This is a genomic window from Clostridium sp. JN-9, from assembly GCF_004103695.1.
Classification (GTDB): Bacteria; Bacillota; Clostridia; order Clostridiales; family Clostridiaceae; genus JN-9.
Genome location: NZ_CP035280.1, coordinates 1,557,124 through 1,614,794 on the forward strand (window position 1 = coordinate 1,557,124; position 57,671 = coordinate 1,614,794).

Sequence of the window (57,671 nt, forward strand, 5' to 3'; positions counted from 1 at the left end):
AAAGGCTAATTTACATGGTGCAGATATTTTTTTAAATTTAAGTGATTACCAGGATGGCATAAACCTGGAACCATATGATATTGTTGTAAATTGTACACCAATAGGAGGGCCCAATTATATACATGATAAGTTATTTAATATTACAAAAGTAAATCCAGATGCATTAGTATATGATATAAATTATGGCAATAAAGAATCACAATTACTCAGCCAGGCCAGACAAAAGGGCGCTCAAGTGATGAATGGTAGTTTAATGCTGAAGAATCAAGCTGTTAAGGCTATGAATATTTGGATTGACTACTTAAGCGAAAGGGGAAAATAAAGTGATAATTTTAAAGCAGCTATTAGAAACAACTATGAAAGAAAAGGCTTCTGATTTGCATCTAACTGTTGGAATACCACCAGTTATAAGGGTTAATGGAACACTAACAGAAATTTCAAAGGAGAAGTTAACACCTTCAGATACAGAAAGGTATGCAAAAGAAATTTTTGGACAACAATATGAAGCCTTTGAAGAAATTGGGGAAGCAGATACTTCATTTTCTGTACCAGGACTTGGAAGATTCAGAGCCAATGTATTCAAGCAGAGAGGGAGCATTGCTATTGCCTTAAGAGTTGTTGGACTAAAAGTTCCAAATTTAAATGATCTAAACTTTCCTCCAGTTATTAAAGACTTAACTTTAAAACAAAGGGGATTAGTGCTTGTAACAGGACCCACTGGAAGTGGAAAAAGCACAACTCTTGCAGCAATGGTTAATGAAATCAATTCGACCAGGGCAGCACATATCATTACTCTTGAGGACCCAATTGAATATTTACATAAACATAATAAATCTATAATCAATCAAAGAGAAATAGGGAAGGATACTAAAAGTTATGGAAGTGCCTTAAGAGCTGTACTAAGAGAAGATCCGGATGTAATCCTTGTTGGTGAAATGAGGGATCTTGAAACAATTTCAGTTGCATTAACTGCAGCTGAAACAGGCCACTTAGTATTATCAACATTGCATACTATTGGGGCAGCTAAAACTATTGACAGAATAATAGATGTTTTCCCACCATATCAGCAGCAGCAGATTAAAATTCAGCTGGCTGCAGTTCTACAGGGAATTATTTCACAGCAGCTTCTTCCAAGGGAAGATGAAAAGGGAAGGATTGCTGTTTTAGAAATTATGATAATAACTACTGCCATTCAAAATATGATTCGGGAAGGAAAAACACATCAGATAGAATCTTCAATTCAAACTGGAGTTAAGTATGGCATGAAGACAATGGATATGGCACTAGCCGATTATCATAAAAAGGGAATTATTTCATATGATACTGCTATATCATATGCTATGGATAGAGAAATGCTTAGTAAGTTAATATCTTTATAAATAAAAAAGGACCTATGGTCCTTTTTTAACATTAAAATAGTAAATAATCGAACATTTTTACTGAAATTTGATTGTTTACAGCATTGGAAACTTTTTCCTGTTTCTTTTTATTATTTATTTTAGAATTATTATTACATTTCTTACTGCAATTAACCTGCTTCATAATAAGACCTCCTATTATTAAATAAAAAAACAATAAGATAAGAGGACTTACCAAAAAGATTCGTCTTTTTTATGAAGTCTGCTTAAATCCAGATAATAGATTAGATAGTAGCGCCGCATAAGGCTCTACCCCCTTTTCTATACTATAACAGTAATTTATTTTAACTGATTTTATAATAGCATAGTTTTATATTTCATACAAATGCATAAAATTCAATAAAATAGATATAAATACAATAGGATAGTATAAGACAGATTTAAATTTTATTTGTGCATTATAACTCATTAATACTAATAATTTCATAAGTTTGCTGCAAATATTTTACTTGTTTACTGGATGAATAAACAAAATTTAAAATTATATAGTAATTGAAATAGTTTTGTGCTAAAATAACTTTGAACTAGGGGGGATCTATATTGAATATAGTAAATTTAGCTATAAAATACAGTTCGCATTTATTAACAAATATTGTTTATATTATTACCATGTATTATTTGTTTATCTCATTTTTTGGAATTTGGAAGGGCAGAAAGACAAAAAATATTAGACCCCAAAAGAGTTTTGCTTTGATAGTTGCAGCTCATAATGAAGAAGTTGTAATTGCTGATATAGTTGATAGTTTGAAAATGTTAGATTATCCAAAAGAACTTTATGATATTTTTGTTGTAGCAGATAATTGTACTGATAAAACTGCATATATAGCAAGACAAAAGGGCGCTCTGGTTTATGAAAGGACTAATAAGGATAAAAGGGGAAAGGGTTATGCACTTGAATGGATGTTTTCAAAACTTTTTAAATTAAAAAAGAAATATGATGCAGTGGCTATTTTTGATGCAGACAATTTAGCACATAAAAACTTTCTTTTAGAAATGAATAAAAAGTTATGCGAAGGATATAAAGTAGTTCAAGGTTATCTGGATAGTAAGAATCCAAAAGATACATGGATTACAGGCAGTTATTCTATTGCATTTTGGACATGTAATAGAATGTTTCAGCTTTCAAGAAGCAATATGGGTCTTTCCAGCCAGCTGGGTGGAACTGGATTTTGTATTGATACAGAAATGCTGAAAAAGTTAGGCTGGGGTGCAACATGTTTAACTGAGGATTTGGAATTTACCTGCAAACTTGTATTAAATGGTTATAAAGTTGGATGGGCTCATGATGCCATAATATATGATGAAAAGCCTCTCACAATGTCTCAGTCCTGGTGGCAGAGAAAAAGATGGATGCAGGGATTCGCAGATGTCTCCAGCAGATATTTTTTCAAACTTATAAAGAAATCCATAGTAAGTTTCAGTTTTATTCCATTAGATTGTGCATTATATAGCATTCAGCCTATAGTTACTATACTTTTAGGAATATCATCAGTAATAAGTCTGGGTCAGTATTATATTAAAACAACACATATTATTGCCAATATAAACGCAGGTATTCCACTTATAAGTGCAAGTATGGCCACTTTAGCATTAGTGCTGGTTACAATTTTTCAGCTGGTTTATACACCATTTATTTTAGTTTTAGAAAAAAAATTAAATTTCAAGGTGTTTTTGTACTATATTATTTATCCTATTTATGCAATAACCTGGTTTCCAATATCTATACAGGGGTTGTTAGATAAAAATAAAAAAGAGTGGAATCACACAATACATACAAGAAGCGTAAATGTTAGTGATTTTGAAAAGGTAAATTGAGAGGAGGATTTTAATCTTCCTCTTTTAAATATATGTAATTATTCATTTAAACTTTAGTTTCTTTTCAGTTTATATTTTATTATTAATTAAATTTCAATTAAAATATTAAAATTTTAGAGGAAAAATTAGATTTATGTTGAATATATAATTTGATGGTTCTCTTACAAGGGGGGAGAAAGGCATAATGAATGAATATATAATCGGAATTGATGTTGGATCATCAAAAATCTGTGCAGCAGCAGGTAAATTTGATAAAAATGGAGATATTCAGATAGTTGGAGTTACTTCAATTAAATGTAATGGTATAAAAAAAGGAATAGTAGTAGATATTGATAGTACTTCTGAGTCAATTAAAAACTGTATTTTTCAGCTGGAAGGAATAATTGACTATAAAATAGATGAGGTATTTATTTCACTGCCTGTGTGTATTAGTGAAATAATAGACAATAAAGGCGTTGTTGCAGTTTCATCAGAAGATAGGGAGATTAAGAAAAGTGATGTAGAAAGAGTTTTGAAGGCTGCTAAAATTATCACAGTTAATTCTGATAAGGAAATAATTGGCTTGATTCCTGAACAATATATTGTCGACGGATTTGATAGAATTAAGGATCCTATTGGAATGAGCGGATTAAGGCTTGAAGTTGATGCCAAGGTAATTTTATCTCAAACTACAGTTATAAATAACTTATTTAAAAGTATAAATAAGGCAGATATAAAGGTAAGGGGTATCGTTTATGAACCTTTAGCATTATCTGAGGTACTTATTGAAAAGGAAGAAAAAGAAATAGGTACTGCCATTATTGATGCAGGTGCTGAAACCATTGATATTTCAATATTTAAAAATGGAGTAATTAAATTTGCAGATGCCATACCTTATGGAGGGAATATTATTACTAATGATATTTCCGTATGTTTAAAACTTCCCTTTTCTGAGGCGGAAAAAATAAAACTAAAGTATGGTGACATAAAAAACGATAATAATGTTAGTAAAAGTAAAATAAGTGTAAAAGCAAGTTATAATAATGCTATAGAAATTGATCAAAATTTATTAATTGAAATAATTAATGCCAGAGTAGAAGAACTTTTATCCATTATTAACAATAAAATTATCCAAAGCGGATATAAGAATGAAATATCAGGGGTTACTATTACAGGAGGAGCCATTTCATTTATGACCAATATTGATATATTGGCTGAAAAAATTTTAGACAAACCTGTAAGAATAGGAGTTCCACATTTTGTTGGATCTTCAAATCCTATGTATTCATGTGGCATTGGGATTGTAAAAGAAGCTTCCGAAAGCTTTAAAAATAGCTACTTAACTAACAAATCAAATGAAAAGAAAAGTAAAGATGTATTGAATGATGAAGACATGGGTGAAGAAGAAGGTAAAAGTGGATTTTTAGCAAAAATTAAGGAATTTTTTACTGAGTTTTTTTAAATTTGTAAGGAGGTATTATTGTGCTAGATTTTGATGTAGATGTCCAACAATTTGCTCAAATTAAAGTAATTGGTTGTGGCGGCGGAGGAAATAACGCTGTAAATAGAATGATTAAAGAAGGACTTAAAAATGTTGAATTTATTGCTATAAACACAGATAAGCAGGCATTAATGCTTTCGCAGGCTTCTCAAAAGATCCAAATTGGAGATAAATTAACAAAGGGATTAGGAGCAGGTGCAAATCCTGAAATTGGGAAAAAGGCTGCGGAAGAAAGCAAAGATGAGATTTCACAGGCAATAAAAGGTGCTGATATGGTGTTTATAACTGCAGGAATGGGAGGAGGAACTGGCACTGGTGCTGCTCCAATAGTTGCCGAAATTGCTAAATCAATGGGCATATTAACAGTTGGGGTAGTTACAAAACCATTCCCTTTTGAAGGCAGAAAAAGAATGCTTCATGCAGAAATGGGAATTAAAAATCTGAAGGAAACTGTGGATACATTGGTCACAATTCCCAATGAAAGGCTTTTAAGCATTGTTGATAAAAAGACAACTTTAATGGATTCTTTTAAACTGGCAGATGATGTTTTAAGACAGGGTGTTCAAGGCATCTCTGATCTTATTACCATTCCTGGTTTAGTAAATCTTGATTTTGCAGATGTAAGAACTATTATGACAGATAGAGGACTTGCACATATGGGTGTAGGTAAGGGAAATGGAGATAACAGAGCTCAGGAGGCTGCAAAGCAGGCTATATCAAGTCCTCTTTTGGAAACTTCAATTGTTGGTGCCACTGGAGTATTATTAAATATTACTGGTGGTGCAGACCTTGGACTTCTTGAAATTAACGAAGCTGCAGAAGTTGTCCAACAGGCTGCTGATCCAGAAGCCAATATAATATTTGGAGCTGTAATAGACGAAAGTTTAAAAGATGAAATCAGAATTACTGTCATAGCAACAGGATTTGAAGATGAAAAAACAGAGCATGTTACAAATAATATTAATTTAAATGAAAAAGATATTGTAAATAGAAAAGAAGAGGCTGCAATGACTTCAGAAAAGGCAAACTTTGATGAACCTGATTTAGAAATACCTGCATTTTTGAGAAGACAAAGAAAATAAAGAAATAATTAACCCCAGTGATTTTTAAGTAAATTAAAGATCACTGGTTTTTTTTGTTACAAGTTAAACTAAAATTAAGCATAATGACATATTTTAAAATATAATAATATATAAAACCATTATAAATTGACAAAATTTTGAAACAAATAGGTTTATAATAAAGTGAGTAACATATGATTTGGGGGGGATCATTTGATTATATATTTAGATGTAATACTATTTGAAAATTTTATTGTTGATTTTTTTTTATTATATATCACGCTTCAGACAATAAAATTAAGGCCTGTAATAAAATATTTAATTATATCGTCCACACTAGGAAGCTTATATGTGCTTACCTTGCTAATACCAGGTTTAAAGGTACTTTCCGGATTTGCTGGAAAATTAGCAGCTGGTTTTATTATGACTTTTATTGCAGTAAGAAAAAAAGATTTTTTTTTTCTTTTAAAGGCATATTGCATTTTTATAATATATACAATGCTTCTTGCTGGAATCTGCACATTTAATTCTTCAAGTGAATTTGCAAATATAACCGTTGGAGTAATATATAACTTTTCCTATAAAAAATTGATGATTTCAATTATGATTATGTATTTAATAATTCACAGGACAGTTACTTTTATTAAAGACAGAAAAGCAATGACAAACTTTATATATACTATAGATATACAGTTTAATCAAAATTTAAAATCTGTAAAGGCATTTTTAGATACGGGAAATGAACTCCGTGAACCAGTTACCAATATACCGGTAATTATAGCTGAACAAAACGTGCTAAATGGCATAGATACTGATAACTTTTCAAAATATTATATACCTTATAAGCTGGTTGACGGAAATGAGGGAAATTTATTTGGAGTAAAGCCAAGTTCTATAATAGTTCATATGAATGGCATTAATAACAGAGTAGATGGAATAATTGCTGTTACAAGTTCAAAGCTGAGCAAAAGTGGTGATTATAATGCTCTGTTACCAAGAAATATAATTTAAGTGGGGGTATATAAAATGCTAAGTTTAAAGGAGTTATTAAATAGAATAGTCATTAAGTTAAAAATATTTTCTGAAAGAATTTACTACATAGGGGGCAATGATGCACTTCCGCCGCCATTAACAAAAAAAGAGGAGGATGATTTAGTTACAAGGTTGGTTTTAGGTGATTCAAATGTTAGATCTACTTTAATTGAAAGAAATTTAAGATTAGTAGTGTATATTGCAAGAAAATTCGAAAATACCGGGGTAAATGTTGAAGATTTAATTTCTGTAGGAACTATAGGACTTATAAAAGCTGTGAATACATTCGATCCTGAGAAGAAGATCAAATTAGCCACCTATGCTTCAAGGTGCATAGAAAATGAGATATTAATGTATTTAAGAAGAAATAGCAAAGTAAAAGCAGAAATTTCTTTTTATGAACCATTAAATATAGATTGGGATGGAAATGAACTGTTGCTGTCAGATATACTAGGAACGGACAATGATGAGGTATACAACTTAATTGAGGATGAAGTTGACAGAGAATTACTATTTATGGCAATGAAAAAATTAAGTGACAGAGAAAAGGAAATCGTAAAACTTAGATTTGGACTAAATGGAGGAGGAGAAAAAACTCAAAAGGAAGTTGCAGATATGCTTGGAATCTCTCAGTCATATATCTCCAGACTGGAAAAAAGAATTATTAAAAGATTAAAAAAAGAAATTAATAAGATGTTATAGTTTGTCTTTAGTATAAAATCTGCTCCCTTAGTAAATAATTAAAATGCGAATATACTAAAGGGGCTGATGAGTATATGATAATAAATAAAGTTGAAATTTGTGGAGTTAATACTGCAAAATTACCTGTATTAAAGGAAGCTGAAATGAAAAGTCTGCTGTTAAGTATCAGAAAAGGTGATAACTCAGCAAGAGAAAAATTTATTAGAGGGAATTTAAGATTGGTCTTAAGTGTTATTCAAAGGTTTAATAATAGGGGAGAAAATGTTGATGATCTTTTTCAGGTAGGCTGCATAGGATTAATAAAGTCTATTGATAACTTTGATTTAAATCAAAATGTTAAGTTTTCTACTTATGCAGTGCCCATGATTATAGGAGAAATCAGGAGATATCTTAGGGATAATAATTCAATTAGGGTAAGCAGATCTTTAAGAGATATTGCATATAGAGCATTACAAGTCAGGGACAAATTAATAGGAGAAAATAATAAGGAGCCAACAGTTTCTCAGATTGCCAGGGAGCTAAAAGTTCCCAGGGAAGAGGTTGTGTTTGCATTGGATGCAATCCAGGATCCAGTATCACTTTTTGAACCAATTTATCATGATGGCGGTGATGCTATTTATGTTATGGATCAAATAAGTGACAGCAAAAACATTGATGACAGCTGGCTTGAAAATATATCTATCAAAGAAGCAATGAAGAAATTAAATTCAAGGGAAAAACTAATATTAAACTTAAGGTTTTTCGAGGGCAGAACTCAAATGGAGGTAGCAGATGAAATAGGTATCTCACAAGCACAAGTGTCACGATTGGAAAAAACAGCATTAAAACATATGAGAAAATATGTTTAAATAGATTTAAAGTAAATTATATGGATAAATGTGTACATAAGATTAAAACTTTATTTTAGGTTTTAATCTTATTTTTGTAATACAAAATTTATATGTATCATATATATGTTTATAAGATTGTTTTATACGGAGGTAATATTTATGGAGGAACTTTCCTTGTTTTCCTTATCAAATCTAAAATCTATGGAAGTTATAGATATAAATACTGGAGCTAAAATTGGATATATAAGAGATATAAAAATTGACTGTGATACTTATAGTGTTGTTTCTGTGATTATCCCTACTCAAAAGATATCCTGGTTTACCAAAAATAATGATATAGAGGTTCCATGGAATAACATACATAAAATAGGTGTAGATGTAATTTTGGTGAAAGATATTGAATTTTCTTCTAGGAATGAAGAGTAAAAATATGATATACTATAGAATAGCAAAATAGAAAGGAAGGCGTGAATGAATTGAAATGTCCTTATTGTGGTTATTTAGAAAGTAAGGTCATTGATTCCAGAGCTACTGAAGATGATATGGCCATCAGGAGAAGAAGAGAATGTTTAAGCTGCAATAGAAGGTATACAACCTACGAAAAGGTGGAAGATATACCAATGTTAGTAATTAAAAAAGATATGAGCAGAGAATTTTTTGATAGAACTAAAATAATAAATGGTCTTATAAAGGCCTGCCAAAAGAGACCAGTTTCAAGGAAACAAATTGAAGGAATTGCTGATGAAGTTGAAAAAAAAATCAACAACGAAATGTTAACTGAAGTAAAATCTGAACATATTGGTGAATTAATTATGGAAAGCTTAAAAAATGTTGATGAGGTTTCCTATGTAAGATTTGCATCGGTATACAGACAGTTCAAGGATATTAATACTTTTATGGAAGAAATAAAAAATTTAATGGCTAATAAAAAATGACATGTGGATTCATGTCATTTTTTTATAAAATCAGTTTAAATTATTAAATTTCTTAAGAAATGAAATTAAAACAGTGTTAGAATTAAATTATAAATTATAATGGGAGATTAAAATGGCAATTTCAAAGTTTAATAATATAATGAAAATAATGAATTTCACTCTTATAGAAAGAACAAAACCAGCAAAAGAAATTTTTCCTTTGTGTATATAAAATAACTTTTCATTTAGGAGGAACAATAATGGGTGAAGAAAAAATACTAATTGTAGATGACGAAGAACATATAAGGGAATTGATAAAATTTAATCTTGAAAATTCAGGATATAAATGTATTACAGCAGATAATGGAATTGATGCATTGAAAATTGTAAAAGAAGAACAGCCTGATTTGGTTTTTCTGGATCTAATGCTGCCAGGTATGGATGGATATGATGTCTGCAAGGAGATAAGGAGAGATACTCTTGTTTCATCAACTCCAATAATAATGATTACAGCCAAAAGCGAAGAATTAGATAAAATACTGGGATTGGAACTAGGTGCAGACGATTACGTTACAAAGCCATTTTCCGTAAGAGAGCTGGTTGCAAGGGCAAAGGCAGTATTGAGGAGAACGGTAATCAAACCAGTTGAAAAAAGAGTTAATTTTGCAGATATAAGCATAGATTTTCAAAGACATGAGATCTTTAAAAAGAACAAAAAAATAGAACTAACACTGAAGGAATTTGAGCTTTTAGAAATTTTAATTAAAAATAAAGGAAGAGTAATGACAAGAGATTTCCTTTTGGATAAAATATGGGGATATGAGTACATTGGAGAAACAAGGACTGTGGATGTTCATATTAGACATCTAAGGCAGAAAATAGAGGAAGATGATAAAAATCCAAGATATATAGAAACAATTAGAGGAATCGGATATAGATTCAATTATGATGAATAATGGTGATTTTATATGAAAAGAAAATTATTATTATCAATGCTGGCAACTTTACTATTTAGTTTAATTACCATTACAACTTTATTTATTATATTAGTAAATTATGAGCACATTGAAAGTACTAAAACTAATTTAAAAACAAATAATGATTTAATTATTAATATATTAAACAATGAAAATATAAAAGATGTAAGAGAGTTTTTTTTAAACAATTTTACAGATTCAGGCATAAGAGTTACTTACATTGATAAAAACGGCAAAGTATTAATTGATTCATTTATTGATAAGGATACAATGGACAATCACAATAACAGAGAAGAAGTTATAAAGGCAAGGAAGCAAGGAGTTGGCTATTCAGTAAGAGACAGCATTTCATCAAAAAGTGAGTATATTTACTGTGCCACTTTATACAATAACGGTTATATAGTTAGAAGTTCAATGCCGCTAAAGACAGTTACAGGTTTAGAGAGTTCTTATTTAAAATATTATGTAATAATTTTAATTTTTGCTATATTAGTTTCTTTAATTTTTTCTTCCAACTTATCATATGCAATTACCAAGCCAATTAAGGATTTAGAGTTCATAACATCAAGAATTGCAAAGGGTGAGATGGATAGAAGGGTAAACATTACAACCAGGGATGAAATAGGTCATCTTGCTAATACATTTAATAATATGGCGGATAAGCTTCAGGAAACCATAGATGACTCCATTGAAAAGCAAAATAGACTGGAAGCAATATTAAAGAGTATGGACAGCGGAGTTATTGCAGTAGATAAAAATTATAAAGTAATAATGATAAATCCATATGCCAAGAAGATATTTGGAATAAACAAGGATATAATAGGCGAAAATTTAATGGATAATATAAGAGATTTTGAGTTAGAGGATATTTTTAAAAATGATAATGATGAGTACACAGAAATAAAGATATATTGGCCAAAGGAAAGAGATCTTAGAATAAAAACTGCTGATATTATAAATGGCTATGAAAAGATAGGTACAGTGGCAGTTGTTCAAAATATCACTAAATTTAAAAAACTGGAAAATATGAGATCTCAGTTTGTTGCAAATGTGTCTCACGAATTAAAGACACCTTTAACTTCTATTAAGGGTTTTGCAGAAACATTAAAAGATGTTAATGACGATGAAACTAAAGAAAAATTTTTAAATATAATAAATGATGAGGCTGACAGGCTAACCAGACTTATTAGCGATATTCTTACACTGTCAGATATTGAGAACAGCAAAGAAAGAAAAACAGAGGAAATTAATGTTGAAAAAACAATTAATGAAGTATATTACCTGGTAAGTAAATCAGCTGAAAATAAAAATATAGACATTACACTAAATTGTGAAAATGTACCTGATATTATAGGTGATGGAGATAAGTTTAAGCAAATGATAATAAACCTTGTTGATAATGCAATTAAATACACTGAAGCAGGAGGGAAAGTAGAAGTAGGTACAAAAGTGGAAAACGAAACTTGTATAATCTGGGTAAAGGACAATGGAGTAGGAATACCAAAAGTACACTTATCAAGACTTTTCGAAAGGTTCTACAGAGTTGACAAGGCAAGATCAAGAGCACAGGGTGGAACGGGATTAGGTCTTGCAATTGTTAAGCATGTAGTAATGAGTTTTAATGGAACCATTGATGTTAAAAGCCAGGTTGGAGAAGGAAGTACATTTACTGTTTCAATACCATATAATGAATAATTTTAAAACTGTGTAAGCATAATATGTTTGCACAGTTTTTATTTATATACATGTAAATACCTGTATGGAATAAAAAATGCTTGTGTTAATTTTAATTAACATTTACATAATAGCGGTTTAACCTAAACATGGTAATATATAAAATGTAAACAAGAAGAAAATGATTAATTGAATGGAGGACTTAATTAATGAAAAATAAAAGATTAAGTACATTAATAGCTGCACTGGCTATAACAGTTTTAACAGGTACTCTTATGGGATGCGGAGCAGGTAAAGACAACACACAAAGCAGTAAAAATGGATTATCTGGTTCAATTACATTAGCTGGATCAACTGCACTTCAGCCACTGGCAGAACAGGCTAGCGAAGTATTTATTAATAAAAATCCTAAGGCTACAATTAATGTACAAGGCGGAGGAAGCGGTACTGGATTAAAGCTGGTTTCTGATGGAACTGCTGATATTGGAAATTCAGATGTAACTGCTGAATCAAAACTAGGTGCTGCAAAAGCAAAGGAATTAATTGATCACAAAGTGGCTGCAATTGGATTTGCAATTGTTGTAAGCAATGATGTTAAAGTTGATTCATTAACAAAGGACCAAATTCAAAAGATCTTTACAGGGGAATATACAAACTGGAAGCAGTTAAATGGGGATGATACTCCTATAAATATAATAAACAGGGCATCTTCATCTGGTACAAGAGCTACATTTAAAAGTACTCTTATGGGTGGAAAGGATGAAAAGGCTGGTTTAGGAATAATGCAGGATGCAAATGGAAGTGTTGAAAAATCCATAGCATCTACAAAAGGATCAATCAGCTATCTGGCACTATCATACCTGACTGAAGATGTGAAAAAAAATGTAAAGATGGTTAGAATAGATGGTGTTGAGGCTTCAAAGGAAAACATAATTTCAGGAAAATATCCTTTCTGGTCCTATGAACATATGTATACAAAAGGAGAAGCAAGCGGCTTGGCTAAGACATTTATAGATTATATGACTAGTGCAGATAATAAAGCTTTAGTTGAAAGATTAGGATACATTCCGGTAACTGATATTAACACAAAATAAGTTTTTACAGAAGCCGGCTGCTGTATGCAGACGGTTTTATCTTGTTTAATACAGTATTAAGGAGATAAATATGATTAAAAGTGATTTTGGAAAAAAGCTTAAAAATGAATATGCAGGCAGAACCTATGCCATTTTCTGCGGAATTCTCATTGTTACACTAACTTTAGCAATTATAGTTTTTCTGGGTTCAAAGGGTATTAAAACTTTTACAAAGGACCATTATTCAATTAGCAGTTTTTTATTCAGCTCTGTATGGGCACCTGACTCTGATAAACCACAGTTAGGTACAAAGATATTTATAGTTGGTTCAACACTTACTTCTATTGGAGCAGTTATTATTGCAGCTCCCATAAGCGTAGCCATTGCTATATTTATGAATTATATATCACCTAAACTTGGAAGTACTATACTTCAGCCTGCCATGGAATTATTTGTTGGAATACCATCAGTGGTATATGGCTGGCTTGGTGTAAGTATTTTACTGCCTCTTATAAAAAAAGGATTTGGAGGTATAGGCTTCAGTATAGGGGCTGGGATTATAGTATTAAGTATTATGATATTACCTACTATAGCCAGTATTTCAGCTGATGCAATTAAGATTATACCTAAGGATTATGTAGAAGCATCTTATGGACTTGGAGCTACCAGATGGCAGACCATAACAAAAGTTGTTGTGCCTGCTGCAAAAAGCGGAATATTAACAGGTGTTGTTTTGGGGCTGGCCAGGGCCTTTGGTGAAGCATTAGCAGTTCAAATGGTAATAGGAAATTCTATAAAAATGGCTAAATCGTTGCTCACGCCAACAGCTACATTAACCAGTATTTTAACTATGGATATGGGGAATACGGTAAATGGTACTGCATGGAATGATGCTTTATGGTCAATGGCATTGTTATTACTTATAATTTCATTTTTATTTATTCTGATAATCAGGATAATTGGGAAGAGAGGTGAAGTTAAATAGTGAATGCTAAAAGTGTAGATAAAATCTGGACTGTAATTTTATATATTGTTTCAATTTTAGTAGTATCATTATTGATATTACTAATAGGATATGTTTTAATAAAAGGGAGTTATTTCCTAAACCCGGCATTTTTATTTGGAGCTCCAAAGGTTGGAGAAGCTGGCGGGGGAATTGGGCCAATGCTGTATAATTCATTTCACATGTTAATTGTCTCCTTATTAATAACAATACCACTTGGAGTAGGAGCTGGAATATATCTTGCAGAGTATGCTAAAGAAGGGCTTTTCTTAAACGTAGTAAGGTTATGCATTGAAACTATGGCTTCACTGCCTTCAATAGTAGTTGGATTATTCGGTATGCTTGTATTTGTTAATTTGACAAAGTGGGGATTTACATTATTATCAGGAGCTTTAGCAATAACAGTATTAAATTTACCGGCTTTAACCAGAGTCAGCGAAAATGCTATTACTGCATCTTCACAAAAAGTAAAGGAAGCAAGTCTTGGATTAGGTGCTACCAGATGGCAGACTATGTGGAGAATAGTTTTACCATCTGCTATGCCTCAAATTTTAACAGGAGTAATCTTAGCATCTGGAAGAATTTTTGGTGAAGCTGCAGCACTGCTTTATACTTCTGGAATGAGCGCACCTGCCTTACACCTAAGTGGTATTTTAGATGGCGGTAAGGCATCTCCGTTAAGTGTTATGAGACCTGCCGAAACCCTTGCAGTATATATATGGAAGCTAAATGCAGAAGGTATGGTTCCAGATGCCGCTAAAATAGCAAATGGGGCATCAGCTGTATTAATTCTTATGGTTTTAATATTTAATTTACTTGCAAGAATTATAGGCAAAAAAATATTTGAATCTTATAGCGGCAAAAAATGAGGAGGATGGGCTTTAATGGGAATAATTGAAACAAAGGATTTAAACTTATATTATGGGCCAGTTCAGGCTCTAAAAAAAATAAACTTAAATATTGAAAAAAATGCAGTTACTGCTTTAATAGGTCCTTCAGGGTGCGGCAAATCAACTTTTCTAAGAACAATCAACAGAATGAATGACCTAATAGCTAATGTTAAAATAGATGGAAAAGTTTATTTCGAAGGAAAAGATGTATATTCTGAATATGATGTTATCGAATTAAGAAAAAGAATAGGTATGGTTTTTCAGAGGCCTAACCCTTTTCCAATGACAATTTATGATAATATTGCATATGGACCAAGAATTCATGGCATTAAAAATAAAGCTAAATTAGATGAAATTGTTGAGAAGAGTTTAAAGGGTGCAGCATTATGGGATGAAGTTAAAGACAGGCTTAAAAAGAATGCTCTGGGGCTTTCAGGCGGACAGCAGCAAAGATTATGCATTGCACGTACATTAGCTGTGGAACCTGAAGTGCTGCTTATGGATGAGCCAACGTCAGCATTGGATCCAATATCCACATTAAAAGTTGAAGAACTAATAGAAATATTAAAGAAAGAATATACTGTTATTATAGTAACTCATAATATGCAGCAGGCAGGAAGAATTTCAGACAGCACTGCTTTCTTCTTAAATGGAGAAGTAGTTGAATTTAACAAGACAGAAGACATATTTTATAAACCCAGGGATAAAAGAACAGAGGATTATATAACAGGAAGATTTGGTTAATTAATAGGAAGAGGTGAAACAAATTGACAAGAAAAGGGTTTGATTCTGAACTTCAATATCTTCATAATGACATATTGAGAATGGGCAGTATAGTTGAAAAACAAATTCATCAATCCATAGAATCCTTGGTGAATCAAGATGATAATTTGGCCAATACAGTAATAAAAAATGATGATTTAGTGGATAATCTGCAAAAAGAAATTGAAAGTAAATGTATAATTCTTATAGCCAGGGAGCAGCCCCTGGCAATAGATTTAAGAACAATTTTTACTTCAATCAAACTGGTGACAGATTTAGAGAGGATGGCTGATCATGCAGTTGATATTGCTAAGATAGCAAGAATATTAAAGAATGAGAAATTTATTAAAGAACTTATAGATATTCCTAAAATGGCTGATATAGTTCAAAATATGATAAAGGAATCATTAGATGCCTATGTGGAAGGCAATGTGGATAAGGCATATGATGTATGCGAAATGGATGACCAAATAGATGGAATTTATAGAAGAGTATTCAATGAATTGCTGCCTATGATGACAAAGGACAGCAGTATTGTGAATCAAGTAACACAATTTTTGTTTATTTGCAAATATCTTGAACGTGTTGCAGATCATGTTACAAATATTTGTGAATGGACAATTTACCTTGTTACTGGTGAACAAAAAGATCTAAATGAATAAAAGATTAAGGTACTGAAGTTAATAATTCGGTACCTTTATTTTATGCATATTTCCGCAATTATTTGGAATTATTGTCGTCAATTGTCTTATGTTAAAAATATTTAACATAACTAACATGATTATTGCTATGTGTATACGTTAAGAAATATGGTATAATGTTAAAGGTTTGTTAAGAAAATAATAAAAATATTATTTGGAGGTAATTATGTTTAATATTAAGCCAAAAGAAGATACATTTTTTAATATTTTTATATCTACGGGAAAGATTACATATAAAGCATCCACACAGTTAAGAAGTTTTATGGATGATTTGACAAATGCTGAGGAAAATTTAAAGAATATCAAGGAAACTGAGCATGAAGGTGATAGAAATCAGCATTTAATGAGACAGGAATTAAACAAGACCTTTTTAACACCATTTGATAGAGAGGACATATATTTAATGGCAAATGGTATGGATGATATAATAGACCTAATTGAATCAAGCAGCAGCAGATTTGTTATGCTTAATGTAAAAAGTATTACTGAGGAGGCAAAACAACTTGCAGATATGATAGTAAAGTGCTGCAGCGAATTAAGTATTATAATGAATGAACTAAGTAATATTAAAAAGTATACTGATATGGAAAAACATATAATAGAAATTAACAGACTGGAAGAAGAGGGAGATAAAATATCAAGATCTGCTATTAAAGAATTATTTAGAAGCGGAGAGGAAGTTCTTGAAGTAATTAAATGGAGAGAAATATATCAATATCTTGAAAATACACTGGACTCTTGTGAACATGTAGCAAATATTATAGAAGGAGTTATAATGAAAAATGCTTAGTTTGCCGATTATATTAACAATAGTAATAGTTGTATTAGCTGTATTCTTTGATTTGATAAATGGATTTCATGATTGTGCTAATGCCATAGCAACGTCAGTTTCTACAAGGGTTTTAACTTTAAGACAAGCTGTTATTATGTCAGCATTTTTTAATCTTGTTGGTGCATTTATAAGTGAAAAGGTTGCTGAAACAATTGGTAACGGGTTAGTTGATCCTAAAAGCGTTACCCAGTACGTTATAATAGCTGCACTAATAGCTGCCATTATATGGGATTTAATTACATGGCTTTATGGTATTCCAAGCAGTTCCTCACATGCACTTATAGGAGGACTTTTGGGCTCAGCAATAGTTTACAGTTTTTCATTTAAAGTTGTATACTGGCAGAACTTTTTTGACAAAGTAGTTCTCTGGCTTTTCTTGTCGCCTATAATTGGATTTATTGCAGGTTTTACTATTATGCATTTATTAAATTTTATATTAAGAAATCAAAAGCCGGCATTTGTCACAAGGTTTTTTTCAAAAGCACAAATTGTATCTGCTGCACTTATGGCATTTAATCATGGGAGTAATGATGCCCAAAAATCTATGGGAATCATTGCTATGGCTCTTTTAAGCGGAGGATTCATAAATACATTTTATGTGCCGCTGTGGGTTAAGATAAGCTGCGCTACAGCAATGGCTCTGGGAACTACTTTTGGTGGCAAAAGAATAATAAAAACAGTTGGACACAATATGGCAAAACTTGCCCCAGTCAATGGATTTGCGGCTGAAACAGGTGCTGCTGCTGTTATATTTACAGCTACCATGTTAAATTCACCTGTTAGTACAACACATATTATTTCCACTTCTATAATGGGTGTTGCTGCATCTAAAAGGCTTTCAGCAGTAAAATGGTCTCTTGCAAAAGATATAGTTTTAGCATGGGTGTTAACCATCCCAATTTGTTTTTTAATTGGGGCAGCTGTTATGTATTTATTTTTATTGATTTCATAATATATTTTTATAATGGACCTCAAATGGGGTCTTTTTTCTTTTTAGAATATTTATATAAAAATGTGATAATATAGAGGTATATTAAGCTGCATACCTGTTTTGGAAAAGTCATTGACTTAAAATATGTATTAATGTAATATAACTTAATGTATATACTTTGCAAAGTGTGCATATAATTTCATTTAGTATTTTTTTGCAAAGTATGCATAAGAAGATTTAGGAGTGAAAAAATGAAAAACGAAATTGTTGCAGTTCAAAAGGGCAGCATTGCTGATGAACTTGAAATAGAGGCGGGAGACAAACTACTTACTATAAATGGTCAGGAAGTAAAGGATATAATTGACTATAAATTTTTAATAGCTGATGAAAATATAAAAATGGAAGTTGAGAAACCAAATGGTGACATATGGGAACTGGAAATTGAAAAGGATTATGACGATAAACTTGGCATAGATTTTAAGGAATCCATAATGGATAAACCTAAGAGCTGTCATAATAAATGTGTGTTTTGCTTTATTGATCAATTACCTAAGGGCATGAGGGACACGCTATATTTTAAAGATGATGATTCAAGACTGGCATTTCTCCAAGGTAATTTTGTTACAATGACTAATATGAGTGATGAGGATATTGATAGAATAATTAAATATAGAATAAGCCCAATAAATGTATCGGTTCACACAACTAATGGTGAGCTAAGGGTTAAAATGACAAACAACAGATTTGCATCTAATATATATGAAAGGTTAAAAAAGCTGGCGAAAGCTGGTATTAAGCTTAATTGTCAGATAGTTTTATGTCCTGGAATAAATGATAATGAAGAGCTTATTAAAACAATAGAGGATTTATATAAACTGTATCCATATATAGAGAATTTAGCTGTAGTTCCAGTTGGAATAACTAAGTTCCGAGAAGGACTTTATCATCTGGATACATTTGATTCAGATAGTGCAAAGCATCAGCTTGATATTGTAGCTAAACTTCAAAAAAAATATATGGATGAAATAGGTACACCTTTTGTAAGATTATCAGACGAGTTTTATATTACTGCTAATGAAAAGATTCCAGATTCGTCATTTTATGAGGAATATAAACAATTGGAGGATGGGGTAGGAGTTATAAGGTTATTTAGAGATACCATAAGCAGCGACATAAATAAATTAAGAAATTCAGGACATGGGTCTTTCACATTAATAACTGGTGAATCAGCATATCTGGAAATAGAAAATGCTGCTTCAAAAATACATAATAAAAATAGGAATATTAATATTGATGTTAAGAAGATAGTAAATGATTTCTTTGGATCAACAATTACAGTTTCAGGCCTTATAACTGGAAAGGATATAATAAGTCAGTGTAAAAATAAATTATTAGGGAAATATGTAATTATACCCAATACTATGCTTCGAAAAGGATATGAACCTGGAGGGCAGGATGAGCAGATTTTTCTCGATGATATTACTGTTTCAATGTTAGAACAGCAGCTTAGCAGGAAAGTAGTTGTTTGTGATTATACTGGTGAAGATTTCATTGACACCATTAATGAGTTAATAGAGGAGGAATAACAATGGATAGACCAATAGTTGCTATTGTGGGAAGACCAAATGTAGGTAAATCCACTTTATTTAATAAGCTTGCGGGTAAAAGGATTTCTATAGTTGAAGATACTCCAGGTGTAACAAGGGATAGGATATACGCTCAGGCTGAATGGCTGAAATATAATTTTACTATAATAGATACTGGAGGTATAGAGACTGAAGGCACAGATGTGATAATATCTCAGATGAGAAGACAGGCACAGATAGCTATTGATACTGCAAAGGTAATTATATTTATAGTAGATGGAAAAGAAGGACTTACACCTGCCGATAGAGAAGTTGCGCAAATGCTTAGAAAAAGTAATAAACCAGTTGTGCTTGTAGTAAATAAAATTGATAATTTAAAAGATGAGAATAATGCCTATGAATTCTATAATTTAGGCATAGGTGATCCAATTACCATATCTGCTTCACAGGGTCTTGGACTTGGTGATATGCTTGATAGGGTTGTGCAGCACTTTGATGAAGATGAAAACTATAGTGAAGAGGATGAAAACATAAAAATAGCCTTTGTTGGCAAACCCAATGTGGGAAAATCTTCATTAATAAATAAACTTTTAGGGGAAGAAAGAGTTATTGTAAGTGATATTCCTGGAACAACAAGGGATTCAATAGACAGTTACATAGAAACAGATGATGGCAAATTTACTTTGATAGATACTGCCGGCTTAAGAAGAAAAAGCAAAGTAAAGGAGCAGATAGAAAGATATAGTGTAATTAGAACATATACAGCTATAGAAAGAGCTGATGTGTGCATACTTATGATTGATTCCAAAGATGGAATCAGCGAGCAGGATGAAAAAATTATAGGATATGCACATGAAATGAGTAAAGCTATAATGGTAGTAGTGAATAAATGGGATTTAATTGAAAAAGATACTAAAACAATGGATTTTTTCAAAAAAAACTTACAATATAATCTTTCATTTATGCCATATGCACCTTATTTGTTTATATCTGCCAAAAGCGGTCAGAGAGTGCAGAAGGTACTTCAGATTGCAAGGCAATGTTATGCTAACTATAGCAAAAGAATTAAAACTGGTGTGCTAAATGATGTAATAAGCAGAGCTGTAATGATGAAGGAACCTCCAGTAGTGGGGACAAAAAGACTTAAAATTTATTATGTAACACAAACAGGTACCAAACCTCCAACTTTTGTTTTCTTTGTAAATGATTCATCTACAATTCATTTTTCTTATGAAAGATATATAGAAAACCAGTTGAGAGAAAGCTTTGATTTCAGCGGAACTGGAATAAAAATGGAGTTTAGAGAAAGGAAGGAATAAAAATGTGCTGCAATGTTGCTATATTAGGAGCAGGAAGTTTTGGGACAGCTTTAGCTGTAATGCTTTCTAAAAATGGGCATAAAATAAATATTTGGGACAGAAATGAGAAAACAGTTGAAGATATAAATGTTAAAAGAGAAAACATTAAATATCTCCATAATGTTATTATTCCTAGTGGAGTAAATGCTTATAATAATAAAAAGGAAGCAATAAATGAATGTGATTATGTAATTTTGGCAGTTCCATCACATGTTATCAGGAGTATTTGTAAGGATATAAAAGAACTTGTAAATAAAGATCAAATAATAATAAGCATTGCAAAGGGCATAGAAGAACATACTGGGAAAAGACTGTCACAGGTAATTCAGGAAGAACTTCCAGAAAGTCCTGTGGTAATTTTATCAGGACCAAGTCATGCCGAAGAAGTTGCTCAGGATATTCCAACCACTGTGGTAGTTTCCTCATTAAACATGGAATATGCTGATAAAGTTCAAAATTTATTTATGAATAATAAATTCAGAGTGTATACCAATGATGACTTAATAGGTGTTGAAATTGGTGGAGCAGTTAAAAATATCATTGCTCTTGCTGCGGGAATTTCAGATGGAATTGGATGCGGTGATAATACTAAAGCTGCCTTAATGACCAGGGGAATGAGCGAGATAGTAAGAATTGGAGTCAAGCTTGGAGGAAAGCCTGAAACATTTTCAGGACTTACTGGAATGGGCGATTTAATTGTGACCTGCACCAGTATGCACAGCAGAAACAGAAGAGCAGGAATATTAATTGGCAAAGGCATGTCACTTAATGAAGCTGCTGATCAGATAGGCATGGTTGTTGAGGGAGCAAAAGCATGCAGGGCATTTTATGAATTAAAGGATAAAATCCATGTAGATATGCCAATCACTGATACTTTGTATAAAGTATTATTTGAAGGAAAAGACCCCAAGTATGGTGTTTATGAATTAATGACAAGAGATAAAAAACAAGAAAGTTATTAAAAGTACAGCAAAAGCTGTACTTTTTTTTACCATAAAGTAATATACTCTTACAAAAGATAATATATATATATTGTCAATAATAGATAAGTGGGAGGTATATCTTGGAAAGCTTTGATATATACAAGGACATTGCTGAAAGAACTCAAGGTGACATCTACGTAGGGGTGGTTGGGCCAGTAAGAACAGGTAAATCCACATTCATAAAAAGGTTTATGGAAATTATGGTTCTTCCGAAAATTGAGAATTCATATAAACAGCAAAGAGCAAAAGATGAACTGCCACAAAGTGGTAGCGGCAAGTCTATTCACACTACAGAACCTAAATTTGTACCCAATGAAGCAGTGGAAATTTCATTAGATGATAACACAAAACTTAAAGTAAGAATGGTTGATTGTGTTGGATACATTGTAAAAAGCGCTCTTGGTTACATGGAAGGCGAAAATTCAAAAATGGTTACCACTCCATGGTATGATTATGAAATACCTTTTGAGGAAGCAGCAGAACTTGGCACTAAAAAAGTAATTAATGAACATTCAACCATAGGGCTGGTTGTTACTACAGATGGATCCATAACGGATATTAAAAGGGAGGATTATGTAGAAGCAGAAGAAAGGGTAGTCAATGAATTAAAGTCAATAAACAAGCCTTTTATTATGATTTTAAATTCTAAACATGTAGATAATGAAGAAACAATACAACTTAAGAATGAACTTGAAGAAAAATATGATGTACCTGTTCAGGCTATGGATGTACTTAACATGAATGAACAGGATATCGAGGATACATTACAAAGGGTACTTAAAGAGTTCCCTGTAAAAGAAATTAATATAAATATGCCTGAATGGATAGAAAAATTAGATTCAAAACATTGGCTTAAAATCGAATTTGTAAATGTAGTTAAGAGTCTATGCAAAAACATATTAAAAATAAGAGATATAGGTAAATCTGTAGATGGACTTAGGAATAGTGAATTTCTAGATGAATCTAAAATAAATGAAATTAATATGGGACAAGGGACTGCTACAGTATCATTAAAGCCAAAGCATGGTATGTTTTATAGGATACTTGGAGAGGTATGCGGTCAGGAAATATCAGGTGAAAGTGATCTTCTGAATATTCTTAAGGATATGCACTCAGCAAAGTGTGAATACGACAAAATAGCTCAAGCTTTAAAGGATGTAAGAGAGACAGGATACGGATTAGTACCTCCGCAATTGTCGGAGATGAAGCTGGAAGAGCCTGAAATAATAAAGAGTGGAAATAAATGCATAGTGAAATTAAAGGCATCTGCTCCAAGCTTACATTTTATCAAAGCAGACATTCAAACTGAAATTTCTCCAATTATGGGAAATGAAAAAGAAAGCGAAGAAATGGTTAAAAATTTATTTGAACAATTTGAGAATGATCCATCGAAATTATGGCAGAGTAATATGTTTGGCAAAACTTTAGAAGACCTTGTAAAGGATGGATTACAAAATAAATTGTATAAAATGCCGGAAGATGTACAAATTAAGATTCAGAAAACATTACAAAAGATTATTAATGAGGGCAATGGAGGATTAATTTGCATAATTCTTTAGATTATAATATAATATATTATACATGTTAATCTGGGTGTAGCGCAGATGGTAGCGTGCATGAATGGGGTTCATGAGGTCGCAAGTTCAAGTCTTGTCACCCAGACCATCTCAAACCTTTAGGCTCAATGGCTTAGGGGTTTTTATTTTTTCATCTTGCCCCTTTTTCAAACTATTAATGTCACCTTTCAAGTCTGCATACATTTTTTCCAGCAATTCAAATATTTTTTCATTTTCCATATTTATCATCCCTTTCTTATTTCCATTCATAAATTTTAACTCCTTTAATCTTCATCTTCAAATAATGCATCTATGTACTTTTCTAATAATTCCATCTTTTGAGGAGTTATATTTTTACCTTCTAAGTGTACTGCCAAAGTATCAAGCTGATTAAACTTTTTTTCTATGGATACAACATGATGTCAAGCTAACCGTTATTTATTTAAAACACAATACTTTGATTTTAGGTGTAAAAAATTTTTTAAAAAAGGTAATTAAATAATATAAATTACATAAAATATTAAGACTGGAATTTTCATTATTCCAGGTCTTTTTTATTATTCACAATATTTTTAAGATTTATATTCATATATATACAAGGAGGTAGTAACAATGAAAAAATTGTTTTTATTAATTATAGTGCTGGCGCTGTTTTTAACTTCATGTACTGGTACAAACAAACCTGGTAATTCTTCATCTTCTAAAAATGGAGTTTCAAACTCTAATACAACTATAAGTAATAGTGATGATAAAAGTAATAACAACAATGCTGCTGAAAATAAAAAGGCAACCACTGAAAGTAAAAAAACAACTACTGTAATAAAAGTATTTTTAATTGCTATAGATGATAATGGTAAAAGCGGTAAGAAGCTTGACACAGGCGATAGCGTGGTGGCTGTAGAAAGGGTAATTTCCACACCAGAAACACCACTAAAAGGGGCACTAAGTGATTTGTTTTCTATAAAAGACAGAATTTATGGAAAGTCTGGTTTATATAATACTTTATACAAATCAAATCTTAAAGTTGAAAGTGCTAAAATAGTGAATGGAGCAGCAACTGTTAATTTATCAGGAACTTTTAGTCTTGGTGGAGTAATGGATATTCCAAGAGTGAAGGCTCAGCTAATTGAAACTGTTATGCAGTTTCAATCTGTGAAGAGTGCTAAGATTTATATTAATGGCAAGACATTAGATGATGCACTTTCATTAAAATAGCTAATTTACCAAATGAAATTATATAGATACAATAAGTTCTAATTTTATCCCCATTAAAATATTTTGTATTGGAGGGGATAAATATGGATATGACTCAGATTTTAATTTCATCACTTATAGTTGAAGCCTTGTGGGAAACATCAAAAATGTTCTGGCAGAACGGTAAGATAAATTATGATAGAATTGGAGCAGTAGCATTTGGGGAATTAGTAGCCTTAAGTGCAAATATAGATTTTTTAGCTGCTGTAGGGGTTAATATGAGAATCCCTATTGTTGGAAATATTTTAACAGGTTTATTAATATCAAGAGGTGCAAATTTTATGCATGATATTTTGGCATCAGTGGGTACTTTCAGCAGTAATATTAAACAGAAATAATTTCTATTTAAGCAATTGGAGTTTTATGATATATTATTTTGAAAATATAATATACAGAAGAAACACTTTTACTCGTGGAAGAAAATGTAAATGCAATTAAATAATATATTATAATTAGCTTAATAATATAAGATATATGCAATAAAAATAATAAAATATTGAACATATATCTTTTTTTAAAAAAATTAATGAAATGATATTTAAAGTACTGTAAAATATATATTAGAAGGTGAGAATAAATATAAATTAGGGGGAAATGAACATGAAAAAAGTAGCAGTTGTTTTTAATGGTGGAACAATTTCAATGAAGGTGGACCCAAGAATAAAAGCGGCGGTTCCATCATTAACAGGAGAAGATATCATGTCAATGGTAACAGGTATTGAAGAGTTTGCTACTGTTGAATCTTATACTTTTTCTAATGTGCCAAGTCCACATATGACCCCTCTTAATATGATGGAATTATCTAAATTTATAAGAAAACTTTTGGATAGAGATGATATTTCTGGAGTAGTGGTAACCCATGGAACTGATACATTAGAAGAAACAGCATATTTACTTGATTTAACAATAAATAATGAGAAACCTGTAATTGTCACCGGTTCAATGAGAAGCAGTTCTGAACTGGGATATGACGGGCCAGCAAATCTTGCAGCTTCAATTTGTACAGCAATTACCCAAGAAGCAAGGGGAAAGGGAGTTTTGGTATGCTTAAATGATGAACTAAACTGTGCAAGTGAAGTAACAAAAAGTAATTCAATGAGTTTAAATACTTTTAAGAGTCCATATTTTGGACCAGTAGGAATTGTGGATAATAATGAAGTGATATTTTATAGAGACACTTTAAAAAAACAGCACATAAAAACAGATGTTATTGAAACTAAGGTTGATCTGATAAAGTGTGTATCCGGACTGGATTCCAGAATAATTGATTATTACATAAGCCAGGGTGATAAAGGATTAGTAATAGAAGGGCTAGGGAGAGGCAACATTCCTCCAGATATGGTGGATGGAGTTAAAAGGGCCTTAGATAAGGAAATACCAATAGTCCTGGTTTCCAGATGCTATGAAAGCAGGGTACTTGATACTTATGGATATCATGGAGGAGGTAAGGAATTAAAGAACATGGGAGTGATTTTTGGAGATAATCTGCCGGGACAAAAGGCAAGGATAAAGCTCATGGTTGCCTTGGGAGCTTATGGAAATGATAATAAAAAAATAAGGGAGATATTTGAAAAGGACCACTATATTAAATAAGTATAAACTTACAGCCTTAAAGTATAAAACAAAGCACGCTTTAAGGCATTTTCTTATAAAAAATCAAGGCACATATATAATAAAATTTATGAAAGTAACAAATACTTTAATTTTTGAATAGAATGATATAAAAGCCTAATAGGAGAGAAATCTATGAAAATAAATAACAGAATGAATACTATTAAGGAATATCATTTTAAAAAAATTGAAGAAAATAAAAAAGTTCTTATTAATCAAGGAAAAGAAATTATTGATTTAAGCATTGGAGATCCTGATCTGCCAGTGGAAAAATCAATTGTACAGGCACTGGAAAATGCTTTATGTACTAAAAATTACAATAATTATCCTCCATATGACGGTATTATTCAGCTAAAGAATGAGATTATAAATTACTATAAACAGGTATTTAATGTGTCCCTGGTTCGGGAAGAAGTTCTTATTCTTATTGGGTCAAAAGAAGGAATAAGCAATATTATACCTGCTGTATGTGACTTTGGAGATACATTAATTATGCCAGAACCAGCATATCCTGTATATGAAACCTGTTCAAGACTATGGGGAACAGAACCATACACTATACCATTAAAGGAATCACATGGATATCTTCCAGATTTAAGTGCTATTCCAGATAATATAAGAAGGAAAGCTAAATTATTTTTCATTAATTATCCAAATAACCCCACAGGAGCAATAGCAAATGATTATTTTTATAAGTATATAGTTAATTATTGTATAGATAATGATATAGTGTTATGCAATGATGGTGCTTATAATGAAATAATAATGGAAAAAAGGCAGCCATTAAGTCTGCTGCAGTTTGACCCAGATAAAAAGTTTATTGAATTTGGATCATTTTCAAAAACTTATAATATGACTGGTTTCCGAATCGGTTATGTAGTAGGAAATAGAAACATTATAGATGCAATTTGTAAAGTAAAGAGCAATTTGGATTCTGGTCAATTTATTCCAATACAGTTAGCTGCAGTAGCTGCACTAAAACTTGACAGGAATTACGTTGATAGAGTAAGGAAAGTTTATGATAAGAGAAGAGAAATAGCAATTTCAATTTTAAATGAAAAAAATATTAAAGTTTTTAGTGGTGGCGGAACGTTTTATATATGGTGCAAAATCCCACACAATTATACTACAGATGAATTTTGCGAAGAATTACTGGATCAGAATGGTTTAATTGTTACGCCGGGATATTGTTTCGGAAATTCAGGTTATGGATATTTCAGGATATCTCTGACTAAAAGCTGTGGTGAAATTGAAAAAACACTTAAAAAATTAAAAAAGTATGAATAAAGTGTTAACAATTTTGTTTTTTGTATTCTAATTATGTTATAATTCATATAAAAATAAATTTATTAAATAAGTTTTTATGAATTAGTTGTTTTGGAAGGATGTATTATAATGATTAAGAGCATGACTGGTTATGGGAGAGGCAGCTTTGACAAGAATGGAAGAAGCTTCATAGTAGAAATAAAAAGCGTTAATCACAGATATCTGGACTTAAACATTAAAATGCCTAAGAATCTTTTTTCTCTTGAGGATAGAGTGAGAAAAACTATTTCAAATAAAGTCAGCAGGGGTAAAATTGACTTGTTTGTAACACAAAGCAGTTACGGAAGAGCTGATATGACTGCAGTTTTTAACGAAGCTCTTGGAGATAGTTATGTGAAATGTTTAAATGAAATCAAAAATAGATATAACATTAGTGATGGTGTTTCTCTTGGCTTGGTTTCAAAATTCCCGGAGGTTATAACATTAAATCAGGCTGAGGAAGATATGGATGAAATCTGGGATGCACTTAAGCCCGCTTTGGATGAATCATTGGATATGCTTATAACAATGAGGACAAATGAAGGTGAAAAACTGCAGGATAATATTATTAATAAATGTGATTTTATAAAAAGCTATGTTGACAAAATAGAGGAAAAATCACCTGTAATAATCAGTGAATATAAGGAAAAGCTAAATGAAAAAATAAGAGAATTATTAGGTGACAGGCAGATTGATGAAAGCAGAATTGCTATGGAAGTTGCAATATTTGCTGATAAAGCCTGTGTAGATGAAGAAATTGTCAGGCTGAACAGTCATTTAGAGCAGCTTAAAAGCACTATTGGTTTAAATGAATCTGTTGGCAGAAAGCTGGATTTTATTGTTCAGGAAATGAATAGAGAAACGAATACCATAGCATCAAAATCTACAGATATAGAAATTATCAACACTGTTTTAAATATAAAAAATGAAATAGAAAAAATAAGAGAACAAGTACAAAATATTGAATAGAGGTAGGAGGAAACATATGAGTATTAAATTAATAAACATTGGATTTGGGAATATTGTATCTGCCAACAGATTAGTAGCTATAGTTAGTCCGGAATCTGCACCAATTAAAAGAATTATCCAGGAAGCAAGGGATAGAGGTATGCTGATTGATGCTACATATGGCAGAAGAACCAGAGCAGTAATAATAACAGACAGCGATCATGTAATTTTATCGGCAGTTCAGCCTGAAACTGTTGCCCATAGATTATCTTCTAAGGATGATGATCCAGAGGAAAGTATTGATGAGGTTGATGAAAAATGAACCAGGGCGGACTTTTAATTGTAATTTCAGGACCTTCAGGTGCAGGTAAAGGAACCATTTGCAAAGCACTGCTTAAAAGAAATGATTTTTGTTTATCTGTTTCTGCAACCACCAGAGCTCCAAGAAATGGAGAGCTTGAAGGAACTAATTACTATTTTATGACAAAGGATGAATTCTTAAAAAAGGTTGATGAAGGCGATTTTTTAGAATTTGCAGAAGTATATGGAAATTATTATGGTACCCCAAAATCAAGGGTTTTTAATTGCTTGGATAAAGGTAATGATGTAATTTTAGAAATAGATATACAAGGAGCTTTAAAAGTAAAGGAGAATTACCCAGAAGGTATATTTATTTTCATTTTGCCTCCTTCTATGGAAGAATTAAAAAACAGAATAATTAATAGAGGAAGCGAAACTCCTGAAACTCTTATGACCAGGTTTAAATCAGCCTATAAGGAAATAAATTATGTATCAAAATATAACTATGCAGTTGTTAATGATACTGTGGATGAAGCGGTTTTAAAAATTGAAAGTATATTAACTGCTGAAAAATGCAGAGTTGATAGAATAAAAGACATGATTCTAGATTCAAAGGAGGGTTTGATTCATGAGCAACTCTATGATTAATCCATCAATAGTTGATTTGCTTAAAAAAGTTGAAAACAGATATACATTAGTTGCTGTTACATCTAAAAGGGCACGCCAGCTAATTCAGGGAGATGAGCCATTAATAGACACTGACATTACCAAGCCGGTTTCAATTGCTATTAATGAAATAGATGAAGGAAAGGTAACATACGAAAGAGTTAAGGAAGGTATAAAATGATTAGTAATAGCAAAAAGACTGTAGTTATGGGAGTCACTGGCGGTATTGCGGCTTACAAAGCCTTAGATATTGTTAGCAGACTTATTAAAAACAGTATTGAAGTTCATGTAATAATGACAGATAATGCTGTAAAATTTGTCACACCACTGAGTTTTCAAAGTTTAAGCCAAAATATGGTTTCAGTTGATACATTTTCTGAACCAAAGGCCTTTGAAATTCAACATATCTCACTGGCTAAAAAAGCAGACATAATGTTAATTGCTCCTGCAACAGCAAATATTATAGGAAAAATTGCAAATGGAATAGCCGATGATATGCTTAGTACTACAGTTATGGCAACTAACGCTGAAGTGTTTATTGCACCAGCTATGAATACTAATATGTATAAAAATACCATAGTGCAAAATAATATTAAAAAACTTAAAGATTTAGGTTATAAGTTTATTAATCCTGCTTCTGGCAGACTAGCCTGTGGGGATACAGGGGAAGGAAAATTAGCTGATACAGATCAAATCACAAGCATTATATTAAATGCATTAAACTCTAAAAAGGATATGGCCGGGAAAAAAGTGCTGGTTACCGCAGGACCAACTATTGCACCAATAGACCCTGTAAGATTTATATCAAACAGATCTACTGGTAAAATGGGATATGCAATAGCTGAAGAGGCTCAAAGCAGAGGGGCGCAGGTTGTTTTAATCAGTGGTCCGACATATCTTGATGCTCCTTTTGGAGTTGATTTAATTAAAGTTAATACCAATGAGGAAATGTTAAATGCTGTACTTTCTGAATTTGATGATTCTGATATAGTTATTAAAAGTGCTGCAGTTGCAGACTATAAACCTAAAATGTACAGTGTTGAAAAAATAAAAAAACAGGATGACATTCTTAATTTAGAATTTGTTAAGGACATAGATATTCTAAAATTTTTAGGCAGCAAAAAGAAAAATCAGAAACTAATAGGATTTGCAGCAGAAAGCAGTAATTTAATCAATAATGCCCGTGAAAAGCTGCAAAAGAAAAATCTGGATTACATAGTTGCAAATGATATAACAAGTAGAGAAACTGGATTTGCAAGTGACTTAAACAAGGTTACAATTCTATGTAAGAACGGAGAAAAAATTTCATTGGATACTATGACAAAAAGGCAGGTTGCAAAAGAATTATTTGACATAATAAATAATATATAGAAAGTAAATATATTACAAGGGGGCCAGCACTCATATTTCTAAATGATGCAGTGCCTCTTTTACTATACTTTGATAGGGTGATTATGTAGTGTATAAATATGCAGGTATTGTAATTAATAATGATGCAGCAGCTTTAGATAGAATTTTTACCTATGAAATACCAGAAAAGTTTCAAAATATCATTAGAATTGGTCATAGGGTTAAGGTACCTTTTGGAAATGGTAATATTAAAATTTACGGAATAGTATTTCAGCTTTTTAATGATGTTAAACTTGAAAATGCGGACAAAATTAAAAGAATTATAGAAATAAGCGATGACTTTCCAATACTGAGAGATACTGATATTACGCTAATAAACGCAATGAAACGAAAATATTTATGTACTAGGATTCAATGTATTAAGGCTGTAGTGCCATCCACGATTTTTAAGGATATCAAAAGTAAAGTTGAAATGGTAGTTACAGTGGGTAAAAGTCCAGAAGGCAGATATAAAAATGATACATATATGAGCATTTATAATATTGTTAAAAATAACAATGGAATATATAACAGGTCAGAATTAAAGGAAAAGTTTAATTTATCATTGTCATCTATCAATACAATGATTAAACATGGATATCTATTGCTTCGCAGTATGATTATAAATAGATATAATGATAGAATATATAATAAGTACAGCAGAAAAATACTTAATCCACAGCAGCAGACAGCTGTGGAAACTATATTAAATAGTGATTATAACAAGTTCCTCATTCATGGAATTACTGGCAGCGGAAAAACGGAAGTTTATATGAGCCTGGTAAGTGAAATGATAAAAAAAGGCAAAGACAGCATAATTCTTGTGCCGGAAATATCATTAACTCCTCAAATGGTAGAACGATTTAAGGGCAGGTTTGGTAAAGATATATCTGTTTTTCACAGTAAACTTTCAGATGGAGAAAGATATGATGAATGGCTTAGAATTAAGGAGGGTAAAGTTAAGGTTGCAATAGGTGCTAGATCAGCAGTTTTTCTGCCTTTTAATAATCTGGGGATGATTGTTATTGATGAGGAACATGAAAATAGCTATAAATCAGATAGTGACCCTAAATATAATGCCAGAGAAATAGCTGAAATGAAATGTGATATTGAACAATGTAAACTTGTTTTAGGATCAGCCACACCATCAATTGAGACTTTTTACAGATCAAGAAAAAATGAATTTAGATATATCTGCCTTGATAAAAGAGTTGATGGTGTTGAAATGCCTGATATTAAAATTGTAGACTTACGTCAGGAACTTTTAAAAAATAACAGATCAATTTTTAGTGAGGATCTTTTTAATGGAATAAAAGAAAAGCTAAGTAAAAATGAACAAATAATTTTGTTTTTAAATAGGAGAGGATTTTCAACATTTGTTTCATGCAGAAAATGCGGATTTGTTTTCAAATGTGATAATTGTGATATATCTTTAACCTATCATGCAAATGAAAAAAGTTTAGTTTGTCACTATTGCGGTAAAAAAATAAATGTACCAAAAGTATGCCCTAAATGTGGAAGTAATTATGTTAAATATTTTGGCATTGGTACAGAAAAAATTGAAATGGAAGTTAAAAAGTATTTTCCACAGGCCAGAACATTAAGAATGGATTTTGATACCACAAGGAAAAAGAATTCATATGAAAATATATATAATAGTTTTAAAAATCATGAAGCTGATATACTAATAGGTACTCAGATGATAGCAAAGGGACTGGATTTTGAGAATGTTACTTTGGTGGGAGTGCTGGCAGCAGATTTGTCATTAAATATGCCAGACTATACTTCATCTGAGAGGACATTCCAATTATTAACACAAGTATCAGGAAGGGCCGGAAGGGGAAAGAAAAAAGGAGAAGTTATTATCCAGACTTACAGCCCTGAGGATAAAAGTATTCAGTGTGCTGCCAGAAATGATTATATGTCATTTTATGAAAATGAGATATCTTTGAGAAAAAGCATGGATTATCCTCCATTTTCGCAAATATTACTACTTAATTTTGCAAGTAAAAATGAAAATTTGTTAATAAAATGTATACAAAATGTTGGTATAATATTAAAAAATGCTATAATTAAGTATGATAAAATTCTAATGTTAGGTCCATGTCCTTGTGAAATTTCTAAAATAAAAGAAAATTACAGATGGCAGATAATATTAAAAGGACAGATTGATAATGAATTAGCTGAAGGAATTAAAAATTTGACATATAAATCTTTACAAGGCAGTAAAAATGAAATCAGAGTTAGTTTGGATATGAATCCAAACAGCTTACTTTAATTAATGGAGGAATTAAAATGGCATTAAGAAATGTTAGATTACTTGGTGATGAGATTTTAAGGAAAAAAAGCAGAACTGTAAATGAGGTTAATGATAGATTGTTAACACTTTTGGACGATATGGCTGAAACAATGTATCACGAAAATGGAGTAGGTCTTGCAGGACCTCAGGTAGGTATACTTAAAAAAGTTATTGTGGTTGACACTGGAGAAGGATTATATAAATTAATAAATCCTGAAATAATTTATAAAGAAGGAAAAGATATTGATGTTGAAGGATGCTTAAGTATTCCTGGAACACAAGGCAGCGTAGAAAGACCTTATAAGGTGAAGGTAAAAGCCTTGAATGAAAAAGGTGAAGAAGTTATTGTAAGTGGAGAAGGACTTATGGCAAGGGCACTGTGCCATGAAATAGACCATTTATATGGTATATTATTTATAGATAAAACTATAAATAAGGAGGAATAGTGTGCGATGAACTTGATATTTATGGGAACACCAGAATTTGCAGTTCCTTCCTTAAAGCTGCTAATTGAGAAATTTGGAGTAAAAGCAATATTTACTCAGCCTGATAGGCCAAGGGGAAGAGGAAATAAGATTACTATGTCTCCTGTTAAGAAAATTGCACTCGAAAATAATATACCTGTAATTCAGCCTGTAAAATTAAAAAATGATACAGAATCAATAGAATATATAAAAAAATTAAATCCTGATTTTATTATTGTTGTGGCATTTGGCCAGATACTTCCTAAGGAAGTATTGGATATACCAAAATACGGCTGCATAAATTTACATGCATCTCTGCTTCCTAAATACAGAGGTGCAGCACCAATTAACTGGGCAATAATAAAAGGAGAGAAATTTACAGGAAATACAACCATGTTTATGGATGAGGGACTTGATACCGGTGATATGCTTTTAAAAAGCGAATTTCCAATATCAGAAGAAATGGACTTTGGAGAACTTCATGATATATTAATGAATGACGGTGCAAAGCTTTTAGAAGATACTATAAATGGCCTGGTTAATAATACTATAGTAAGAGAAAAACAGCAGGGAAACTGCCCTTTTTATGCTAAGATGCTGAATAAGTCTATAGCATATATAAATTGGAAGGAAGACAATATTAACATTCATAACCTTATAAGAGGTCTAAGTTCGTCCCCAGTTGCATATACCAAGTATAATGGAGATATAATGAAAATATATAAATCAGAAATAATTGATAAAGATGTAAATGGTACTCCGGGGAAAATACTAGAAATCGATAAAGCCGGAATAAAGGTTATATGCGGCACTGGACTTTTAAATATAAATATAATTCAATTCCCGGGAGGTAAACCCCTTACAGTTGAAGAATATTTGCGAGGACATAATCTTAATTCAGGAATTATATTAGGAGAATAAGTTAATAATAGGTTATGTAATATTAAAGGAGGAATAATTATGTGGTTTTACGATTCAAGTTTTATTATTTTGATACCTGCTTTAATTATAGCTGCATGGGCGCAATTTAAAGTTTCTTCCACATATAATAAATATTCTAAGATAAGAAGTATCAATGGTTATACTGGTGCTCAGGTAGCAAGAATGTTATTGGATAGCAGCGGACTCTATGATGTACCTGTTGAAATTATTAATGGAAAATTAACGGATAACTATGACCCGCAGCATCGAGTTATGAGGCTGTCACAGGATGTATTTTATGGTACTTCTGTTGCAGCAATTGGTGTTGCAGCTCATGAAACTGGTCATGCTATTCAGCATAAAATCAGTTATTCACCTTTGACCATTAGAAATTCAATAGTACCAGTTGTAAATTTTAGCTCTAATGCTTCCTGGATATTGTTTATAGTTGGAATATTCTTTAATTCACCCCAATTAATGAACATAGGCATATTACTATTTACAGCAGTGGTTTTATTTCAGTTAATTACGCTGCCTGTTGAATTTAATGCTTCAGGCAGAGCTATAAAAATATTAAGAGATAGAAATATTTTATATGATGAGGAAATAAGTGGTGCAAAGGCTGTATTAAGTGCTGCAGCTATGACTTATGTTGCAGCAGCATTAACAGCAATTGCTCAGCTATTAAGATTAGTTGTATTAAGCAATAGAAGAAACGATTAAAAATATGAGGTATTAGGATGAACAATGCAAGACAAACTGCAGTTGAAACACTGGAAGATATATTTACTAAAGGTGCTTATTCAAATATTGCTTTAAATCATAATCTCAAATCCAGCAGCTTGGATGATTTGGATAAATCTTTAGTAACAGAAATAGTTTATGGGACTATAAGGTATAAATATACTATTGATAAAATACTTAATAAATTCATTAAAAAGGGTATAGATAAAGTCGACAGCAGGATTTTAAATATTCTGCGTATAACAATATTCCAATTAAAATATTTGAATAAGATACCTGATTTTGCTGCTGTAAATGAAGCTGTTAATTTATCTAAAAGAGTTTCATATTATGGCTCAAAATTTGTAAATGGAGTTTTAAGGAGTTATTTAAGAGATAAAAATGAATCATTAAATTTAAATTATATTGATAATTTGTGTTATAATTATTCATTTCCAAAATGGATGGTGAAACTATTTATTGAGCAATATGGAAATGAATTAGCTGAGTACATACTAAAAAGCTTAAATATAACTCCAAAAACTACTGTAAGAGTAAATAATATTAAGTCAAATTATGAGGATACATGGCAGAAATTAATAGATTTGGGATATGATATTAGTGATGGCTGTATATGTCCTGAGGCAATAATAATTAATAAAGGGAAAAGCATAGAAAGCAATCCTTTATTTTTAAATGGATATATTACTGTACAAGATGAAAGTGCAATGCTGCCTGCAGCATGTATGGATTTACAGGAAAATATGGCAGTATATGATATGTGCAGTGCTCCAGGCGGGAAAACAACCCATATTTCTGAATTAATGAATAATACAGGTAAAGTAGTGGCATTTGATGTGCACAAAAACAAATTGTCATTGATAAGGTGAAATGCAGCAAGATTAGGGATTACTAATATAAAATGTATTGAAATGGATTCATCTAAATTAAATTTAGAGTATATAAGCACAGCTGATAGAATATTGCTGGATGTTCCTTGTTCCGGGCTTGGTATTATTAAAAAAAAGCCTGAAATAAAATGGAATAAAAATATTAATGAGCTGAATAGTATACTTCAAATTCAAAGAAATATACTAATGAATTCATCAAGATATTTAAAAAACAGCGGAATAATGATATATTCAACATGTACTTTAAATAAAGAAGAAAATGAAGGTAATATTAATTGGTTCTTAAAGAATAATAAGAATTTTATACTTGAACCAATTTTTTTAGGAAATTTGGAAAATATAATATATAATCCTAATGGTACCATGTGTATTTTACCTAATGAGTATATGGATGGATTTTTCATTGCCAAACTTAGAAAACAAGTATAGGTGATATAATGGAGAATATACTTAATTATAATTTAGAAGATCTGAAACAGTGGATGGCCCATAATGGGGAGAGCTCTTTCAGGGCAAAACAAGTAACTGATTCTATTTACAAGGGAGTGTGGAACTTTGAAAATATGAATCTGCTTCCTAAATCTACAAGGGAAAAGTTAAATGAATATTTTTATATAGATGTGCCTGAGGCAGTAGAAGTACTTAAATCCAAGGATAATGATACAATAAAGTTTTTGCTTCAGTATGAAGATGGAAATATAATTGAATCTGTCATTATGAAATATAAATATGGAAATACCATATGTGTTTCAACACAAGTAGGCTGCAGAATGGGGTGTAAATTCTGTGCCTCTACAATAAACGGAATGGTGAGAAATTTATCAAATGGAGAAATATTAGGGCAGATATTAAGAGCTGAAGAAATAATAAAGGAAAGAATTTCAAATATTGTTATGATGGGAAGCGGGGAGCCATTAGACAATTATGAAAATATAATAAAATTTATAGAAATAGTTAATTCTGAATATGGATTAAACATAGGACAGAGACATATAACTATTTCTACATGCGGAATAGTACCAAAAATTTATGAACTAGCAGACTTAAACTTACAAGTAACACTAGCTATATCACTTCATGCTCCTAATGATGACATAAGAAGAAAAATGATGCCCATTGCAAATAAGTATACAATAAAAGAATTAATAAGTGCATGCGATTATTATATAAATAAGACCAACAAAAGAGTAACATTTGAGTATGCTTTAGTTAAAGATGTTAATGACAGCAGTGACACAGCTAATGAACTGGGGAATTTATTAAAGGGTATGCTTTGTCATGTGAACTTAATACCTGTGAATCAGGTTGTGGAAAATAATTTACAAAAATCAAATATTAATAGTATATCTTCTTTTGCGAAAATTTTAAATGATTATGGAATTGAAACCACAGTTAGAAGGGAAATGGGGTCGGATATCAATGCTGCCTGCGGACAGTTAAGAAGAAGATATTTAGCAAAAAATGAAAAAGGGGTGTAATTATCATGGTGGGGACTTTCTCAGATATAGGTAATGTAAGGAGTGTAAATGAGGACTATCTAGATTATTACGAGGATAAATACAAGAGTATATACATCATTGCTGACGGCATGGGCGGTCATAATGCAGGTGAAGTTGCCAGCAAAATGGCAGTAGAGGAAACAATGAAATATATAAAAGCTGAAAATTGGGAAAGTAATGATTTGATTGACATCGAAAATGTACTGGTAAATGCTATTGAAAAGGCAAATAGAAAGATATTTAAACTGGCACAATCAGATTCCTCTACCAAAGGAATGGGGACAACTATAACTGCATGTATTGTAAAAAATGGTGAAATGGTTGTAGCTAATGTTGGAGATAGCAGCTGCTTTATAATATTTAATAACAAAATCCATAAAGCAACAAAAGATCACTCGTTAGTTCAGCAGTTGGTTGATATGGGAAGTATTACAGAAAATGAGGCTAAGACCCATCCCAATAAAAATATTATTACCAGAGCCTTAGGTACCAACTATAGTGTAAAAGTTGACACATTTTTTTTCAATATGAAAGATATAGAAAAAGTAATTTTATGTACAGATGGACTTACAAATTCTTTATCTCATGAGGAAATTTTAGAAATAGTAAACAATAATGAAATCCCTGCGGCTTGTGAAAAACTAATAAATGTTAGCAAAGAAAAAGATGGAAGAGATAATATATCTGTAATTATTTTTGAGGGAGCGTGTGAAAATGATAGGAACTCTTTTGGGAAATAGATATGAGGTAGTGGAAAAGATTGGCGAAGGCGGAATGGCCTTTGTTTACAAGGCAAAGGATACTCTGTTAAACAGGTTTGTTGCAGTAAAAGTTTTAAAACCGGAATATAGTCAGGATAAAGTTTTTGTAGATAAATTTAAAGGTGAAGCTACTTCAGTTGCCAGTTTAAATGATAATAATATAGTTAATATTTTTGATGTAGGTTCTCAGGATAGTATTAATTATATAGTTATGGAATATGTTGATGGTAAAACATTGAAACAAATAATAAATGACAATCATAGACTAAGCTCCAGCGATGCAGTGAAAATATCAATACAAATAGCAAAGGCATTAGATTGCGCTCATAGAAATAATATTATACATAGAGATATCAAACCACATAATATTTTAATGACAAATGATGGATTGGTAAAGGTTACTGATTTTGGTATTGCAAAGGCTTCAAATTCTGTTACAATAACAAATTCAAACAAGGTAATAGGTTCAGCACACTACTTTTCTCCGGAGCAGGCTAAAGGAAGCTATGTTGATTTTCGAACAGATATATATTCACTAGGAGTTGTTATGTATGAAATGGTTACTGGGAAAGTCCCTTTTGATGCTGACAGCCCGGTTTCTATTGCATTAAAACACATTCAGGAGCAAATAGTTGAGCCAAAAGCCATAGTTAATGAAATACCAGACAGCTTAAATAAATTAATTTTAAAAGCATTAGAAAAAGAGCCTATTAAAAGATATCAATCCGCACGTGAAATGCTTGTGGATTTGCAGAAGATTAATAATAATCAGGACTTAGATATAGAAGTTAATAATTTTGATGAAGATGCTACAAGGGTGTTAGATGCATCTGCAATAAACAATGCCATAGGAAAAAACCAAAAGAAAAATCCAAATCAGGATTTACCAGAAGATGGTTATGATGAAGAGGATTATGATGAAGATGATTATGATGAGGAAGATGAACCGCCTAAATCTTCAAAAAAGAAAAAGAAGATAATTTCAGCAGCTGTTATTTTATTGATTTTAATAATTGGTGTGGTTGCCGGGGTATTGGCAAACAACAAATTTGGAGGTGCATCTTCTGATGCAGAAGTACCTAAAATTGTAGGACTTAATAAGGATGAAGCAAAAAAGCAGGTTGAAAGTGCTAAACTTAACTACGTTGAGGTTGGTACTGAAAAAAGCAGCAAACCAGCTGGAACAGTAACGAGATGTTATCCGGCGGAAGGCACAAAGGTCAAAGTAAATTCAGATGTAAGAGTTTATATTAGTTCAGGGGAGACCGCATCCACCATGCCAAATTTAACTGATATGGATTTAGCTTCAGCTAAAGATATAATAAGCAGTAATGGATTAAAGCTTGGGAATGTTTCTTATCAGTATAGTGATGCAGTAGCAAAGGATAATGTTATAAGTCAGACTCCAAGTGCTGATAGTCCAATTGATTCAAATACAGTTGTAGATTTAGTTGTAAGTAAAGGCTCTGAGTATAAGAGCACAAAGGTTCCAAATTTAAAAAATACCACATTAGATCAGGCTGGTAATATGCTTGCTAATGCTAATCTTAAACTGGGAAGTACTTTTGCCGAGAATACTACTGATAAAAGCATGGACGGCAAAATATTTGAACAAAGTGTTGATCCAGATAGTCAGGTAAAAGAAGGAACTGTCATTAGCGTAAAGTATTATAAGTATAAGCAGCCTGAGCCTGCTTCTTCAACAACACAGCCTTCAGGCGGCAGCGGCAATGCAGCTGCAGGTTCTCCTCCAGCTTCACCAGCCAGCAAAGATAACAGTGGCGGAGCATCTGAACCTGGAAAAGACACAAAACCTGCAACACCTGCAGCACCTTCAGGAACACCTGCAGATAAACCTGCAGGTACTGATACACCTACACCACCTAAACAGCAATAGTAACAGAATTTTCTCAGCATTGATATGGAGGATATATGATCAAAACATATGAAGGAATTATTGTTAAGGGCATAAGTGGATTTTACTATGTTAAGACTGACAATGAAATAGTTGAATGTAAGGCAAGGGGTAAGTTTAGATTTAATGAGCTTACTCCTATGGTTGGAGATAAGGTTACAATTGAATGCATAGATAATAAAGGAACAATAAATAAAATTCACAAAAGAACTACAGAATTAATTAGACCTGCTGTTTCAAATGTGACTCAGGCAATAGTAGTTTTTGCTGTTAAAAACCCTGATATAAATGAGGAACTTCTAAATAAGTTTTTAATATTTTGTGAAGTAAATAATTTAAAAATCAAAGTTTGCTTTAATAAGCTTGATTTAGGATACCATGATGAAGAACAGCAGATTATTAAAATGATTGAAGAAGCAGGATATGATGTATTATTTACAAGGGCAAAGGAAAATATAGGTATAGATGAATTAAAATCAAATTTAAAGGGAGAAATTAGTGTGTTCTGTGGTCCATCCGGAGTAGGAAAATCAACAATTTTAAACAAAATAGCAGGTAAAGAGCTTATGGAAACCGGCGAAATAAGTGATAAACATAAAAGGGGTAAACACACTACAAGGCACTGTGAATTAACTGATATTGGCGGAGGACTCATTGTAGATACACCAGGATTCTCCTCTATTGATATATCACAAATAAATAAGGATAACCTGCAGTATTGTTTCCCTGAATTTAATGAATATTTGGGAAAGTGCAGGTTTTCATCATGCCAGCATAACAAAGAACCCCAGTGTGCCATTAAAGAAGCTGTGAATAATGGGTCTATTAACAAAAGAAGATATAATTTTTATTTAAAAGTTTTACAGGAGATAAAAGATAGGGGGAATAAATATGATTAAAATATCACCTTCAATACTATCATCAGATTTTTCAAAATTAGGTGAGGAGATTACAAGTTTAAACCATGGAGGGGCAGATTTAATACACATTGATGTTATGGATGGCAATTTTGTGCCTAATATTTCCTTTGGACTTCCAGTGATAAAAAGCATACGAAAATATACAAAGCTTCCATTTGATGTACATCTAATGATAGATAATCCTGGAAGATATATTGAGGACTTTGTTAATGGAGGAGCAGATATAATTACAGTTCATTATGAGGCTGATAAGCATATAGACAGAACTTTGAACTACATTAAAAGTTTAGGAGCAGAAGCAGGAGTTGCTATAAATCCAGGGACTCCAGTGAGTGCCTTGGAAAATATCATGACAACTGCTGATATGGCATTAATCATGACTGTAAACCCTGGTTTTGGGGGACAAAAGTTTATAGATTACAGCTATGATAAAATAAAATCTTTAAAAGAATTAAGCAATAAATACAATAAGCATTTGAAAATAGAGGTTGATGGTGGAATAGGCGAGGACAATATTAAAAATGTTGTTGAAGCTGGGGCAGAAATTATAGTAGCCGGCTCTGCAGTATTTAAAAATCATAACATTAAAGAAAATATTAATGCACTGAGAAGTAAACTATAATGAAAGCAGTTATTATATCAGGAGGGAAAGCACCCTCATATGCTCTGCTTAAAAGTGAAATTGAACATAGTGATATTATAATATGTGCTGATAGTGGCGCTGACTGTTTATATTTTAATAAAATTATTCCAAATTATCTCATAGGTGATTTTGATTCAATTAATATAAAAGTATTTGAATACTTTAAAAATAGCAGCTGCAAAATAATAAAATACCCAAGCAAAAAGGATTTTACAGATACATTTTTAGCTGTTGAAAAAGCAATTCAGCTAAAAGCTACCGATATTATATTACTTGGCTGCACTGGCAGCAGAATAGATCATTTTATGGGTAATATTAATATTTTATACTATTGTTTAAATAAAAATATTGAAGCTGTTTTAAAAGATGATAATAATAATATATTTCTTAAAAAACATTCATTTATTTTAAGAAATAAGGGTTATAAATATTTTTCTTTACTAGCCTATAATGGTACAGTTTCAGGATTAACACTAAATGATGTTAAATATCAGTTAGATAATTATAATCTGACCATTGGGGATTCATTAACCATATCAAATGAATTTATTTCTGAATCTGCAAATATTAAATTTAATAGTGGTGTCTTAGCTGTAATCCTAAGCAAAGACTGACAAAAGGCCTTTTATACAAATAGAAGGCCTTTTGTAACACTATAAAATATTCTGCATATAATAATATTGAATTAATTTATGGGATAATAATTATGTCAAAATATAAATTTGATTTTTGGAATCGTATAGGTAAGAAGTGTGAGATGGGTTTCATAGTTGCATCTATTGGTATTGGTATAGTCATTGCTGTTATTATCCCTTTTTGGGGACTTTTATTAGCAGTAGGATTTGCATTGGTTTTTTTAGGGTGGTACTTGGTGGAGCACAAATAAAGGAGTGATGTTATGAAAATTGTAGCAGTAAAATTACCCAAATTCTTATCTGCTATATTTAAATTGTTTATAAGGAAAAGATAATATGATTTAAAAAACTATAAAATAAAAAAATGCAATTACAAACTGCATTTTTTTACTTTATGAATATTATATAGCACGTTGAACCTTACCTGAACGTAAGCATCTTGTGCAAACGTGTATAGTTTTTGGTGTCCCTTCAACTATAGCTTTTACCTTCCTAATATTCGGAGCCCAGGTTCTTTTTGATTGACGGTGAGAATGGCTATACTGAACACCGGCAATAATTCCCTTTCCGCATACTTCGCATTTTCTTGACATATTAAACACCTCCTTATAATTGCAAAGGATAGTCTTTACAATTCAAACATTAATTATTTTACCACATAAAGAGTATATTACGCAAGTGTAATATAGAGATTGATAACAGAAATAGCTTATTTATTTATCAGAAGTTTAGCACCTAAAAAAGTTTTAGGGCGCAGCCCGCTGATTTATATTGATTTGCTAGTATTTAATAAAAACATTGTAAAATCCGATTTCTACTGGAAATTATAAAAAAAATTTGCATAATAAAAGCATCCTTTTTATAATAGTTTTGCACAACACAATAGAAAGGATGCCTTAAGATGAATAAAAGTTATTTAAAACAAATGCTCACCTATATTAATAAAGTATACGATATAGGTGAAAAAATCAATACCTTAGAGGATAAAAAGATAAAATCTCTAGTAAAAATTTCAACAATCACCTTTGTAGTTTTGTTTGGATTTATGCTTCAAATAAGAAGTTTCAACAGGTTAGAGCATTGGCTTAAAAAAGGTAAATTTAAAAAAGTATTACCTAAAAACACTAAAATGATTCACATTGATGCCGTTAGGCGCTGCTTAAGTGATTTTGATTTGAATGGTTTGAAAAATATTCATGATAGTATAATTAGAACTACGATAAAAAATAAGATATTTAGAAATGGTACCATAGATGGCTTAAAGGTAGTTGCTGTAGATGGTGTAGAATTATTTGAAAGTGCTAAAAAATTTTGTGACAAATGTCTTTCACGAAAGAATAAGGATGGCACTACTCGTCATTTCCACAGATCTGTAGTTTGTACTACCGTAGGTTCGGATCCCCATGTTATTTTAGGACAAGAAATGCTTGAACCTAAGAAAGATAGTTCGAATAAAGATGAAGGTGAAATCACCGGAGGTATAAGATTAATAAAAAAATTATATCGTAAATATCACCATTTTGCCGATATTATAGTAGCTGATGCTTTATATTGTAAATCTACTTGGATAAAAGAAGTCCTTTCAATAGGAATGAATGCAGTAGTAAGAGTTAAAGATGAGCGTCTTCTCATTGTAAAGGATGCATTAGCTCTATTTAAGCGCCGTGAGGCTGATAAGAAATGGATTGTAAAGCAGGGAAGTAAAGACTATACCAAAATTAAAGCTTGGGATGAAGATAATTTTGAAATATCAGATCCGACTATCAAAGTTAGATTTATAAGGTTTATAGAAGAAATTCATACTGGAGATAAGGTAGAAATTAAAGAAGGCTGGATTATAACAACAGACAAATTTGCCTCAGTAGAAACCTTGTGGAAGATAATGCACAAGAGGTGGGATATAGAAAATAATGCCTTTCATCAGCTTAAAACAGAATGGCATTTAGATCATTGCTTTCTTCATAGCCCTACGGGCGTAGAGACAGTACTGATGTTTATAATTATAGCGTTTAATCTGATGCAGTTATATTTTTTTAGATGTATCAGAGGTTTTAGAAAGAAACGGATGCTTCAAATAGATATTATTGAAGATATAAAAGATGAAAGATTTACTATAGATGACAACTGGAATAATCCAATATTTAAAAAGACTTAATATAAAAATAAAATTGGAAATCGATTATTAAAATTTCTTAGGGTAAGGGTAATTATAACTATTTTTTCGACATATCGGTCTGTTGATTTACCAGCCATGTAAGAAAGTACAATAAAATACAATTCCAGTAAAAGTAAATCTTTTACTGGAATTTAGATGCGAAATCTCTGTTTATTTATATATTTCCTTGAATTAATTCTTAATTTAATATAAAATATGAAATATAATGTGTTTAAGTAAATGACTTTATTTATGTTTATTATAACATTGAAATTATTGTTTATAAAAATAATTAGCTTTATTGCTGATTACCTGAGTAGAAGGAGGTTAATATATATGATAGGAAATATTGTTAATGAAAATGGAACAGTAAATTATTCTGAAGAAATCATTGCTAACATAGTAGGAGTATCTACAATGGAATGCTATGGCGTAGTTGGTATGGCTTCTAAGAATGCAACAGACGGTTTATGGGAACTAATCAAAGGTGGAAGCTTAAGCAAAGGTGTAAAGATTCACTCAAAGGATAATGAATTATTTGTTGAATTATACATTATTGTTGAATATGGAACTAAAATATCTGTAATTGCTAATAATATAATTCAAAAGATTAGATATAATGTAGAGAATTACACTGGATTAAAAGTATCCAGTATTACTGTCAATGTACAAGGTGTAAGGGTTTAGGGGGTATTGCATAAATGGAACACTTAAAAATTAATGGACAAAGATTTTATAATATGGTGGTAAATGCCAGTAATAAGCTGGAATCAGAGAAGGATTATGTAAATTCCTTAAATGTATTTCCTGTTCCTGATGGTGATACTGGAACTAATATGTCAATGACTTTCAGAAGTGCTGTTAGTGAAATACAAAATTTAAGGGAATTATCTTTAGGAGAAATGTCTAAAAAATTAGCAAAAGGCGCTTTAATGGGAGCAAGAGGTAACAGTGGTGTTATTCTTTCACAAATTCTAAGGGGAATAGCCAAGGGACTGGAAGGCAAAAATGAAATAAATTCAGAAGAATTTGCAAAGAGCCTTGTTGAAGGAAGAAAATCTGCTTATAAGGCAGTTATGAGACCAACTGAGGGTACAATACTGACAATCATAAGAGCTGCTGGTGAAAGTGCCGAGAAGAGCACAGAAAAGGATATTACTAAGCTGCTTAATGAAGTATGTAACTACAGTAAAACAGTTTTAGATAAAACACCTGAAATGCTTCCTGTACTAAAACAAGCTAAAGTTGTAGATGCTGGAGGAATGGGATTATTAATAATTTTAACAGGAATGTATGAGGCTTTGTTAAATGATCTTGATAATATAACCTTAAAAGAAAGCAAAGCATCAAAAAATGTTTCTGCAGCAAAGAATTTAGGCAAAACTGATATTAAATTTGGTTATTGCACTGAATTTATTATTTTAAACAGCGTTAATGATATAGAAAGCTTTAAAGAGGATTTGTCCCATTATGGTGACTCAATGGTAGTAGTTAGTGATGATGATGTTGTAAAAGTTCATATTCACACCAATGATCCAGGTTTGATTTTATCAAAAGTTGTAAAGCTTGGAGAATTAACAAAAATTAAAATTGAAAATATGAAAGAACAGCACAGACATATTCTTGGTATAGAGGATATGGATGAAAGTGGAAGCAGTACTGCTGAAGAACCTAAAGAAATGACTGCTGTAAATAAAGAAAATGCATTTATTTCTGTTGCAGCAGGTGACGGAATAGTTGATATACTGAAAGACTTAGGCATAGATAAAGTTATTGAAGGCGGTCAAACTATGAACCCAAGTACTCAGGACTTTATAAATGCCATTAATGAAATAAATGCAGAAAATATATATATTCTTCCAAACAATAAAAATATAATAATGGCAGCCACACAGGCAGCAGAATTTAGTGATAAGAACGTTATTGTAATTGCATCAAAAACTATTCCTCAGGGAATTACAGCAATTACTGTGTTTAATCCTGAAATTAGTTCTAAGGAAAATGTGAAAAATATGAATGATGCCATAGGCACTGTAAAGACAGGTTCCATTACCTATGCCGTAAGAGAAAGCGAGACAGATAATCTTTCAATAAAAAAGGGTGATATTCTAGGTATAATGGATGGCAAAATTACAAATGTTGGTGATGATGCCTATAGTGTTTGTGAAGAATTAATAAGCAAAATGGTTGACAATGACAGTGAATTAATTACTATTTTCTATGGGGAAGATTGCGATAAAGAAAAGGTAGATAATATGGTTAATAAACTGGATGAAGAATATTCAGATATTGATTTGCAATGTTATAAAGGCAATCAGCCAATTTACTATTTTATTTTATCAGTTGAATAAAGAAGGCCTTAGGGCTTTTTTTATTTACAACTGCTTTTGAAAAACAAAGGAGAATTTTATGGATGTTTATAGTGATATTTCTACTTTAAAAGGTGTAGGACCCAAAACACTTAATATGTTAAATAAGTGTCTCATATTTACAGTTATGGATTTAATATTATACTTTCCCAGGGACTATGATATAATTACAAATTATAAAAATAATGAGGAAAATGCTTCTGGTAAAGTTATAGTTAAAGGTATAATAGAAAATATAAGGGGAAATATCAGAACAAGAACAGGAAAAAACTTAACTAATGCTGAGCTTAATACTGGGGGAAGCATAATTGAATTGAAATGGTTCAATCAGCCATATATAAAAAAATATATAAAAGTTAATGATGAATATTTATTTGAAGGTAAGATTCAAAATTATAAAGGCAGACTTTGCATGGCAAATCCCAAATTAATTAAAGACAGTGAAAATGAAGCAGAAAATAATACATTTAGTAAAGTTGTACCCAAATATCCATTAACAAATAACCTGAAAAATTCAACAGTTATAAAATTGGTAAATGAAGTTTTGTCACAGATATATATAGAGGAAAATTTACCACAGAATATAATATTAAAATATAATTTTTGTTCTTTGGATGATGCCATTAAAAATATCCATAATCCAAAGGATGAATATAAGCTTAAAGAAGCTGTAAGAAGATTGAAATTTCAAGAATTATTTACCTATTCCCTTAAAATATTAATGTTAAAAAAATATAGACAGAAAAACAAAAGTGGCAATATATATTCAATCTCAAAAGATTTAACCAGATTTAAAGAATTACTTCCATACTCTTTAACTAATGCTCAAAACAGGTGTATTAGGGAAATCTTATTAGATCAGAAAAGTAATAAAATAATGAATAGACTTGTACAGGGAGACGTTGGAAGCGGTAAAACAATTGTGGCAATTATAAGTATGCTCAATGTGGTTAAGAATGGATATCAGGTTGCTATGATGGCACCAACTGAAATATTAGCAAATCAACATCTTGAAGAAACTAAAAAATTATTAGACAATTTCAATGTTAATATTGAAATATTAAGCGGAAGTCAAAGTAAAAAGGAAAAAAACAAAATAAAAGAAAATGTTAAGCTTGGTATAATTGATATATTAATTGGCACACATGCATTATTGGAAGATGATGTTGAATTCAAAAACTTAGGATTAATTGTTACAGATGAACAGCATAGATTTGGAGTATCTCAAAGAAGCAAGCTTATAAATAAGGGAAGTAATGCAGATATTTTAGTTATGAGTGCAACACCTATACCAAGGACGCTTTCATTATATTTGTATGGCGATCTGGATATATCTGTAATAGATGAACTGCCTCCGGGAAGACAAAAGATAGATACATATTATATTAGTGAACATAGCAAAGACAGAGCATACAGATTTGCTGTGCAGCAGCTTAAGGAAGGAAGACAGATATATATTGTGTGCCCATTGGTAGAAGAAAATGAAGATTTAAAATTAAATTCTGTAAAAAAATTATATGAACAATTAAAAGAGAAATATTTTAAAAATTTTAATATAAAAATTTTACATGGAAGAATGACTTCAAAAGAAAAAGATCTAATTATGGAGGAGTTCAAGAAAGGTGAAATTTCAGCTATTATTTCTACAACTGTAATTGAGGTTGGAATAAATGTACCAAATGCTACAGTTATGATAATTGAAAATGCAGAGAGATTTGGGTTAGCACAGCTCCATCAATTAAGAGGAAGAGTTGGAAGAGGAAACCATAAATCATATTGTATTCTCATTGCAGACATAAAAAATGATATTATAAGAAAAAGAATGGAGATTATGAAATCAAGCAATGATGGATTTTATATCTCTGAGCAGGATTTTAAGATAAGAGGCAGTGGTGAGATTTTTGGATTAAGACAGCATGGAGATAATGGTCTAATATTATGCAGCTTACCAGATGATATAAATATATTAAAAGCTGCAAATGAAGAAGCAAAAAAAGTCATTAACACTGAATCAGAGGAACAGAAGGATTTTTTAAGGTGTATAATGAAAAAAATTGAACACAGCTCAAAATATATTTGTTTTAATTAATCATTACTGTATTTGAATTTTAGGTACAATGAACCTCCAATTACCAGAGTATTTATAATACTTTAGGGCAAGATATTAATGTACTTAAAAAGTACAAAAAGTTTATTGGAGGTGCTATTATGAGCAATGGTTCAAGAAATCAAAAAGCAGTTCCAGAGGCTAAAAATGCATTAAGACAGTTTAAATATGAATCAGCAGATGAAATTGGAGTAAATGTACCACAAGATGGATATTGGGGAGACATGACCTCCAGAGAATGCGGTTCAGTTGGAGGACAGATGGTAAAAAAATTAATTGAAATGGCTGAGCATCAGCTAATTCAGGGAAGATAGTTTTTTAGGTATGTGCTTTAATGTGCATACCTTTTAATAATTAATCTATAATAATCAATATATAGTAAAATTAGTTTTGTATAATATGTATAAATATGCTAGAATATTAAAAAGAAAAACATATAAGGAGGACAAATAAATGAGAATAATTGCAGGTCTTGCAAAAGGACGTAAATTGCTGTCACCTGAAAGTATGGTAACAAGGCCTACCTTAGATAGAATTAAGGAATCAATGTTTGATATTTTGCAGGATAAAACTTACGGGTCGAATGTACTGGATGCTTTTGCAGGCACTGGAAGCTTGGGCCTGGAAGCTGCAAGCAGAGGAGCAAGTCATTGCTATCTAATTGATAAGAGCCCTGAAACATATCCATTATTAAAACAAAATATTATAAATTTAAAATTTGATGATATATGCAGTAGTTTTAATGATGATACATATGAAGTTATAAAAAGATTGGGCGAAAATAAAGGGGTATTTGATATTATTTTTATAGATCCGCCATATGCTAAGGATATGATTCCTTTAGCTGTTGAATTAGTTGAAAAATATAATATGCTTGCATCTGATGGAGTAATTGTAACTAAAATTGATAGTAAAGAAATAATTTATGAAGGCTCAAAAAATATAGTGTTGTATGATAAAAGAAAATATGGTAACACAACAATTTGTTTTTATAAGCTTAAGGAGGACTAAAATGAAAACTGCAGTATATCCAGGAAGTTTTGATCCAATTACTAAAGGACATTTGGATATTATTAGGAGGGCATCCCGAATTTTTGATGAAGTTATAGTTTCTGTACTAATTAACCCTAATAAGGTTGGACTTTTTAATATTGATGAAAGAGTAAGATTAATTAAAAAAGTAACTAAGGATATTCCAAATGTAAAAGTTGAAAGTTTTAGCGGGCTTCTTGTAAATTACATGAAAGAAAAAAATGCCAGCATAATAATTAAAGGTTTGCGTGCAGTTTCTGATTTTGAATATGAGTTTCAAATGTCACATATTAATAAAAAGTTAGATCATAATATTGAAACTGTTTTCATGATGACGGATGCAGAAACATTTTATTTAAGCTCTACAGCTGTAAAACAAGTTGCTATGTTTGGAGGATCCATTAAGGATTTTGTTCCTGATGAAATTGTCAGTGAGATATTAAATAAAATTCAAAAATAAGTGGGGGGATTATTTATGGATATAATTAAATTATTGGAATATCTCCAGGAAATAATTGAAACTTCAAGTAAAGTACCTATTACTGGTAAAGCAATGGTAGACAAAAAAGAAGTACTGGAGGTAATAGATAAGATAATTAATAATTTACCTGATGAATTTAAAAAGGCACAATGGGTTTATGAAGAAAAAGAAAGGATCTTAAGCGAAGCTGTTGCGCAATCAGATGAAATAAAAAATCAAAATATGGAATTACTTAAGAAACAAATAGAAAATCATGATATAACGAGAGAAGCCGAAGCCAAAGCACAGCAGATAATTTCTTCTGCCCAAAGAGATGCAAAGGCTATGAGACTTGGAGCAAGGGATTATGCTGATGAAGTGCTTTCTGAACTGGATAGAGAAATAAATTCAAGAGGAAATATACTCATTGGAAATATAAAAAAAGAAGCTGAGGATTTTTTCCAGCAGCTTGAATCGAAAATCACTAATTCCTCTGGGGAAATCAGAGAAAATATTAAGGAATTAAGAAATTATAATAAATGATTCCTTATAAAATATTTTATATTTTTTAATAATACTAAAACCAATGGAATAGCAGAAATAAAATAAATTATATAGTACTTATTAAATATGGGATTAGTTACTAAGGACACTGCAGGTACATTGCTGTTGTACAAATTTACTCTCATAATACTAAATAAAATTACGCTGATAATTGAACAAAATACTCCTTGAATAAATTTATTAAATACATATGTCTTAATTGAAACATTATATTTATATATGAAAGAGTTTACTTGAAAAATAATTGAAATTCCGCTGAATCCAATAAAAAATGATATTATTGAAATTTTAGTCAGCATATTCATATCTGACTGTGAGATTAATGAACATCCATTAGTAATTTCAACTACACCTAATAATAAACTTTTTATAATTGTGCTGTTAATGTTTGACAATGTTGAAATAATATTAACCAACAAATTTACAATACTGCTATTTTTAATTATCGATATTATTACAGAAAATAAGATAACAAAACCACCTATTGATAGGGTATTTGTTATAGAGGAATCTATACTACTTTTAATTACTGAACCAAAATCTTTAGTACCTGGCAGATAATTACCGGCATTGTAATTATCTATTTTTTTTTCTTTAGCTGCAGGTAAAACTAAACTCATTAAAATACAGGAAATAATATTTGAAAAAAAAAGTAAATACCCAATATTACTATTATTCAGCATGGATGTGCCTACTGAACCTATTATAAATAATGGACTTGCATTTGAAGCAATATTTAATAACCTCTTATATGTATTATAGGAGATTAGCTGTTTATTATATATTTCACTGGCATATTTACTGCCAAGAGGATAACCACACAATATACTAGTTATAATAACAAAACTGCATTGAATAGGTAATCTTAAAGGCTTGCACAAAAAAGCTCCAAAGTATCTGGCATATATTTTCACTCCATCATAGTTTATTAGTATATTACATATTATCAAAAATGGGAAAATAGAGGGAAATACTTTATAATAAAATAACCTGGCACCAGTCAATGTGCCTTCAATGCAAATATCAGGCTGAAAAATAAATTCAAATATTATCAGTGTTGAAAAAGCAACAATGATAATGCTTTTATTTTTTAATAATATAAAAATTAAAATTAATATAATTAAAATTGCCAGATATAAAATAAAATGCAACAATTTAATTCTCCTAAATAATAGTTTATACTAATATATTTTTTAAATCTGGTTTTAATTCATCAGTTTTTAATTATTACAGGGCTATTTAAATAATCGGCATTACTTACCACATGATTATTAAGTAAGCTATAAGCTTTAGTAGCAAATATATCTGCTCTCAATGTATCGTTAATTTTATTAGGTATTTTTGTTATTATAGGTATGCTGCTGTTTTTTTTCATTTCCCTTATTATTTCCCTTCCATTATTATTAAATCCTAATATTCTTGCATATGGGCATTGCATGGATCTAAGTTCTGAATAATTAAACCTGTCAAATAATAAAAAGTACTGACACAATAATCTACTGATTCTGCTATATGTATAGCGCTTGGTTTTAACCATTTCTATTAAACTATTGAGGCTGCTGCTTTTATCAATAAATTTATAAATTCTATTATCTAATCCCTCAGATGCATCAGGAAGTTTATTAAGTGTTTTATCACCTGAGTAAAATCTATATTTTATAAAATCCAGCATTTCATCTCCTGTGAGCAAAGAGTAATTTTTATTATTTAAATATGAAAGAATATTAAAGGAATTTAAGGGTATGTAATTCCTGACATCTTCTATATTTTTGTTATCTTTAAAAAATTCTCTTATGGCAGTAGCTGATGCAAATTTACTATTCAATCTTTTATCATTGTAATTTGAACCTAACCGTTTTATTGGGGAAGCAGTTATTCTGCTATTGAGCTTTATAAGACTTTTATAATATTCTATGGCAAGAATATTATTGGGAAGACTTATAATAGAAGTAATGTCATGCTTATCACAATGTGTTTTATAATATTTTTCCATAGCCATTGTCCTGGCCTTTGGGAATGAATTGCCTAAAGCTAAGTAATTAGTCAAAAGAACTTTATATTCCTGCGGCTCATCATTAAAAATCCTGGCAATTTGAAATAATGCTTCTGAATCTTCTGTTTCACACCCAAAGCATATATTTTCTATAACACCTATACTATTCAATAAAGATACAGCTCCAAATGAAAAAAATTCTGCTGAAGATACGCTGTATATTACAGGCAGTTCAATAACCAAATCAACACCATTTAGCAATGCCATTTCTGCCCGTGTCCATTTATCAACTATAGCAGGGAGACCCCTTTGAACAAAATTACCGCTCATTACTGCAACTATGCCGTCACAATTTGTCTGTTCTATAGATTTTTTAATATGATATTCATGTCCATTATGAAACGGATTGTATTCAGCTACTATACCAGTTAACTTCAAAATATCTCCTCCAATTATTTTCTATTAATTAAGTATGAATTTACTAATATGGGTATAATTAAAAAGTATCAGTAAATTTATTACCAGTCAACAATTTATATGAATAAGTTAGCATTTTTAAGTTAATTACAATTAAATTAATCATAATATGAAAAATTAAAGTATTTTTTCTTGAAAATGATATACTAAATAGATTATAGTATATATGTATACGTTATTAAGAAATGTCCTAATATGAAGGGAGAAATGAACATGGAACTTATGAACAAAATCTGGAAGTTAGCACAAAAAGATAAAAAGAGAATTGTGCTTCCAGAAGGAGAAGAAGAAAGAAATTTACAAGCTTCTGAGAAAATCAGGAACAATGGTCTTGCAGAATTGATTTTGGTGGGAAATAAAAAAGTCATCACTGAAAATGCAGCAAAGCTTGGAGTGAACATTGATGGAGTTGAAATTAGAGACCCTGAAAATGATGAAAAGGCTTCAAGTTATGCAAATGAATTTTATGAATTAAGAAAGAAAAAGGGAATGACACCAGAAAAAGCAGCAAAGATAGTTAAAGATCCTCTTTATTTTGCCACAATGATGGTAAAGATGGGCGATGCTGATGGTATGGTATCTGGTGCAATTCATACTACAGGAGATTTATTAAGACCAGGTCTTCAAATAATTAAAACTGCACCAGGTGTAAGTGTGGTTTCAAGTACATTTATTATGATGGTGCCTGAATGTGAATTTGGAGATTCAGGGTTACTTTTATTCGCAGACTGTGCAGTAAACCCAAATCCAACCACAGAGCAATTAGCTTCAATAGCAATAAGCACAGCAGATACTGCTAAAAATTTATGCGGCATAGAACCAAAAGTTGCAATGCTCTCATTTTCAACTATGGGAAGTGCAGACCATGAACTGGTTGATAAGGTGAGAAATTCAGTTGAAATTGCAAGGGGAATGCGCAAAGACATAGAAATAGATGGAGAATTGCAGCTTGATGCTGCTATAGTAAAAAAAGTTGCTGATTTAAAGGCACCAAACAGTAAAGTTGCTGGAAGGGCAAATGTATTGATTTTCCCAGACTTGCAGTCAGGTAACATTGGATATAAATTAGTTCAAAGATTTGCCAAAGCTGAAGCTATAGGACCAGTATGCCAGGGGTTTGCTAAGCCTATTAATGATTTGTCAAGAGGATGTTCCTCAGATGATATAGTTAACGTTGTAGCTGTGACTGCGGTCCAAGCTCAAAATTCATAATAAAATTTTACTAAGGGGAGGTAAAAATTATGAAAGTACTAGTAATTAATTGCGGAAGCTCTTCATTGAAATATCAGTTAATTGATATGGAAAATGAAAATGTTTTAGCAAAAGGATTAGTTGAAAGAATAGGTATTGATGGATCTATTTTAACTCAAAAGGCAAAGGGTGAAAAATATATTATTCAGCAGCCTATGAAAGACCACAAAGATGCAATAAAATTAGTTCTGGATGCACTTGTGGATAAAGAACATGGCGTAATTTCCAATATGTCAGAAATAGGAGCTGTAGGACACAGAGTTGTTCATGGTGGAGAAAAATATGACAATTCAGTGCTTATAGATAATGTTGTGATGAAGGCACTTAAAGAATGTGTGAAGCTTGCACCACTACATAATCCACCAAACATTATTGGAATTGAAGCATGTAAACAGTTAATGCCAGACACTCCAATGGTGGCTGTGTTTGATACAGCATTTCATCAAACTATACCTGAATATGCTTATATATATCCTCTGCCTTATGAATTATACAAAAATAATGGAGTGAGAAAATATGGATTTCATGGAACTTCTCACAGATTCGTATCAAATGAAGCAGCTAAAATGATGGGAAAGAACATTGAAGATTTAAAGATAATAACATGTCACCTGGGAAATGGTGCAAGTTTATGTGCAGTAGATGGAGGTAAATCTGTTGAAACCAGTATGGGATTTACTCCACTTGAAGGAATAGCAATGGGTACCAGATGCGGAAGTATAGATCCAGCTATTATTCCTTTCTTAATGGAAGAGCTTAATATGGATATTGATAAGGTTAACAATTTATTAAATAAAGAATCCGGAGTACTTGGGATTTCAGGTATCAGCAGTGATTTCAGGGATATTGAATCTGCTGCAGAAAAGGGAAATTCAAGGGCTAAATTAGCTTTAGATGTTTTCTACTATAAAGTAAGAAAATTCATTGGATCATATGCTGCTGTAATGGGCGGAGTAGACTGCGTTGTATTTACTGCAGGACTTGGAGAAAATTCATTTGAATGCAGAGAACAATCATGCAAGGGATTGGAGTTCCTTGGCATTAAGATAGATCATGAAAAGAACAAATGCAGAGGAATTGCAAAGGAAGTAAGTACAGATGATTCTAAGGTAAAGGTATTTGTTATACCTACAAATGAAGAGCTTATGATTGCAAAAGACACTGTAAAAATAGTCAATTCACTATAGTTTATATATAACTGAGCGCCATTTGGCAGCTCAGTTATATCATTACATATAAAACTCTGTATATCAAAAATACTTGACTTTTAATTACCCAGCTTATATAATAAATTGTGGTTATTACATCGAGGTGATTATATGTTTGTTGATTTGAAAGATTTACTATCCAAGAAAAAGATTTCCAAGGAACTTGACTTAACTATTGAAGAAAAATCCTTTAATGATTCAAATGAAGAAATAGAATTTTTAAGTCCAATAGTTTTTAATGGCAGCATAAATATAATAGGTGATATAATTAATCTAACAGGAACAGTAAAAACAAAAATACAACTTATATGTTCAAGATGTTTAGAACCTTTTCCATATGATATAAATTTAAAGATAAATGAAAAATTTTCAAACATAATAGCTAATGAAGATGTTGATGTCATCTTTTTAGATAGTGATACCATTGATATCACAGAAATAATAGTAAATAATATTATACTCACATTACCCATAAAAAGGTTGTGTAAGGAGAATTGCAAGGGCTTATGCCAGCAATGCGGGTCAAATCTCAATAACTCAGTTTGTAATTGTGTTAAAGATGATATAGATCCAAGATTAGCTAAGCTAAAAGATTTGTTTTGACAGATTAAGGAGGTGTTTACTGTGGGAAATCCAGCTAGAAGATTTTCAAAAGGTAGAAGAGATTCAAGAAGAGCTCAGACTTTTAAATTAAGCTTACCAGGAATCGTTGAGTGTCCTCAGTGTCATGAAATGAAACTTGCTCATAGAGTATGTAAAAACTGCGGATATTATAAGGGCAAAGAAGTTGTAGCTGTGGAAAAGTAATTAGAAGAAAGTCATTTGACTTTCTTTTATTTTTACAACTTTTATATTTAAATGAGGGGGAATGAGATATGAAGATAGCTATTGATGGAATGGGAGGAGATAATTCACCTTCTGCCATCGTTGAGGGCTCTGTAATGGCTGTAAAGGAATTTGGTGTTGAACTTATAATAACCGGTCCGGAAGATGCTATACGCAGTGAGCTTGAAAAATACCAATATCCTAAAGAGAAAATTACCATATTAAATGCAACTGAAGTTATCAGTACTAATGAACCTCCAGTTATGGCCATTAGAAGGAAAAAAGATTCCAGCTTATACAAAGCAATTGAACTTGTAAAAAAGGGTGAAGCTGAAGGAGTTGTATCAGCTGGAAGTACGGGTGCTTTTATGGCAGGATCACTTTTTATAGTGGGAAGAATTAAAGGTATAGACAGACCAGCTATAGCACCTGTTATACCTGGCAAAAATGGACCTTTTATGGTTATAGACTGTGGAGCAAATGCTGAG

The 57,671-nt window shown here is 31.2% G+C and carries 61 protein-coding genes, 1 tRNA gene and 1 pseudogene (2 of these 63 only partly in view); 58 read left to right on the forward strand and 5 right to left on the reverse strand.

The genetic code is table 11. From position 1 onward, the window contains the following. Positions 1 to 322: the 3' portion of a shikimate dehydrogenase gene (aroE, locus tag EQM05_RS07510; RefSeq protein WP_128749460.1), read on the forward strand. It extends 464 nt beyond the left edge of the window; the window shows 322 of its 786 coding nt (coding positions 465-786); its start codon lies beyond the left edge, outside the window; the stop codon is at positions 320 to 322. A gap of 1 nt (position 323) precedes the next feature. After that, positions 324 to 1,379, forward strand: coding sequence for a type IV pilus twitching motility protein PilT (locus EQM05_RS07515; RefSeq protein WP_128749461.1), 1,056 nt, complete (start codon positions 324 to 326; stop codon positions 1,377 to 1,379). Between the two features lie 31 nt (positions 1,380 to 1,410). Here EQM05_RS07515 and EQM05_RS16340 read toward each other — a convergent pair whose 3' ends face one another. After that, on the reverse strand, positions 1,411 to 1,542 hold the full coding sequence (locus EQM05_RS16340; RefSeq protein ID WP_279222127.1) for a hypothetical protein: 132 nt from the start codon (positions 1,540 to 1,542) through the stop codon (positions 1,411 to 1,413). A 416-nt stretch (positions 1,543 to 1,958) separates the two neighbouring features. On the opposite strand from EQM05_RS16340, the gene EQM05_RS07520 reads away from it, so the two are divergent. From EQM05_RS07520 to EQM05_RS07625, 22 genes are all read left to right on the forward strand, one after another. Continuing rightward, positions 1,959 to 3,233, forward strand: a complete 1,275-nt coding sequence (locus EQM05_RS07520; protein ID WP_205694184.1) for a glycosyltransferase family 2 protein — start codon at positions 1,959 to 1,961, stop codon at positions 3,231 to 3,233. Between the two features lie 184 nt (positions 3,234 to 3,417). Continuing rightward, the gene (gene ftsA / locus EQM05_RS07525) at positions 3,418 to 4,674 is read left to right on the forward strand and encodes a cell division protein FtsA (protein WP_128749462.1); all 1,257 of its coding nucleotides are present in this window, start codon (positions 3,418 to 3,420) and stop codon (positions 4,672 to 4,674) included. A gap of 20 nt (positions 4,675 to 4,694) precedes the next feature. Further along, entirely contained in the window at positions 4,695 to 5,795 is a 1,101-nt protein-coding gene (gene ftsZ, locus EQM05_RS07530; RefSeq protein ID WP_128749463.1) for a cell division protein FtsZ, read from the forward strand. Between the two features lie 192 nt (positions 5,796 to 5,987). Beyond that, positions 5,988 to 6,785, forward strand: coding sequence for a sigma-E processing peptidase SpoIIGA (gene spoIIGA, locus EQM05_RS07535; RefSeq protein ID WP_128749464.1), 798 nt, complete (start codon positions 5,988 to 5,990; stop codon positions 6,783 to 6,785). A 15-nt stretch (positions 6,786 to 6,800) separates the two neighbouring features. Then, positions 6,801 to 7,508, forward strand: a complete 708-nt coding sequence (sigE, locus tag EQM05_RS07540) for an RNA polymerase sporulation sigma factor SigE (protein ID WP_128749465.1) — start codon at positions 6,801 to 6,803, stop codon at positions 7,506 to 7,508. A gap of 74 nt (positions 7,509 to 7,582) precedes the next feature. Further along, entirely contained in the window at positions 7,583 to 8,356 is a 774-nt protein-coding gene (sigG, locus tag EQM05_RS07545; protein ID WP_128749466.1) for an RNA polymerase sporulation sigma factor SigG, read from the forward strand. A gap of 141 nt (positions 8,357 to 8,497) precedes the next feature. Further along, positions 8,498 to 8,764: a YlmC/YmxH family sporulation protein gene (locus EQM05_RS07550; protein WP_128749467.1), complete on the forward strand. Its 267-nt coding sequence runs from the start codon at positions 8,498 to 8,500 to the stop codon at positions 8,762 to 8,764. Between the two features lie 50 nt (positions 8,765 to 8,814). After that, on the forward strand, positions 8,815 to 9,273 hold the full coding sequence (gene nrdR, locus EQM05_RS07555; protein ID WP_128751063.1) for a transcriptional regulator NrdR: 459 nt from the start codon (positions 8,815 to 8,817) through the stop codon (positions 9,271 to 9,273). Between the two features lie 239 nt (positions 9,274 to 9,512). Next, a complete protein-coding gene (locus EQM05_RS07560; RefSeq protein WP_128749468.1) occupies positions 9,513 to 10,208 on the forward strand; it encodes a response regulator transcription factor in 696 nt (231 codons plus the stop codon). A 12-nt stretch (positions 10,209 to 10,220) separates the two neighbouring features. Continuing rightward, entirely contained in the window at positions 10,221 to 11,924 is a 1,704-nt protein-coding gene (locus EQM05_RS07565) for a HAMP domain-containing sensor histidine kinase (RefSeq protein ID WP_128749469.1), read from the forward strand. Positions 11,925 to 12,112: 188 nt separating this feature from the next. Further along, the gene (locus EQM05_RS07570; protein ID WP_128749470.1) at positions 12,113 to 12,997 is read left to right on the forward strand and encodes a phosphate ABC transporter substrate-binding protein; all 885 of its coding nucleotides are present in this window, start codon (positions 12,113 to 12,115) and stop codon (positions 12,995 to 12,997) included. Positions 12,998 to 13,067: 70 nt separating this feature from the next. Continuing rightward, positions 13,068 to 13,961 carry a phosphate ABC transporter permease subunit PstC gene (pstC, locus tag EQM05_RS07575; protein ID WP_128749471.1) on the forward strand — a complete coding sequence of 298 codons (894 nt, stop codon included), beginning with the start codon at positions 13,068 to 13,070 and terminating at the stop codon, positions 13,959 to 13,961. Continuing rightward, positions 13,961 to 14,848, forward strand: coding sequence for a phosphate ABC transporter permease PstA (gene pstA, locus EQM05_RS07580; RefSeq protein ID WP_128749472.1), 888 nt, complete (start codon positions 13,961 to 13,963; stop codon positions 14,846 to 14,848). Before pstC ends, pstA begins: the two co-directional genes overlap by 1 nt. A 15-nt stretch (positions 14,849 to 14,863) precedes the next feature. Beyond that, positions 14,864 to 15,613 carry a phosphate ABC transporter ATP-binding protein PstB gene (gene pstB / locus EQM05_RS07585; protein WP_128749473.1) on the forward strand — a complete coding sequence of 250 codons (750 nt, stop codon included), beginning with the start codon at positions 14,864 to 14,866 and terminating at the stop codon, positions 15,611 to 15,613. A 23-nt stretch (positions 15,614 to 15,636) separates the two neighbouring features. After that, on the forward strand, positions 15,637 to 16,293 hold the full coding sequence (phoU, locus tag EQM05_RS07590; RefSeq protein WP_128749474.1) for a phosphate signaling complex protein PhoU: 657 nt from the start codon (positions 15,637 to 15,639) through the stop codon (positions 16,291 to 16,293). A 205-nt stretch (positions 16,294 to 16,498) separates the two neighbouring features. Next, the gene (locus EQM05_RS07595; protein WP_128749475.1) at positions 16,499 to 17,122 is read left to right on the forward strand and encodes a DUF47 family protein; all 624 of its coding nucleotides are present in this window, start codon (positions 16,499 to 16,501) and stop codon (positions 17,120 to 17,122) included. Then, positions 17,115 to 18,116, forward strand: coding sequence for an inorganic phosphate transporter (locus EQM05_RS07600; protein ID WP_128749476.1), 1,002 nt, complete (start codon positions 17,115 to 17,117; stop codon positions 18,114 to 18,116). The genes EQM05_RS07595 and EQM05_RS07600 overlap by 8 nt, the downstream gene beginning before the upstream one ends. Before the next feature lie 230 nt (positions 18,117 to 18,346). After that, entirely contained in the window at positions 18,347 to 19,681 is a 1,335-nt protein-coding gene (locus EQM05_RS07605) for a DUF512 domain-containing protein (RefSeq protein WP_128749477.1), read from the forward strand. Positions 19,682 to 19,683: 2 nt separating this feature from the next. Next, positions 19,684 to 21,000 (forward strand): ribosome biogenesis GTPase Der, encoded by a 1,317-nt coding sequence (der, locus tag EQM05_RS07610; RefSeq protein WP_128749478.1) that lies wholly within the window; start codon positions 19,684 to 19,686, stop codon positions 20,998 to 21,000. 2 nt (positions 21,001 to 21,002) lie between these two features. After that, positions 21,003 to 22,001: an NAD(P)H-dependent glycerol-3-phosphate dehydrogenase gene (locus tag EQM05_RS07615; RefSeq protein ID WP_128749479.1), complete on the forward strand. Its 999-nt coding sequence runs from the start codon at positions 21,003 to 21,005 to the stop codon at positions 21,999 to 22,001. A 101-nt stretch (positions 22,002 to 22,102) separates the two neighbouring features. After that, the gene (gene spoIVA, locus EQM05_RS07620; RefSeq protein WP_128749480.1) at positions 22,103 to 23,581 is read left to right on the forward strand and encodes a stage IV sporulation protein A; all 1,479 of its coding nucleotides are present in this window, start codon (positions 22,103 to 22,105) and stop codon (positions 23,579 to 23,581) included. A gap of 30 nt (positions 23,582 to 23,611) precedes the next feature. Continuing rightward, positions 23,612 to 23,687: transfer RNA gene (locus EQM05_RS07625), tRNA-Pro, on the forward strand. Between the two features lie 2 nt (positions 23,688 to 23,689). On the opposite strand, the gene EQM05_RS15740 is transcribed toward EQM05_RS07625, so the two are convergent. After that, positions 23,690 to 23,848 carry a hypothetical protein gene (locus EQM05_RS15740; protein ID WP_164917237.1) on the reverse strand — a complete coding sequence of 53 codons (159 nt, stop codon included), beginning with the start codon at positions 23,846 to 23,848 and terminating at the stop codon, positions 23,690 to 23,692. A gap of 342 nt (positions 23,849 to 24,190) precedes the next feature. Here EQM05_RS15740 and EQM05_RS07630 point away from each other — a divergent pair, with 342 nt between their 5' ends. The 21 genes and pseudogenes from EQM05_RS07630 to EQM05_RS07730 all read left to right on the forward strand — a co-directional run bounded on the left by EQM05_RS07630 (position 24,191) and on the right by EQM05_RS07730 (position 42,993). Next, entirely contained in the window at positions 24,191 to 24,793 is a 603-nt protein-coding gene (locus EQM05_RS07630; RefSeq protein ID WP_128749481.1) for a GerMN domain-containing protein, read from the forward strand. Positions 24,794 to 24,876: 83 nt separating this feature from the next. Next, complete coding sequence (locus EQM05_RS07635) at positions 24,877 to 25,170, forward strand: hypothetical protein (RefSeq protein WP_128749482.1); 294 nt, start codon at positions 24,877 to 24,879, stop codon at positions 25,168 to 25,170. A gap of 262 nt (positions 25,171 to 25,432) precedes the next feature. Continuing rightward, a complete protein-coding gene (locus EQM05_RS07640; RefSeq protein ID WP_128749483.1) occupies positions 25,433 to 26,425 on the forward strand; it encodes an asparaginase in 993 nt (330 codons plus the stop codon). 153 nt (positions 26,426 to 26,578) lie between these two features. Next, the gene (locus EQM05_RS07645; protein WP_128749484.1) at positions 26,579 to 27,730 is read left to right on the forward strand and encodes an aminotransferase class I/II-fold pyridoxal phosphate-dependent enzyme; all 1,152 of its coding nucleotides are present in this window, start codon (positions 26,579 to 26,581) and stop codon (positions 27,728 to 27,730) included. Between the two features lie 108 nt (positions 27,731 to 27,838). Next, positions 27,839 to 28,717: a YicC/YloC family endoribonuclease gene (locus EQM05_RS07650; protein WP_128749485.1), complete on the forward strand. Its 879-nt coding sequence runs from the start codon at positions 27,839 to 27,841 to the stop codon at positions 28,715 to 28,717. 16 nt (positions 28,718 to 28,733) lie between these two features. After that, a complete protein-coding gene (locus EQM05_RS07655) occupies positions 28,734 to 29,018 on the forward strand; it encodes a DUF370 domain-containing protein (protein WP_128749486.1) in 285 nt (94 codons plus the stop codon). Continuing rightward, entirely contained in the window at positions 29,015 to 29,644 is a 630-nt protein-coding gene (gene gmk / locus EQM05_RS07660) for a guanylate kinase (RefSeq protein WP_128749487.1), read from the forward strand. The genes EQM05_RS07655 and gmk overlap by 4 nt, the downstream gene beginning before the upstream one ends. After that, a complete protein-coding gene (rpoZ, locus tag EQM05_RS07665; RefSeq protein ID WP_128749488.1) occupies positions 29,625 to 29,843 on the forward strand; it encodes a DNA-directed RNA polymerase subunit omega in 219 nt (72 codons plus the stop codon). Before gmk ends, rpoZ begins: the two co-directional genes overlap by 20 nt. Beyond that, a complete protein-coding gene (coaBC, locus tag EQM05_RS07670; RefSeq protein ID WP_128749489.1) occupies positions 29,840 to 31,033 on the forward strand; it encodes a bifunctional phosphopantothenoylcysteine decarboxylase/phosphopantothenate--cysteine ligase CoaBC in 1,194 nt (397 codons plus the stop codon). Before rpoZ ends, coaBC begins: the two co-directional genes overlap by 4 nt. Positions 31,034 to 31,121: 88 nt before the next feature. Beyond that, the gene (gene priA, locus EQM05_RS07675; protein WP_128749490.1) at positions 31,122 to 33,329 is read left to right on the forward strand and encodes a primosomal protein N'; all 2,208 of its coding nucleotides are present in this window, start codon (positions 31,122 to 31,124) and stop codon (positions 33,327 to 33,329) included. 17 nt (positions 33,330 to 33,346) lie between these two features. Next, a complete protein-coding gene (gene def, locus EQM05_RS07680) occupies positions 33,347 to 33,796 on the forward strand; it encodes a peptide deformylase (protein WP_128749491.1) in 450 nt (149 codons plus the stop codon). A 6-nt stretch (positions 33,797 to 33,802) separates the two neighbouring features. Continuing rightward, positions 33,803 to 34,735 carry a methionyl-tRNA formyltransferase gene (gene fmt, locus EQM05_RS07685; protein ID WP_128749492.1) on the forward strand — a complete coding sequence of 311 codons (933 nt, stop codon included), beginning with the start codon at positions 33,803 to 33,805 and terminating at the stop codon, positions 34,733 to 34,735. A 39-nt stretch (positions 34,736 to 34,774) separates the two neighbouring features. Next, complete coding sequence (locus EQM05_RS07690) at positions 34,775 to 35,458, forward strand: zinc metallopeptidase (RefSeq protein ID WP_128749493.1); 684 nt, start codon at positions 34,775 to 34,777, stop codon at positions 35,456 to 35,458. Between the two features lie 17 nt (positions 35,459 to 35,475). Then, positions 35,476 to 36,798: pseudogene (gene rsmB, locus EQM05_RS07695) on the forward strand (16S rRNA (cytosine(967)-C(5))-methyltransferase RsmB). Positions 36,799 to 36,806: 8 nt separating this feature from the next. Beyond that, on the forward strand, positions 36,807 to 37,847 hold the full coding sequence (gene rlmN, locus EQM05_RS07700) for a 23S rRNA (adenine(2503)-C(2))-methyltransferase RlmN (RefSeq protein ID WP_128749494.1): 1,041 nt from the start codon (positions 36,807 to 36,809) through the stop codon (positions 37,845 to 37,847). Between the two features lie 5 nt (positions 37,848 to 37,852). After that, positions 37,853 to 38,608, forward strand: a complete 756-nt coding sequence (locus EQM05_RS07705) for a Stp1/IreP family PP2C-type Ser/Thr phosphatase (RefSeq protein ID WP_128749495.1) — start codon at positions 37,853 to 37,855, stop codon at positions 38,606 to 38,608. Next, positions 38,583 to 40,526, forward strand: a complete 1,944-nt coding sequence (gene pknB / locus EQM05_RS07710) for a Stk1 family PASTA domain-containing Ser/Thr kinase (protein WP_128751064.1) — start codon at positions 38,583 to 38,585, stop codon at positions 40,524 to 40,526. The genes EQM05_RS07705 and pknB overlap by 26 nt, the downstream gene beginning before the upstream one ends. Positions 40,527 to 40,561: 35 nt before the next feature. Next, complete coding sequence (gene rsgA / locus EQM05_RS07715; RefSeq protein ID WP_128749496.1) at positions 40,562 to 41,443, forward strand: ribosome small subunit-dependent GTPase A; 882 nt, start codon at positions 40,562 to 40,564, stop codon at positions 41,441 to 41,443. Continuing rightward, complete coding sequence (rpe, locus tag EQM05_RS07720) at positions 41,436 to 42,086, forward strand: ribulose-phosphate 3-epimerase (protein ID WP_128749497.1); 651 nt, start codon at positions 41,436 to 41,438, stop codon at positions 42,084 to 42,086. The genes rsgA and rpe overlap by 8 nt, the downstream gene beginning before the upstream one ends. Next, the gene (locus EQM05_RS07725; protein WP_128749498.1) at positions 42,086 to 42,721 is read left to right on the forward strand and encodes a thiamine diphosphokinase; all 636 of its coding nucleotides are present in this window, start codon (positions 42,086 to 42,088) and stop codon (positions 42,719 to 42,721) included. Before rpe ends, EQM05_RS07725 begins: the two co-directional genes overlap by 1 nt. A gap of 92 nt (positions 42,722 to 42,813) precedes the next feature. Then, a complete protein-coding gene (locus EQM05_RS07730; RefSeq protein WP_128749499.1) occupies positions 42,814 to 42,993 on the forward strand; it encodes a hypothetical protein in 180 nt (59 codons plus the stop codon). A 150-nt stretch (positions 42,994 to 43,143) separates the two neighbouring features. Here the strand turns inward: EQM05_RS07730 and rpmB are convergent, their stop codons facing one another. Then, a complete protein-coding gene (gene rpmB, locus EQM05_RS07740; RefSeq protein ID WP_128749500.1) occupies positions 43,144 to 43,335 on the reverse strand; it encodes a 50S ribosomal protein L28 in 192 nt (63 codons plus the stop codon). 308 nt (positions 43,336 to 43,643) lie between these two features. Between rpmB and EQM05_RS16160 the strand changes: the two genes are divergently transcribed. The 8 genes from EQM05_RS16160 (at position 43,644) to EQM05_RS07780 (ending at position 51,408) form a co-directional block, all read left to right on the forward strand. Further along, positions 43,644 to 44,897, forward strand: coding sequence for a transposase (locus tag EQM05_RS16160; protein WP_128748581.1), 1,254 nt, complete (start codon positions 43,644 to 43,646; stop codon positions 44,895 to 44,897). Positions 44,898 to 45,233: 336 nt separating this feature from the next. Further along, entirely contained in the window at positions 45,234 to 45,584 is a 351-nt protein-coding gene (locus tag EQM05_RS07750) for an Asp23/Gls24 family envelope stress response protein (RefSeq protein WP_128749501.1), read from the forward strand. Between the two features lie 14 nt (positions 45,585 to 45,598). Continuing rightward, on the forward strand, positions 45,599 to 47,248 hold the full coding sequence (locus EQM05_RS07755; protein ID WP_128749502.1) for a DAK2 domain-containing protein: 1,650 nt from the start codon (positions 45,599 to 45,601) through the stop codon (positions 47,246 to 47,248). Positions 47,249 to 47,306: 58 nt separating this feature from the next. Next, positions 47,307 to 49,355: an ATP-dependent DNA helicase RecG gene (gene recG, locus EQM05_RS07760; RefSeq protein ID WP_128749503.1), complete on the forward strand. Its 2,049-nt coding sequence runs from the start codon at positions 47,307 to 47,309 to the stop codon at positions 49,353 to 49,355. Between the two features lie 119 nt (positions 49,356 to 49,474). Beyond that, complete coding sequence (locus tag EQM05_RS07765; protein WP_128749504.1) at positions 49,475 to 49,687, forward strand: alpha/beta-type small acid-soluble spore protein; 213 nt, start codon at positions 49,475 to 49,477, stop codon at positions 49,685 to 49,687. Positions 49,688 to 49,826: 139 nt separating this feature from the next. Beyond that, positions 49,827 to 50,384 (forward strand): 16S rRNA (guanine(966)-N(2))-methyltransferase RsmD, encoded by a 558-nt coding sequence (gene rsmD, locus EQM05_RS07770; RefSeq protein ID WP_128749505.1) that lies wholly within the window; start codon positions 49,827 to 49,829, stop codon positions 50,382 to 50,384. A gap of 1 nt (position 50,385) precedes the next feature. Beyond that, on the forward strand, positions 50,386 to 50,865 hold the full coding sequence (coaD, locus tag EQM05_RS07775; protein WP_128749506.1) for a pantetheine-phosphate adenylyltransferase: 480 nt from the start codon (positions 50,386 to 50,388) through the stop codon (positions 50,863 to 50,865). Positions 50,866 to 50,880: 15 nt separating this feature from the next. Continuing rightward, the gene (locus EQM05_RS07780; RefSeq protein ID WP_128749507.1) at positions 50,881 to 51,408 is read left to right on the forward strand and encodes an ATPase; all 528 of its coding nucleotides are present in this window, start codon (positions 50,881 to 50,883) and stop codon (positions 51,406 to 51,408) included. Here the strand turns inward: EQM05_RS07780 and ylbJ are convergent. Then, complete coding sequence (gene ylbJ, locus EQM05_RS07785) at positions 51,396 to 52,583, reverse strand: sporulation integral membrane protein YlbJ (RefSeq protein ID WP_164917238.1); 1,188 nt, start codon at positions 52,581 to 52,583, stop codon at positions 51,396 to 51,398. The genes EQM05_RS07780 and ylbJ overlap by 13 nt on opposite strands. A 59-nt stretch (positions 52,584 to 52,642) precedes the next feature. Beyond that, a complete protein-coding gene (locus tag EQM05_RS07790) occupies positions 52,643 to 53,860 on the reverse strand; it encodes a nucleotidyltransferase (RefSeq protein ID WP_128749509.1) in 1,218 nt (405 codons plus the stop codon). A gap of 252 nt (positions 53,861 to 54,112) precedes the next feature. Here EQM05_RS07790 and pta point away from each other — a divergent pair, with 252 nt between their 5' ends. The 5 genes from pta to plsX form a co-directional block, all read left to right on the forward strand. Next, on the forward strand, positions 54,113 to 55,111 hold the full coding sequence (gene pta, locus EQM05_RS07795) for a phosphate acetyltransferase (RefSeq protein WP_128751066.1): 999 nt from the start codon (positions 54,113 to 54,115) through the stop codon (positions 55,109 to 55,111). Between the two features lie 29 nt (positions 55,112 to 55,140). Beyond that, positions 55,141 to 56,337 (forward strand): acetate kinase, encoded by a 1,197-nt coding sequence (locus EQM05_RS07800; protein ID WP_128749510.1) that lies wholly within the window; start codon positions 55,141 to 55,143, stop codon positions 56,335 to 56,337. Positions 56,338 to 56,469: 132 nt separating this feature from the next. Continuing rightward, the gene (locus EQM05_RS07805) at positions 56,470 to 56,961 is read left to right on the forward strand and encodes a DUF177 domain-containing protein (RefSeq protein WP_128749511.1); all 492 of its coding nucleotides are present in this window, start codon (positions 56,470 to 56,472) and stop codon (positions 56,959 to 56,961) included. 21 nt (positions 56,962 to 56,982) lie between these two features. Continuing rightward, positions 56,983 to 57,165: a 50S ribosomal protein L32 gene (gene rpmF / locus EQM05_RS07810; RefSeq protein ID WP_128749512.1), complete on the forward strand. Its 183-nt coding sequence runs from the start codon at positions 56,983 to 56,985 to the stop codon at positions 57,163 to 57,165. 68 nt (positions 57,166 to 57,233) lie between these two features. Then, positions 57,234 to 57,671 carry the 5' end (the start) of a phosphate acyltransferase PlsX gene (gene plsX, locus EQM05_RS07815; RefSeq protein ID WP_128749513.1) on the forward strand. It continues 567 nt past the right edge of the window, so the window shows 438 of its 1,005 coding nt (coding positions 1-438); the start codon lies at positions 57,234 to 57,236; its stop codon lies off the right edge, out of view.

What these genes read in the sequence shown, in the direction of transcription:
- coaBC (WP_128749489.1), top strand. Translation starts at nt 29,840, where the DNA reads ATGATTAGTAATAGCAAAAAGACTGTAGTTATGGGAGTCACTGGCGGT.
- EQM05_RS07730 (WP_128749499.1), top strand. Translation starts at nt 42,814, where the DNA reads ATGTCAAAATATAAATTTGATTTTTGGAATCGTATAGGTAAGAAGTGT.
- EQM05_RS07650 (WP_128749485.1), top strand. Translation starts at nt 27,839, where the DNA reads ATGATTAAGAGCATGACTGGTTATGGGAGAGGCAGCTTTGACAAGAAT.
- coaD (WP_128749506.1), top strand. Translation starts at nt 50,386, where the DNA reads ATGAAAACTGCAGTATATCCAGGAAGTTTTGATCCAATTACTAAAGGA.
- sigE (WP_128749465.1), top strand. Translation starts at nt 6,801, where the DNA reads ATGCTAAGTTTAAAGGAGTTATTAAATAGAATAGTCATTAAGTTAAAA.
- def (WP_128749491.1), top strand. Translation starts at nt 33,347, where the DNA reads ATGGCATTAAGAAATGTTAGATTACTTGGTGATGAGATTTTAAGGAAA.
- EQM05_RS07780 (WP_128749507.1), top strand. Translation starts at nt 50,881, where the DNA reads ATGGATATAATTAAATTATTGGAATATCTCCAGGAAATAATTGAAACT.
- EQM05_RS07630 (WP_128749481.1), top strand. Translation starts at nt 24,191, where the DNA reads ATGAAAAAATTGTTTTTATTAATTATAGTGCTGGCGCTGTTTTTAACT.
- EQM05_RS07755 (WP_128749502.1), top strand. Translation starts at nt 45,599, where the DNA reads ATGGAACACTTAAAAATTAATGGACAAAGATTTTATAATATGGTGGTA.
- der (WP_128749478.1), top strand. Translation starts at nt 19,684, where the DNA reads ATGGATAGACCAATAGTTGCTATTGTGGGAAGACCAAATGTAGGTAAA.
- EQM05_RS07800 (WP_128749510.1), top strand. Translation starts at nt 55,141, where the DNA reads ATGAAAGTACTAGTAATTAATTGCGGAAGCTCTTCATTGAAATATCAG.
- sigG (WP_128749466.1), top strand. Translation starts at nt 7,583, where the DNA reads ATGATAATAAATAAAGTTGAAATTTGTGGAGTTAATACTGCAAAATTA.
- EQM05_RS07600 (WP_128749476.1), top strand. Translation starts at nt 17,115, where the DNA reads ATGCTTAGTTTGCCGATTATATTAACAATAGTAATAGTTGTATTAGCT.
- EQM05_RS16340 (WP_279222127.1), bottom strand. Translation starts at nt 1,542, where the DNA reads ATGAAGCAGGTTAATTGCAGTAAGAAATGTAATAATAATTCTAAAATA.
- EQM05_RS07570 (WP_128749470.1), top strand. Translation starts at nt 12,113, where the DNA reads ATGAAAAATAAAAGATTAAGTACATTAATAGCTGCACTGGCTATAACA.
- pknB (WP_128751064.1), top strand. Translation starts at nt 38,583, where the DNA reads ATGATAGGAACTCTTTTGGGAAATAGATATGAGGTAGTGGAAAAGATT.
- pstC (WP_128749471.1), top strand. Translation starts at nt 13,068, where the DNA reads ATGATTAAAAGTGATTTTGGAAAAAAGCTTAAAAATGAATATGCAGGC.
- EQM05_RS07705 (WP_128749495.1), top strand. Translation starts at nt 37,853, where the DNA reads ATGGTGGGGACTTTCTCAGATATAGGTAATGTAAGGAGTGTAAATGAG.
- EQM05_RS07565 (WP_128749469.1), top strand. Translation starts at nt 10,221, where the DNA reads ATGAAAAGAAAATTATTATTATCAATGCTGGCAACTTTACTATTTAGT.
- EQM05_RS07645 (WP_128749484.1), top strand. Translation starts at nt 26,579, where the DNA reads ATGAAAATAAATAACAGAATGAATACTATTAAGGAATATCATTTTAAA.
- gmk (WP_128749487.1), top strand. Translation starts at nt 29,015, where the DNA reads ATGAACCAGGGCGGACTTTTAATTGTAATTTCAGGACCTTCAGGTGCA.
- pstB (WP_128749473.1), top strand. Translation starts at nt 14,864, where the DNA reads ATGGGAATAATTGAAACAAAGGATTTAAACTTATATTATGGGCCAGTT.
- rpoZ (WP_128749488.1), top strand. Translation starts at nt 29,625, where the DNA reads ATGAGCAACTCTATGATTAATCCATCAATAGTTGATTTGCTTAAAAAA.
- EQM05_RS07690 (WP_128749493.1), top strand. Translation starts at nt 34,775, where the DNA reads ATGTGGTTTTACGATTCAAGTTTTATTATTTTGATACCTGCTTTAATT.
- rsmD (WP_128749505.1), top strand. Translation starts at nt 49,827, where the DNA reads ATGAGAATAATTGCAGGTCTTGCAAAAGGACGTAAATTGCTGTCACCT.
- EQM05_RS07805 (WP_128749511.1), top strand. Translation starts at nt 56,470, where the DNA reads ATGTTTGTTGATTTGAAAGATTTACTATCCAAGAAAAAGATTTCCAAG.
- rpe (WP_128749497.1), top strand. Translation starts at nt 41,436, where the DNA reads ATGATTAAAATATCACCTTCAATACTATCATCAGATTTTTCAAAATTA.
- EQM05_RS15740 (WP_164917237.1), bottom strand. Translation starts at nt 23,848, where the DNA reads ATGAATGGAAATAAGAAAGGGATGATAAATATGGAAAATGAAAAAATA.
- EQM05_RS07560 (WP_128749468.1), top strand. Translation starts at nt 9,513, where the DNA reads ATGGGTGAAGAAAAAATACTAATTGTAGATGACGAAGAACATATAAGG.
- EQM05_RS07605 (WP_128749477.1), top strand. Translation starts at nt 18,347, where the DNA reads ATGAAAAACGAAATTGTTGCAGTTCAAAAGGGCAGCATTGCTGATGAA.
- rpmB (WP_128749500.1), bottom strand. Translation starts at nt 43,335, where the DNA reads ATGTCAAGAAAATGCGAAGTATGCGGAAAGGGAATTATTGCCGGTGTT.
- EQM05_RS07635 (WP_128749482.1), top strand. Translation starts at nt 24,877, where the DNA reads ATGGATATGACTCAGATTTTAATTTCATCACTTATAGTTGAAGCCTTG.
- EQM05_RS07550 (WP_128749467.1), top strand. Translation starts at nt 8,498, where the DNA reads ATGGAGGAACTTTCCTTGTTTTCCTTATCAAATCTAAAATCTATGGAA.
- fmt (WP_128749492.1), top strand. Translation starts at nt 33,803, where the DNA reads ATGAACTTGATATTTATGGGAACACCAGAATTTGCAGTTCCTTCCTTA.
- recG (WP_128749503.1), top strand. Translation starts at nt 47,307, where the DNA reads ATGGATGTTTATAGTGATATTTCTACTTTAAAAGGTGTAGGACCCAAA.
- EQM05_RS16160 (WP_128748581.1), top strand. Translation starts at nt 43,644, where the DNA reads ATGAATAAAAGTTATTTAAAACAAATGCTCACCTATATTAATAAAGTA.
- EQM05_RS07640 (WP_128749483.1), top strand. Translation starts at nt 25,433, where the DNA reads ATGAAAAAAGTAGCAGTTGTTTTTAATGGTGGAACAATTTCAATGAAG.
- rlmN (WP_128749494.1), top strand. Translation starts at nt 36,807, where the DNA reads ATGGAGAATATACTTAATTATAATTTAGAAGATCTGAAACAGTGGATG.
- EQM05_RS07750 (WP_128749501.1), top strand. Translation starts at nt 45,234, where the DNA reads ATGATAGGAAATATTGTTAATGAAAATGGAACAGTAAATTATTCTGAA.
- EQM05_RS07765 (WP_128749504.1), top strand. Translation starts at nt 49,475, where the DNA reads ATGAGCAATGGTTCAAGAAATCAAAAAGCAGTTCCAGAGGCTAAAAAT.
- rsgA (WP_128749496.1), top strand. Translation starts at nt 40,562, where the DNA reads ATGATCAAAACATATGAAGGAATTATTGTTAAGGGCATAAGTGGATTT.
- EQM05_RS07655 (WP_128749486.1), top strand. Translation starts at nt 28,734, where the DNA reads ATGAGTATTAAATTAATAAACATTGGATTTGGGAATATTGTATCTGCC.
- EQM05_RS07725 (WP_128749498.1), top strand. Translation starts at nt 42,086, where the DNA reads ATGAAAGCAGTTATTATATCAGGAGGGAAAGCACCCTCATATGCTCTG.
- pta (WP_128751066.1), top strand. Translation starts at nt 54,113, where the DNA reads ATGGAACTTATGAACAAAATCTGGAAGTTAGCACAAAAAGATAAAAAG.
- EQM05_RS07595 (WP_128749475.1), top strand. Translation starts at nt 16,499, where the DNA reads ATGTTTAATATTAAGCCAAAAGAAGATACATTTTTTAATATTTTTATA.
- EQM05_RS07615 (WP_128749479.1), top strand. Translation starts at nt 21,003, where the DNA reads ATGTGCTGCAATGTTGCTATATTAGGAGCAGGAAGTTTTGGGACAGCT.
- ftsA (WP_128749462.1), top strand. Translation starts at nt 3,418, where the DNA reads ATGAATGAATATATAATCGGAATTGATGTTGGATCATCAAAAATCTGT.